Annotated in this window: 33 protein-coding genes and 1 riboswitch; of the genes, 15 read left to right on the forward strand and 18 right to left on the reverse strand. The window is 68.9% G+C overall.

What is annotated here, in order from left to right:
* The 15 genes from VGV60_04475 to VGV60_04545 form a co-directional block, all read right to left on the reverse strand.
* Positions 1–319, reverse strand: a 319-nt coding sequence (locus tag VGV60_04475) for a hypothetical protein (GenBank protein HEV8700512.1), incomplete at its 3' end; no start/stop codon positions are given.
* A 5-nt stretch (positions 320–324) separates the two neighbouring features.
* A complete protein-coding gene (locus tag VGV60_04480) occupies positions 325–5454 on the reverse strand; it encodes a hypothetical protein (protein ID HEV8700513.1) in 5130 nt (1709 codons plus the stop codon).
* 73 nt (positions 5455–5527) lie between these two features.
* Positions 5528–5617, reverse strand: a riboswitch (cyclic di-GMP riboswitch).
* A gap of 55 nt (positions 5618–5672) precedes the next feature.
* Complete coding sequence (locus VGV60_04485; protein HEV8700514.1) at positions 5673–6611, reverse strand: AgmX/PglI C-terminal domain-containing protein; 939 nt, start codon at positions 6609–6611, stop codon at positions 5673–5675.
* Between the two features lie 75 nt (positions 6612–6686).
* The gene (locus tag VGV60_04490; GenBank protein HEV8700515.1) at positions 6687–7154 is read right to left on the reverse strand and encodes a biopolymer transporter ExbD; all 468 of its coding nucleotides are present in this window, start codon (positions 7152–7154) and stop codon (positions 6687–6689) included.
* Between the two features lie 4 nt (positions 7155–7158).
* A complete protein-coding gene (locus tag VGV60_04495; protein ID HEV8700516.1) occupies positions 7159–7581 on the reverse strand; it encodes a biopolymer transporter ExbD in 423 nt (140 codons plus the stop codon).
* Positions 7568–8290, reverse strand: a complete 723-nt coding sequence (locus VGV60_04500; GenBank protein ID HEV8700517.1) for a MotA/TolQ/ExbB proton channel family protein — start codon at positions 8288–8290, stop codon at positions 7568–7570. The genes VGV60_04495 and VGV60_04500 overlap by 14 nt, the downstream gene beginning before the upstream one ends.
* A gap of 2 nt (positions 8291–8292) precedes the next feature.
* Positions 8293–8712, reverse strand: coding sequence for a hypothetical protein (locus tag VGV60_04505; GenBank protein ID HEV8700518.1), 420 nt, complete (start codon positions 8710–8712; stop codon positions 8293–8295).
* The gene (locus tag VGV60_04510) at positions 8709–9410 is read right to left on the reverse strand and encodes a tetratricopeptide repeat protein (protein HEV8700519.1); all 702 of its coding nucleotides are present in this window, start codon (positions 9408–9410) and stop codon (positions 8709–8711) included. The genes VGV60_04505 and VGV60_04510 overlap by 4 nt, the downstream gene beginning before the upstream one ends.
* Positions 9411–9420: 10 nt before the next feature.
* Entirely contained in the window at positions 9421–12516 is a 3096-nt protein-coding gene (locus VGV60_04515; GenBank protein HEV8700520.1) for a tetratricopeptide repeat protein, read from the reverse strand.
* Positions 12516–14399 carry a hypothetical protein gene (locus VGV60_04520; GenBank protein ID HEV8700521.1) on the reverse strand — a complete coding sequence of 628 codons (1884 nt, stop codon included), beginning with the start codon at positions 14397–14399 and terminating at the stop codon, positions 12516–12518. The genes VGV60_04515 and VGV60_04520 overlap by 1 nt, the downstream gene beginning before the upstream one ends.
* Positions 14400–14402: 3 nt before the next feature.
* Entirely contained in the window at positions 14403–14948 is a 546-nt protein-coding gene (locus VGV60_04525) for a hypothetical protein (GenBank protein ID HEV8700522.1), read from the reverse strand.
* 551 nt (positions 14949–15499) lie between these two features.
* The gene (locus VGV60_04530; GenBank protein ID HEV8700523.1) at positions 15500–17839 is read right to left on the reverse strand and encodes a PBP1A family penicillin-binding protein; all 2340 of its coding nucleotides are present in this window, start codon (positions 17837–17839) and stop codon (positions 15500–15502) included.
* Positions 17840–17917: 78 nt separating this feature from the next.
* Positions 17918–19003, reverse strand: a complete 1086-nt coding sequence (locus tag VGV60_04535; GenBank protein ID HEV8700524.1) for a diguanylate cyclase — start codon at positions 19001–19003, stop codon at positions 17918–17920.
* Between the two features lie 145 nt (positions 19004–19148).
* Positions 19149–20222 (reverse strand): extracellular solute-binding protein, encoded by a 1074-nt coding sequence (locus VGV60_04540; protein HEV8700525.1) that lies wholly within the window; start codon positions 20220–20222, stop codon positions 19149–19151.
* 83 nt (positions 20223–20305) lie between these two features.
* On the reverse strand, positions 20306–23443 hold the full coding sequence (locus VGV60_04545; GenBank protein HEV8700526.1) for a hypothetical protein: 3138 nt from the start codon (positions 23441–23443) through the stop codon (positions 20306–20308).
* A gap of 123 nt (positions 23444–23566) precedes the next feature.
* On the opposite strand from VGV60_04545, the gene VGV60_04550 reads away from it, so the two are divergent.
* From VGV60_04550 to mdh, 7 genes are all read left to right on the forward strand, one after another.
* Positions 23567–23869 (forward strand): hypothetical protein, encoded by a 303-nt coding sequence (locus VGV60_04550; protein ID HEV8700527.1) that lies wholly within the window; start codon positions 23567–23569, stop codon positions 23867–23869.
* A 149-nt stretch (positions 23870–24018) separates the two neighbouring features.
* Positions 24019–25539, forward strand: coding sequence for an amidohydrolase family protein (locus VGV60_04555; protein HEV8700528.1), 1521 nt, complete (start codon positions 24019–24021; stop codon positions 25537–25539).
* Positions 25536–29000 (forward strand): FG-GAP-like repeat-containing protein, encoded by a 3465-nt coding sequence (locus VGV60_04560; GenBank protein ID HEV8700529.1) that lies wholly within the window; start codon positions 25536–25538, stop codon positions 28998–29000. Before VGV60_04555 ends, VGV60_04560 begins: the two co-directional genes overlap by 4 nt.
* A gap of 1 nt (position 29001) precedes the next feature.
* The gene (locus VGV60_04565) at positions 29002–30003 is read left to right on the forward strand and encodes an ABC transporter ATP-binding protein (GenBank protein HEV8700530.1); all 1002 of its coding nucleotides are present in this window, start codon (positions 29002–29004) and stop codon (positions 30001–30003) included.
* Complete coding sequence (locus VGV60_04570; GenBank protein ID HEV8700531.1) at positions 30000–30806, forward strand: ABC transporter permease; 807 nt, start codon at positions 30000–30002, stop codon at positions 30804–30806. The genes VGV60_04565 and VGV60_04570 overlap by 4 nt, the downstream gene beginning before the upstream one ends.
* A gap of 123 nt (positions 30807–30929) precedes the next feature.
* Entirely contained in the window at positions 30930–32177 is a 1248-nt protein-coding gene (gene icd, locus VGV60_04575; GenBank protein ID HEV8700532.1) for an isocitrate dehydrogenase (NADP(+)), read from the forward strand.
* A gap of 28 nt (positions 32178–32205) precedes the next feature.
* Positions 32206–33132 (forward strand): malate dehydrogenase, encoded by a 927-nt coding sequence (gene mdh, locus VGV60_04580; GenBank protein ID HEV8700533.1) that lies wholly within the window; start codon positions 32206–32208, stop codon positions 33130–33132.
* On the opposite strand, the gene VGV60_04585 is transcribed toward mdh, so the two are convergent.
* Positions 33129–34589, reverse strand: a complete 1461-nt coding sequence (locus VGV60_04585) for a sialidase family protein (protein ID HEV8700534.1) — start codon at positions 34587–34589, stop codon at positions 33129–33131. The two genes, mdh and VGV60_04585, sit on opposite strands and share 4 nt — an antisense overlap.
* A gap of 146 nt (positions 34590–34735) precedes the next feature.
* Positions 34736–36334, reverse strand: a complete 1599-nt coding sequence (dacB, locus tag VGV60_04590) for a D-alanyl-D-alanine carboxypeptidase/D-alanyl-D-alanine-endopeptidase (GenBank protein ID HEV8700535.1) — start codon at positions 36332–36334, stop codon at positions 34736–34738.
* Positions 36335–36496: 162 nt separating this feature from the next.
* Here dacB and sucC point away from each other — a divergent pair, with 162 nt between their 5' ends.
* From sucC to VGV60_04625, 7 genes are read left to right on the forward strand one after another with little or no spacing between them, the layout of a single operon-like run.
* The gene (gene sucC, locus VGV60_04595) at positions 36497–37660 is read left to right on the forward strand and encodes an ADP-forming succinate--CoA ligase subunit beta (protein ID HEV8700536.1); all 1164 of its coding nucleotides are present in this window, start codon (positions 36497–36499) and stop codon (positions 37658–37660) included.
* Positions 37657–38562, forward strand: coding sequence for a succinate--CoA ligase subunit alpha (gene sucD, locus VGV60_04600; GenBank protein HEV8700537.1), 906 nt, complete (start codon positions 37657–37659; stop codon positions 38560–38562). The genes sucC and sucD overlap by 4 nt, the downstream gene beginning before the upstream one ends.
* The gene (ndk, locus tag VGV60_04605) at positions 38562–38981 is read left to right on the forward strand and encodes a nucleoside-diphosphate kinase (GenBank protein ID HEV8700538.1); all 420 of its coding nucleotides are present in this window, start codon (positions 38562–38564) and stop codon (positions 38979–38981) included. The genes sucD and ndk overlap by 1 nt, the downstream gene beginning before the upstream one ends.
* 34 nt (positions 38982–39015) lie before the next feature.
* Positions 39016–40884 carry an ABC transporter ATP-binding protein gene (locus tag VGV60_04610; protein ID HEV8700539.1) on the forward strand — a complete coding sequence of 623 codons (1869 nt, stop codon included), beginning with the start codon at positions 39016–39018 and terminating at the stop codon, positions 40882–40884.
* The gene (locus VGV60_04615; protein ID HEV8700540.1) at positions 40884–42530 is read left to right on the forward strand and encodes a glycosyltransferase family 39 protein; all 1647 of its coding nucleotides are present in this window, start codon (positions 40884–40886) and stop codon (positions 42528–42530) included. Before VGV60_04610 ends, VGV60_04615 begins: the two co-directional genes overlap by 1 nt.
* Positions 42527–43498 carry a hypothetical protein gene (locus VGV60_04620; protein ID HEV8700541.1) on the forward strand — a complete coding sequence of 324 codons (972 nt, stop codon included), beginning with the start codon at positions 42527–42529 and terminating at the stop codon, positions 43496–43498. Before VGV60_04615 ends, VGV60_04620 begins: the two co-directional genes overlap by 4 nt.
* A gap of 4 nt (positions 43499–43502) precedes the next feature.
* Positions 43503–44579 carry a glycosyltransferase family 4 protein gene (locus VGV60_04625; protein HEV8700542.1) on the forward strand — a complete coding sequence of 359 codons (1077 nt, stop codon included), beginning with the start codon at positions 43503–43505 and terminating at the stop codon, positions 44577–44579.
* Positions 44580–44603: 24 nt separating this feature from the next.
* Here the strand turns inward: VGV60_04625 and VGV60_04630 are convergent, their stop codons facing one another.
* Positions 44604–45197, reverse strand: coding sequence for a hypothetical protein (locus tag VGV60_04630; GenBank protein ID HEV8700543.1), 594 nt, complete (start codon positions 45195–45197; stop codon positions 44604–44606).
* Positions 45198–45216: 19 nt separating this feature from the next.
* On the opposite strand from VGV60_04630, the gene VGV60_04635 reads away from it, so the two are divergent.
* On the forward strand, positions 45217–46738 hold a 1522-nt coding region (locus tag VGV60_04635; protein ID HEV8700544.1), incomplete at its 3' end, for a glycosyltransferase family 39 protein.

Genomic DNA, 46738 nt, shown 5'->3' on the forward strand with positions numbered 1-46738 from the left:
TGGGCGGAATGTTCGCCACACCCGATTCGAACCGGATCGGCGGAACGACATTCTTCATCTTGACGGTCTCGACTTTCTCGCGGGCGACCTTCCGGACCTCCAGCCGATCGCCCCGCTCGCTGTCGAGCTGCTCCGGGTCCTGCGACCATCGCCGGAAGGGCTGGTCATCGGACAGATGCCGCTCGACCTGCTCGCCCGGCTTGGCCTCCTCAGCCGCCTTGGCCTCGTCTGCCGGCTTGGTCTCTTCGGCCGGAGCGGCGGCCGCAGACGCGGTCAGCAGGAATCCGAGAAGCAGCGGCAGGTAGCGGTGCGTGCTCATGCCGTTCACCCGCCGTCCGGAACGCGCACGTTGGTTTGTTTGGGCGGGGCGCCACGCCGCCAGAAGATCTCAGGCTCGATGGTGAGCCGGTAATACTTCGCCGCATCCCAGGCTTCGGTCACCTGCCGCTTGACCGCTTCCATGCGCCGCTGCACCAGCGACGCCTCCTCCGTGTCGGCGACGTAGGACAGGCGCAGCACGGACGGCGCCTTGCGCAGCTCCTCGACCAGCAGGGTGAGGCGCGGCCGCCACTGCACGCGGATGTCGGTCGTGCCCGGCTCGAACGCCGCATCGGCGAGGTCGATGGCGACCACGCGGTGAATCGACGCACCGAAATTGAGCCGCAGGGCCTTGCCGCGCGTGGCGCGCTTGATCTGCAGCTGGTCCGTCGACATCCGGAAGCCGCTGGGCAGGGTCCGGTCGTCGAGCTTCAGCACGAAATTGCTGCCGCGGCTTTCGTGGGGCGTGATCGCGCAGGTGATGTGGTACCGCCCGTACTGATCCGTCGTCGCCTGCAGCCCCCGTGCGGTCACCAGACGCACGCCGGCCAGGCCGCTCTCGCCATCGTCCTGCCGCCCGTTGCGATTGGCGTCGTTGAAGACCTTGCCGGTCACGTCGGTGCAATCGAACGTCGGATCGGGCAGGACGCGCACGGTGGCGGTCGCTTCGCCGGTGATCGCAGCCCCGGACACGCCGTTCACCACCTGCGCGCGGTTCACGTACTCGCCCTCGGTGACGCCGGCGCCCACGGCGAGCAGCAGTTTCACCGTGCGCACCTGGGTGCCCGTGAAGTCGAGGCCGCTCCAGCTGAGATCGAGGCCGGCGATCGACGGCTCGGTCGGCACGTCGTCGAGCCGCGCGGAGCCCGCGACGTAGGCGAATCCCGCCGGGACGTGGTCCACGAGGTTCACGCCCGTGATCAGCAGGCCGGACACGTTGTTGACGGTGATCACGTACGGAACGAGCTGCCCGCGGGTGACGTTGAGCAGCGGCGTTGTCTTGGAGATCGTGATCGCGCCGCTCAGCACCGGATCGAGCGGGATGTGGTTGTTGAAGATCTGGTTCGAGCCGGGCGGCTGGGCGACGACCAGCTGGTTCAACGTCAGAAGGACGTGGTAGCTCGTGCCCGTGCCGATCGGAATCGATGCAGCCGGCGCGGACGCCGAAGTCTGCACTTCGCAATACGGGACCGGGAGCGGAACGGCATCGCCCGGGCAGAGCGGCACCGAGAAGGGGGGCGGCAAAGGGCCGGACGTCGGCGGGATGATCTGCGAGTAGCCCGCGACGTACGTGGTCGGGGGCGCCGTCACCTGGATGAGGTAATCACCGCCGCTCGGGCAGGCCGGGTCGCTGAAGTTGACGTCGAACTTGTAATAGCCGTCCGCGAGGGTGACCTGCCCCTGCTGGGCCGCATCGTCGAAGCAGCCCGTCGGCAGGGGCGAGCCGCTGCCGGCATTCAGCAGCGTGAGGGTCGCCCCCGGCACCGGGATGCGCGCCATCGAGTTGTAGACGACGCCGTTCGGATCGATCGGGAGGTTCAGGCCCTGCAGATTGACGCCGGGGGGCACGATGATGTCGGTGATCTGCTGCAGGCCGGGTCCGTTCGTGAACGGCGAGGAAGCCCGGCCGAGAAGCGCGGTGTTGATGCCCGCGCCGGGCGCGCGGAACCGCAGCTCGTAGACGACGCCGTTCAGGTCGTTCGGCTCGACGCCGAGGATGCGATAGGCGCCGTTTGCGTCCGTGAGCACCGACTGCCACAGCAGGGTGTCGCGGTACAGATCCACCGTCCAGCCCGCCAGCGCCCGCTCGCCGGAATCGTGGAAATCGTCGAAGTCGGCGTCGTGCCAGGCCGACCCGCTCAGCACGGAGACTCCGGGGATCCCGCCGACGACGATCGAGACGCTGGCGCTCGCCGTCTGGGTGGGAGTGTTCCAGGCGACCACGCCGGTGTTCGTGACCAGCGTCCCCAGCGCGAGGCCCGGATCGAGAATGGCCCGGAACCTGAGAACCACGACCGCGCCCGGCGCCAGCGCTCCGTTGACCGCGGCGTAATTGGCGGTGATGGTCGAGCCGGCAACACTGACGCCTGCCGTCGAGCCGTTCATCGTCGCCGACCCGGGGACATAGGCGAGCTGGCCGGCGGGGAGGGTGTCGGTGAGGACCACGTTGAGGGCGTCGAGCGCCGCGATGTTCGTCGCCGTGACGACGTACTCGAGAGTGGAGCCGGGAAGGGCCGGGCCGCCGCCGACCACGGCGACCTGCTTCGTGATCGCAAGCTGCTGGACGGCCCCCACCACCACGACCGTCGGCTCGGGGCCCGTCGCCGGATTGCCATCGCCGTCGGTCAACAGGTTGGGCAGCTCCACGCTGTCGACCACGGCCTGGTTGACGATCAGCGTGCCGGCGGGCGTGCCGGCGTCGACCAGAAGCTCGAACTGGAGCACGGCCGTTTCCCCTGGCGAGATCGTGCCGGCGCCCGGGCCCGGAAGCGGCGGCGTCAGGTCGGACGAGCTGATATCGATGCCCGCAGCGAGCGGGGACGTGCCCGCGACATCCGGGACCGCCGTGCCGTTCAGGGTCGTGCTGCCCGCCACGTAGGTGGTATTCGCCGGAACCGAATCGGTCAGGACGACGCCCGTGGCGGGAATAGTCCCGGAATTCTGCACCGTGATCGTGTAGCGCAGCGTGTCGAGCGGTTCGACGATGCCCGGCGTTCCCAGATCGTTGGACAGCGCGGCGCTCTTCTCCGCATAGAGCAGCGGGAAGTTGCCGACGATGTCCCGTGTCGGATCGTCGGGGATCGGCGTGTCCGGGTCGTCGGACGGCTGATCGACGATGCCGCTGGCGACGGCGGTGACGAAGCCCTGGTTCGAGATCACCGTGCCGTCGGGGACAGTCGGGTTCACGACCACGTCGAAGGTGATGGTCGCGACGTTGGCCGGAGGGCTGGACGCGTCGGCGGGCATCGAGCCCGGCGTCGGATCGCTCGGCGGGTGGATCAGCATGCCGTTCACGAGCGGCGACAGCCCGCCGACGTCCGCGACCACAGTACCGTTCAAGGTCGTGCTGCCCGCGACATAGGTGGTGTTCACCGGCACCGCGTCGCGCAGCACCACGTTGACGGCGTTCTCGCTGCCGATGTTGGCGACCGTGATGGTGTAGCGCAGCGTCTCGCCGGCGAGCAGGACGTTCGGGTCGCCGGTGAGGTCGGTCGAGATCTTCTGGATGCGGAAGGCGGGCGCCGAAACGATCGTCACCCGCGTCGGATCCTCGTCGCCCGGAACCAGGGGATCGGCGGTGCCGTTGACCGTCGGGTCGTCGCTCACGCCCAGGAGCGTGCCGTCGGCCTGGCGGAACGCCGCCTGGTTGGTGACGACCGAGCCGTTGGCGAGCGCCGGCCTCAGAGTGATGTCGAACACGATGAGGAGCTGGCTGGCCACCGGGAGGCTCAGGTTGCGGACGTCGAGGACTCCGGTGCCGCTGGGGCCGCCGTTGCTATTCGTGTTGGTGACGTCGGCGCCAGCGGGGACGCTCACGAGGGTCAAGGTGCCGGCCGCGAAGGCCGGCACGGCGTTGAGCGCGTCCATCACGTCGTCGATGCGGAAACCGGCGAGCGGCTGGTCGGTGGTCTGGAAGCGCAGCGTGTAGCGCAGCGTGTCGCCGGGCGCGGCCGTCGTCGCGGGATTCGCGCCGCTGGTCAGGTTGGCGACGGTCTTCTCGAAGAAGTAGCCGAAGAGGTCGACCGTGACGGTGTGGGCGTCCTCGTGGTCCAGGACGCCGACCGTGCCGTTGGTCAATGTCCGAGTGGAGACCACGCGATCGGGGTTGCTGCTGTCGCCGTTGAACCACTGGATGGCGCCGGCGACGTTGGTGAGCGTGACGCCGTCCTGGGTGCCGGCGTCGAGCTGCGTCCGGTAACTGACGATCAGCCGCTCGGTCGGGCCGATCCGCGCCGCGGCCGTCAGCATCGTGAGGTCGAGCCGGCAGGCGGGCGCGCCGCTCCAGCTCAGCGAGTAGTCGGTGCCGGCGACGAGGGGGCCCTTGCCCGGGACCGGAGTGACGCCGTCGGCCGCGAACACCCGGGCGCTCAGGATTTCGGGCGTCAGGTCGCACATGCCGCCGGTCGGGCCGTCCGGGAACAGGTCGCGCAGGGAGACGTCCCAGGCGTCAGTCAGCCCCGTGTTTTGGACGTCGAGGGTGAAGTTGCCCCACTGACCCAGGTTCATCGTCGCCGGCCCCGACTTGTCGACGACCAGCGCCGGCCCGGAGATGGTCAGGGGGGGCGTGATGCCCCACTCGCCCGGCAGCGGCTCGTAGAACACGTTCTCGATGAGCCGCCCGAAGTCCCACTTGGCGGTGTTGATGAACTGCGTTCCCGGCGCGTTCACCGGCGTGTTGTTCAGGACGACCGTGAGGTTGATGACGAACTGCCGGCCGGCATCGACGATGGGGATGTTGTCCCAGGTCAGGAGCCCGCCGACGTTGGTGAACGTGTGCGGCACCGGCGTGCCGTCGTCGAGCCAGGTGGCGGTGTAGCCCACGAAGCTGAGATCCACCCCCGTGGCGTTCAGGTCGTCGGTGATCGTGATGCTGTGAAGGTCGTTCACCGACCCCTGGAAGTTGATGACGGTGCCGGTGGCCGGGTCGAACAGGACCGGGATGATCAGGCTCCAGGTGAAGGGGACGCCTATGGTGACGAAAGGCGGGCCCGGCGGATTCTGCTTGTCGATCTTCTCGACCGGGATCAGGAGGTTCTGGCAGTTCTGCTTGATGTCGCTGGACGAGCCGTTGACGAACCAGATCTTGTTTTTGTGAGACGCGTTGCACGACATGCTGCCCGTGTGCACGACGTTGTCGAAGATGACCAGCACTCCCCTGAGGGGCCCGAGAAAGCTGAAGTTGCTGGTCAGCGGGTTGGACGCGGGGTAGTTCTGGATCCTGCAATTGCCGTCGATGTTGATCTGGGCGGGAGGGACGGGGTAATTGACGAAGCCGTCGACGATGCCGCCGGCATCGGCGACGCAGTCGATCGCCAGCGCCGGGGCGGCGGCCAGCAGCGACAGGGTGAAGGCGCACAGCAGGAGTCCTGTCCAGCTGAAGACCGCCCTCGTGGTGCTCGTGTCGCTCGAGGCCATGAACCCCCCCCGTCCACTCACCAGGCGATCGCATCGCCAATGGGACCGGGGCAGTCCATGTTGTGGACTGGATTCCGGCGGTCCCGCCGTCCTATGGCCCCCTGGGCCCGTTAGACCGGTGACTTTGCGTGGCCATCTTTCAATGGCTTTGCCTTTGTCAGAATCGCGTCGGAAATCAACGAATCAGATTCTCGGGTCCTCCCATTCGGCTGCCGGCGTCACGCCGCCGGCAGGAAATCGATCGGGTAGACGATCGTCAGGGCCTTCACGCCCTCCTTCGGGCCGAAATTGATCGTCCGGACCCGGGCCACGACCTGAGTCGCGAGATCCGGCGCATCCATGTCCGACGACTGCAGCACGCACATCGACACGCTGCCGTCCGGCTCGATCGTCAGGCGCAGCACCATCTGGCCGCGCAAGGTGGGGTTGTTGCGCAGCTCGCGGTTGTACAACCGGTAGAACGACGCCTTGTAGCGGTCGAACACAATCTGTATCTCTTCGTCGGTGCGGGCAGGCCCCGGCCCGTTCGCCAGCGGCCGGTCGCCTCCGCCGATGCCGGCGATCGAGCTGGTCGCGTGGGTCCCGCCGCCGCCCCCGCCGGGTCCGTTACCGAATCCACCGCCCGAGCCGCCTCCGCCGCCGCCTCCCACGCTGCGGCTCAGCGAGGCGATGTTGATGCCGCCGCTCGACCCCGGCGTATTGGTCGTCAGCGTGGAGCGTGACGAGGACCGGCCCACGTCCTCGGCGGCGCCGTAACGCGCATCGGCTCCGAGACGCGGCGCGACCTTGTCCTGTGCCAGGCTCGCGAACTTGTCCCGGAACGCCAGGATGCCGGCCTTTCCCACCCTCTGCTGTCGCAGCGCCTCCGCCCCGGGCCCCTGCTCGGGACCTTGCGGGAGCTCCGGCTTCCCCGGCCCGACGGGGCCTTCCGGGAGGTCCGGTTTCGGCTTCGGCGCGGGCGGAGGCGGGCTACCCCCCATCCGGGGCCCGGCCGGGATTTCCGCCTTCGGCAGGGGAGCCGGGACCGCGATCGGCGCTGGACGATGGAAGACCACATCCACCTGAGGTTTGATCGGCTCGCTGCGGATCAGCGCCTCCGCCGGGATCAGCATCACCAGGATGAGGGCGAGGGCATGCAGCGCGCAGCTCGTCATCATGCTGCGGGCGGACGGCGCCCCGTACGTTACAGACAGTGTTTTTCTGGATTCCACGGTTGGAGCCAAGGAATCACCTCAATCGGTCGTGATGAATTCGATCGTCAAATCGTCGATGCTCGATTTCGCGAGATCGACGATGCGCAGGACCCCCTCGTAGTTCAAGCGGTTGTCGGCCGCGAGGAACAGCACGCGCTTCTCCGGCGGCAGGTCGCCCAGGATCATCGCCACGCTCGCGGGCAGGTCGGCCGCGGGGATCTCGCGATCGGCCAGGGTCACGCGACAGTCGGCCGGAAGCCCATCCCCTGCCGGCGGCTCGAGGATGCGGCACGCCGTGGGCACGATGCTCAGGATGAGCTGCATTTCCTCGGCCTGCGCGGGCACAGGATTGGCGGAGGTCCGGGCGATGTTGGCGTCGTAGCCCTGCAGGAGCAGGGGGACGACGACCATGAAGATGATCAGCAGCACGAGGACCACGTCCACGAGCGGCGTGACATTGATCTCGCTTTTCAGATCGGAGCCGGATACGTCACTGTTGAGCTGCATGATTTCAGTCCCCCTTCCCCTCGGTGCCGATACGCTTGGCGATCAGCCCCACCCCGTGGAAGCCGGCCTGCTCGACCGCGAGCATGGCCTGCCGGACTTCGCCCAGGCGGAGCCGCGCGTCGGCCCGGATCACGACCCTGGGATCGGGGTTGTCGCCCGCCGCGGCGCGCAGGCCTTCCTCGAAACGGTCGGCCGGGAACGACTGATCGTCGATCCACAGCCCGCCGGCCTCGTCGATCGTGACAAGGATGCGGTTCCGCTCGTCGCCTTGATCGCGCGGCTTCGCGGTGTCCGGCAAGGTGACATCCGGTCCCTTGCTCAGCTGCGGCGCCATCACCATGAAGATGATCAGCAGCACGAGCACCACGTCGACGAGCGGCGTGACGTTGATGACCGCCTGCAGGCTGCTCGGCTCACCGAGCCGCATACGCCTTCTCCGCCGCCTTGACCATCGCCGCCTTGCCATGCGGCGCCATGATCTCCGGCACCTTGAACAGGTGGTTCACGAGCTGGGACGATGCCCGGTTCAGCTCGACGTGGAACGCCTCGAGCCTGCCCGTGTAGTGGTTGAAGGCGACGACGGCCGGGATCGCGACGAAGATGCCCAGGGCCGTCGCGACCAGGGCCTCGGCGATACCGCCCGAGACCGCAGCCATCCCGCCGGACCCCGTGGCCGCGATGCCCCGGAAGGCGTTGATGATGCCGACCACGGTGCCGAACAGGCCGATGAACGGGGCGATGGAGCCGATCGTGGCGAGAAACCCGAGACCCCGCTTCAGCTGGATCAGCGTCTCGGACATCGCGTCCCTGAGCGCGCTCGTGACCAGCTCGAGCGAGGCGATGGGATCCCCCCCGGTCTGGCGCACGCCTTCGTACTCGAGGACGCCCGCCGAGACCACCTGCGCCACGTGGGACACCTGGTGCGCCTGCAGGGAGTCGATCAGCTCCTGGATCTCCCCCCCGCGGAGGAAGGTCACGAACACGGGCCTGAACTTCTGCGTCTGGCGCGAGGCCGCGCGGAAACGGCGGTGCTTGTCCACGATCAGCCCCACCGAAAAGATGGAGATCGCGGCGAGGCAAATCATCACCGCGGCTCCGAACAAGCCGACGTTTCCCAGCAGCTCCGTGAAACTCATGACTACCTCCTGTGCGGCGCAGCAGCGGGCTGCGCGGCGTCGTGACGTGTCGTTGTGGACCTGACCTCGTAGTAACTCAGCACCCGCATGAACACTTCTTTGTCGATGGGTTGCCTGGAGTCGTCGAGCATCGTCGAGGAGCCGAGCGAGGCGCCGATCTCCGAGCTCTTCCAGGGGACGATGACCAGCGCCTTGGGCGCTTCCTGATTGCCCAGGACGGACATCCCGGAGAGCGATTTCGCGTCTTCCTTCTTCTTCTTGGCGTCCGCTTCCTTTTGTTCCTTCTGTTCCTTTTGTTTCGCGGCCTCTGTCCTCTGCTCCTGCTCCTTGGTGGGGGCCGCCTCGGGCTTGGCCTCGGGAGCCTCATCGGCCAGCGCCACGCCCGTCGCCAGCAGCAGCACCAACAACCAGCTCCGGCTCATGGTTTCTCCTGCGGGTTCTTGCGATTGCGAAGGTCGGCAATCCATTTGACGACCTCGGCGTCGTCCGGAACGATCCGGCTGTACGCCTCGTAATGCTTCAGCGCGCAGGCGGAATCCGCGAGATACAGGTCGCAGAGAATGGCGAGGTTCCTGTGCGCGAAATGAAAGTCCGCGAACTGCTCCAGTGCGGCCTCGTAGCTGGCGCGCGATTCCTCAAACTTCCCCTTGCGCCGCAGCACCAGGCCGAGCTCGTTGTAGGCGTCGGGGTGTCGTGGATTCAGCTCCAGCGCCTTGCGCAGGCTGGCCTCCGCGTGCTCCAGGTCGCCGGTGCGCGCGTACGCGATGCCGAGATCGATGTGCGCCGCCGTCACCTCGGGGGCCCGTTCGACGACCTTGAGCAGCAGGGCGATGCCCGGCTCGTACTTCCCGTTCTTCAGCATGCGCACGGCCGACTCGTAGTCGTCGCGCACGTCGGCCGTGACCTGCACGGGCTGCGTGATCGTGAAACCGCCTGGATCCTGCTCGACCTTCGCCTGCCCGAGGCTCGCAGGCGAGTCACCCGGCTCGGGCGTCGTGACTTTGGGGGAGCGCGCGGCGCAGCCGACGACGAGGGCCGGCGCGAGCAGCACCGGAATGACGGCGCGACGCATGCTTCGGCGCATCGTCTTCGTGGAGCGGCTCTCATCGAGGATTCGCATGCTCATCCCCTCAGTGGTCCACGGCCGGCGGCGCCTCTTGCGTCGCGGGAGGCGGCTCGGCTTGAGGCTTCGCCTCGGCGCCGCCCGGTGTCGGACCGGAAGGCTTCGGCACGGGGCGCCGGTACACGTACCGGTCGATCGCGTCGAGGAAGCCGTCGCTCGCTTCCTGTTTCGCGTAGCGCCCCGGCACCATCACGGCGAGCCTGCCGAGGCTCTTCTCGATCCATGGGCTGACGACGCCTTTCTGCAGCAATTCCAGGTTCTTCTTGTGCGTCGCGATCGCCTTTTCCTCGAACGGGAACGCCTGCTCGTCGAGGGCCTCCTCGTACGCGGTCAGGTCCTCGGGCTGCAGGTCGGTCGGCCGCTCCGACTCCGCCAGGGCCCGGCTGAAGTCGAAGTAGGTCTCCGCCAGGTAATACGTCGCGGCCGCCGTCACGTCGGCGATCTCGTAGTCCACCAGCCGATCCATGGCCTCGATCGCGGCATCCATGCGCTGCTGCTTCTCCTGCAGGCTGGCCTCGAACGGCTGCCGCAGCTTGACGGTCGTGAACTCCTGGTAGACGTGCTCCGCGAGGACCAGCGCCGAACGTCCGGCGAGCGTCCGGGTGCGAGCGGTCCTCTCGGGTCCGGCCTTCGCATCGATGCGGACGATCTCCTCCAGCTCCTGCCGGTAGAGCGACTCGTCGTTCGCCGCCTTGTGCAGCCCGGCGATCTTGAACCGGGTGTCGAGGGCGGCTTCGAGCGGCTTGGGAAACTGCTTGACGTAGCGCGTGTACACGTCCAGCGCGCGATCCGGGGCCTTGGACTGCTCGTAGAGGTCTCCCGCGACCAGCATCGCCTCGCTGCGCAACGCCGGATCCTCGGCCTGGGATGCGATCCGCTCGTATTCGCCGGCGGCGCGCGACAGCTGGCCGCTCTGCTTGTAGGCGAGGGCGATCTGCCGGGTGGCCTCGGCTTGAAGCTTGTGCTCGGGGTAGGCGGTGCGGAACGCTTCGAGCACGGTCGCGGCCGCCGTCCAGTCCTGCAGCCGGATGAGCGCAGAGCCCGCGTCGAACTCGGCCGCCGGACGGATGGTTGAGGTGGGCGCGGCCGTGCGTATCCTCAGGAAGTGGTCGGCGGCCGCGCGATAGTCCTGCGCCTTGTTCGCGATCTCTCCCTGCTTGTATATCGAGGCGGCGAGGTTGTCGACCAGCGCGGCGCGCGCCTTGTCCTCCTCCGGCGTGACCGCCAGCACCTGGGTGTAGGCCTGCTCGGCCTTCGGGTACTCGGCGAGCTCGAACGAGCCGTGCGCCACCACGATCCACGCGGCGCGCCGGATGGCGGCCTCGGCGCCCGGATAGGAATCGATGACCCGCTGGGCCACCGTGATGGCGGGCTGGAAGTCCTTCATCTCGTACAGGTCGTCGGCGGCCGCGCCAAGGACGACTGCGGCCCGTTCGTGGCCCGGGAACGAGTCGGCGAACTTGAGCGAGCTCGCGATGGTCTCGCGCCTCACGGCGTCCTTCTGCGCTTCGTCCGTGATCTTCAGCTGCTCGCGGAAGGCGTAGATCGCGCTATAGCCCGCGTCGGCCGATTTCGCGTGCGGGGCGTAGCCGTAGGCCGTGCGCTCGTACTGCTTGGCCGCCTCGCCGAAATCCTTGTTCTCGAGGAGAAGATCGGCGAGCTGCAAGTTGAGCGATGGCGAATCGGCGTCCGTCGGGAAGGACTTGAGGTACTCGCCGTACCATTGCAGGGCCTCGCGATAATTCGCCGGCTTCTCGTCGGCCAGCTCCTTGTTCTGATACTGGGCGTGGTAATGGTTGGCGAGGTCCTTCAGGGTGGACTTCAGGTAGCCGATGACCTCAGCCGACTCCTCGGGCTTGAAGTGCTGCCAGTACTCGGCCTGCAGTCCGTACGTGGACGCGAACTCCTTCTTGGATTCCAGCACGAGCTTGGGGAATCCGCCCTGGGTGAAGGTCTCCACCACGCGCATGCTGAAACGCGGCGCGGCGTGGTGGAACGGATAGAGCCCCACGAACGTCCTGTAGGCCTTCGCCGCGTCGTCGTAACGCAGCTTGCTCAGGTAGTGCTCGCCCAGGCTGCTGTAGACGCGGTCCTCGTAGTCGCGATGCCCGAACTTGGAGAAATACTCCGGGACGGTCTCCGGCCCGCCGAGGTTGGTGAAGCTCAGGCTGATGACCCGGTAGGTGTCCGCGACGCGGCGCTCGTCGTCCTCCTCGTGCGTCTCATCGAACTTGTAGCCGTTCGCCACCTTGTAGTCGAGCAGCGCCATGTACTTGTTCAGGGCCTCCTCGTAGAGGTCCTGCTTGTAGAGCGTCCAGCCAAGCTTGTAGAGGGCGAGCTCGTGGTACGTCGGGTCGTGGCCCTGGCTGAGGATTGCCGAATAGGCGGCCTCGGCGTCACGGAACCGTCTCCGCGTGTAGAAGTATTCGCCCCGCCTGAACTGCACTTCGTCGATGTGCTCGGACTGCGGGTTCACGCGGATCAGGCGCTCGATGGTTTCCATGGCCTCTTCGGTGCGGCCGAGCTCGTCGTAGGCCCGCGCCTTCTGATAGAGGACCTGGTCGGTGTGCTCGTAATTCGGGTACTCGGTGAGCAGCTTGTCATAGAGGGCGATCGCCTCGAGCGGGCCCTTGGGATCCGCATCGGCGCCCTCCGCGCCGGGCGGCAAGGCGCCGGCCGTGCCGCCTGCCAGTGACACGTCCTGCGCGGTCGTCCGCCGCTCGAAATCCTGCTCGGACTCGGACGTGCCGGCGGTCGCGGCCGTGGCGGCCGGCCTTTCGGCCTGCAGGACCGAGGAGATCTGTGTGAATCCAGGTGCGGCCATTTCCCGTGGCTTGCCGTCGCCCGCCTTGAGCCCGAACTGCTTTTCGATCTGCAGGTCCGCCAGGCGTCGCATGGCCTCGGGGGTCATCTGCGTCTGCGGCGTCTCCTCGAGGAAGCGCCGGTAGCCGAGCATCGCTTGTTCGAGACCCTGCTCCACCGTCGCCTCCTGCAGGTCCGGCTTCACGTTGTGCAGCTCCGCCAGCGTCCCCTTGGTGGGTTGCGAGGCGCAGCCGACGACGAGAGCCGGCGCGAGCAGCATCGGAACGGCGAGGCGGCGCATCAGGGCTTCTCCACGGCGGGCTGGGCGTGCGCGGCCCGGTCGTAGCTGTCGGCGACGCCGTAGCGCGCCTGGGTCTGCTGGTCCAGCAGGCGTCCCCGGCGGGCGGCGAGCTGGTTGATGGCGACGGTCTCGATCAGGCGTCCCTGCCGCGCCATCACGTCCTCGACGCGCTGCAGCGCATCGCCGACGCGCTCGCGAAGCCGCTCGATCTGGGAGTCGTAGCCGACGTAGCTGTGCGTCGCCGCCTGCCGGGTCCTGACGAAGGCGTCGTACTGCCGCGTGAGCGCGTCGACATGCGTATTCAATTCGTTCAGGTGCACGTGGGCCGCGGTCAGCCGCTCGGGGTACTCGGTGTCCAGCCGCCACGTGAGCGCGCCGCGCAGCCGGGCCGCGCGTTCCCGAAGCGCGGCCGTTCCGGGACGATTCGAGCGGCCGAGCTGCTTGTCGATGAGGGCGAGGCGCTCGCCGGCGATCCGCTCGTCCGTGGTCGCCAGATACTCCGGCCGCGGCGCGGTCAGCATCGCCTGCAGTCGCTCGCCGACGTGCTTGCGCTGCTCGAGGCGGAGGCGCATCCTCGAATCCAGCTCGCGGAACTGCGCGTCGACCTCCGGCAGCAGCGGCTTGTAGTTCTGCCCGCGCAGCCGGATGATGTCGTCGAACGCGTCGAGGCTGGTCTTCCAGGCCCTGAGCCTCGACTGCAGATCCTCGAGGTCGAGGTAGTTGTGCAGGGCGGTCTGGAAGTCGTGCGAGGCCATCAATTCCAGCAGGTAGTAGGTTTCAGGCGCATCGGGCAGGTTGCGCAGGCGGACGACCCAGGTTTCGTCCTGCCGGCTCTCCTCGCGGATCAGCGCATTGAGAAAGCGCCCTTCCCTGATGCTGGCGATCGAGGCGTCGATTCTTGCGATCTGGTTGCTGTACAGCTCGAGCGCGCGCCCATACATGAGCGCGGCGCGGCCCGGCAGGTTCAGGCTGACGAACGCATGCGGCACGGCAAGCATGGCCTCCTGGACCGCGGCATCGGTCGGCTCGCGATCCACCAGGAGGTTCCACGGAACGAGCGCACGGTCGTAGTGTTCGCCCGTGGCCTCGGCCCAGCCCGCCCGCAGGAGAGCCTGGTTCGAAAACGGCCCTTCGAGGCGGACGCGGTCCAGCGACTGTTTCGCCCGCTCGGAGTTCGCCGACTCGAACAGGATGGTGCCGAGCACCAGGTTGGACTTGTCGCGGATCGCCAGATTCGCGCTGTCGCCGGCCTCCAGACGCCCGGCCTTGTCCAGCTGCTCGATCGCCTTCTGCTGCTGGCCGTCCTGCAGCAGCGCGATGCCGAGGTTGTAGTCGGCAAACCCGGCCAGGCTCGGATCGCTTTTCATCTGCGTGAGCACCTGGACGGCCTCGCCCGGGTGGCCCGTCGCCATGAAGATGTTCGCCCGCAGCAGCTCGACGTCGCCCCTTATCTTCTCGGGCACCGGACCCTCGATCCGCGCCAGCGCCTGCTGCGCGTCGTCGAGCTGGTCCTTCTGGAAGTGGATCCGGGCGAGCCTGAACGCGGCCTCGTTCCGTACGGATGCGTCGACCGCGCCTTCGAGCACCGCCTTGATGGCGCGCCCTGCGCGCAGGTGCATGCGGTAGTTGAGCTCGAAGTCGCCGACCGAGAATTCGGCGTCGTTGATGTGATAGTGAAGCGTATCCAGCCTGGGCTCGTCCAGAGCCCGGTACTGGGCCAGCTCGGTGTCGAGCCGCTGGATCGCATCGAAAAACTGGCCCTGGTAGGCGTGGAAGAGCACCTCGCCGAAGTAGAGGTCCTTCAAGTCAGCGCACACGGCGGGACGGGCCGCAAGCCCCAGGGCCAGGCCGAGTCCGAGCAGGTACCGTGGCGCTCGTTGCATCGATTACCATTCCCCCAGAGCGATCGGAGCGTTGCCGGAATTCGGTGCGGCCAGCGTCAGCCCGACCAGCTTCGGCTTCACTTCCTTGCGGAAGCTGAAGTGCTCTGTGCGGCTGAAGTCCGCGCCGCCCCCGAGCTTGCCGTCGACAAGCACCTCGAGCTTGTGATCCCCGGTCGCCACGTTGCCGACGTAGATCCGCTGCACGCCCCCCTTGCGCAGGGCCTCGAGCTCCTTGAAGCTGTAGATGTAGTGCGCAACAGGCTGGCCGTCGATCTGGAGCCGGACGGCGTCGAGGCGCATCGTGTCGCCCTTGGCCAGCGCGACGAAGATCGCGACCTGCGTCCCCGACGGATACAGCAGCTTCTCCTCCAGCCGGCTCAGCTCCGCCGCGATGCGGAGGACGTCCGATTTGATCTCCTGGACCTGTTCGTCGAGGCCCCGCATCTGCTGCTGGTCGTTTTGCTCCGCCGAGCCGGGCTCACCGCCCAGGCAGAGCAGGAGCGCAAAAAATCCGGCGAGGGTGTTCGCGATCCGGTTGCGTGGGGCCATGGCGTTCCTCCCTAATGAATGTCGCCGCCGGGTCGCCCGCCAGAGCGCCCGACATCGAACCCTCCCCGAAAAACCTAGGTTCGAACGCGTGCCTCGATCAAGCCGATCACCAAGTCGTTCTTTCCCTGACGCTGCTCGGCCGATCGGCCTTGGCCGCCCGCAGCGGCGCCCAAAGGCTTGCAATGGCCCTGCCAAGAACGAAGTCGGCCATAGGAGCCTCCGACGGCCGGAAAATGGAGAATTCGGGTTGTCCCGGTGACAATGTGGTTATCGCGGCCATCAATTTTGTAAGCGTCGCGTCGGTTCGCCGGCAGGGCGTGTCCCGCCGATGGACGCGCCCGCCGTCGTCGATCCCGATGCCCCCGGCGCGGCGTAGGGGGGCGTCAGTGACGCCGAACGCGAGAAGAGACTGTGAGCGCGAACCCGGCAGGCCTGCGAGGTGATGGCGAATGGTTGCGATCGAGCAGCTCGATCGAGAGCGATACTCGGAGGATGCTTGCGGCTAGTTCACGCGCGCTATGCGGCGACCACGAACGAGCGAATGAAGCCCGCTAATCCCTGCTGAACCAGTTCACCAGCCGCGTCACCCACGAGTCCATCCCGCCGCGGTGCGTCTCGCACTCGGGCGGCTCGGTCCCCTCGATGAAGATCTCGGTGACCGAGTCGGGGCAGCGGCCTTGCGACTGCTGGCCGGTGGTGGGATCGATTTCGAGCTCGACGATGCCGGGGGGGACCTTCCAGCGGCGATCGTCGTCGATGCCGGCGCCGCGGGCGATCTGGGCCCAGATGGGGAGCGCCAGGACGGCGCCTCCGAGACGGAGCGGGCGGTTGTTGTCGAAGCCGACCCAGGCGAGGCCCAGGAAATCGGGGCTGAAGCCGACGAACCAGGCGTCGCGGCCCTCGTCCGTGGTGCCGGTCTTGCCGGCGAACTCTCCCTGGACGCCGTACGACCAGATGCCGGCGCCGGTCCCCTTGCGCACGACGTCGCGCATGAGGTCGAGGGTGAGGTACGCCGCCTGCGGGGTCGAGGACTGCTCGGACGGCTGCACCGGGACGGACGAGGTCTTGCCGCCGTCGTCGACGACGGCGACGAGGGCGCGCGGCAGGACGCGCGTGCCGAGGTTGGCGATCGTGGTATAGGCGGACGCGAGCTCCAAGGGCACGATCTCGAACGTCCCGAGCGCGATCGAAGGCACGGCCTGCAGCGTGCTCTCGATGCCGTCCTGATGGGCCGACCGGACGATGTCGCGCAGGCCGATCATCTCGGCCGCGCGGATGGTCGGGACGTTCAGCGACTCGGCGAGCGCCTGGCGGGCGCTCACGGGGCCGCGGTACTCCTGGTCGAAGTTCTGGGGGGCCCAGGCCTCGCCGTTGACCTCCATCTCCAAAGGGGAGTCATCCAGGACGGTCGCGGCGGTGAACAGGGGAGTGTGCTCGGACTGGGCCTTCAGGAACCCGGCCAGGTAGACGAACGGCTTGAAGGCCGATCCGGGCTGGCGGTGGGCCTGGGCGATACGGTTGAACTGGCTGCGGGCGTAGTTGCGGCCTCCGACCATCGCCAGGATCGAGCCGTCGGACGGGCGCAGGGCGACGAAGGCACCTTGCAGCTCTCCTCCTGGCAGCGGACGGAGGTGGCGATAGTCCTTCTCGTACTGCGCCAGGCTGGCCGCGATGACCTTCTCGGCGCGCGCCTGGATCAGGGGATCGAGGGTGGTGAAGACGCGCATCCCGGTGTGCGAGGCGGGATCGCGCAGCCCTTCTTCCTGAAGCCTCTGGGCGATGTAATCGATGAAGTACGGCGCGTGGCGCCCGTCGGAGGCAGGCTCGGGGCGCAGAGCGAGCGGCGTCGCGGCTGCATCCATCTGCTGCTGTTTGGTGATGAGGCCCTCCTCGAGCATCAGCTTCAGGGCCAGGTTGCGGCGCTCGCGCGCCTCGCGGGGATGGCGGTACGGGTGGTAGCGCCCCGGCGACTGGATGAGGCCGGCGAGCAGGGCCGATTCGGGCAGGTCGAGGTAGCGGACGTCCTTGCCGAAGTAATGCTGCGAGGCCGCGCCGACGCCGATGATCGAGGTCGGCCCGCGCTGGGCCAGGTAGATCTGGTTGAGGTAGCGCTCCAGGATCTCGTCCTTGCTGTGGAACGCCTCGAGGCCGACCGCCGCGAGGGCCTCCCAGATCTTGCGCGGGAAGGTCCTCTCGCCGCCGGGATAGAGGTTCTTGGCGAGCTGCTGGGTGATGGTGCTTCCTCCCTGCACCACCTCGCCGCTTTTGACGTTGGCGAACAGGGCCCGCAGGGTGGCCCGGGGGTCGATCCCGGTGTGCCCCTTGAACCTCCGGTCCTCGATGGCGATGACGGCGTCGAGAAGCGTCTTCGGCAGGTCGTCGACCGACACGGCGAGCCGCTCCTCGGTGACGTTGCCCGACAGCGTTCCGAGGGACTCCGGCTCGAGCAGCGCCTGGTCCAGGTTCTCGCCGCTCTCGAGATTCTCGATGTGGCTGACGCGGCCGAAGGAGGTCTTGACGCGCAGAGGCGTCGCCTCGGTCTTCCCCCACGGGTATTCGAAGGCGTTGAGGTAGATCTCGGTCGATCGGAACCGGACCGAGTACTCGCCGGGCGTGGCGGGGTGTCCTTCGACCTTCCGGTAGCCGAGGCGGCCGAGCCGCTCCTGCAGGTCGTCGCGGACGATCGCCACGTCCTCGGCCAGGACGAACGGAGCGGAGAAGACGCGCGCGGGGGCGGCCGCCTCCATGTGGGCGAAGCGCCAGTTGCCGTCGATGAAGGCGAGGGTCAGGAGGCCGGCCAGGACGAGCGCCACGGCGAGTCCGAGGCGAAGCAGGATTCGGGTCGGGTTGAGGCGCTTCCAGCCGCCTGCACCGTTCCGATTCAATGGCATGCGACTCCCTCACAGCCCCGGGGGATGAGCGAGCGGAGAACTAGGGTATCACGCCGCGGCGGCCAGGGGGAGGACGGCTCAGCGCTCCGGGACCTGGGGGCCGCGCTGCAGGTCGTCCTCGTAGGAGGCCTTGAAGATGGCCGACAGGTCCCCTTCGAGGACGTCCGTGGGCATCGAGGCGCGGTCGAGGATCACGCGGTTGCGCGAGGCCTGCTTGGCGCGGTAGAGGGCCTGGTCGGCGGCCTTGAGGAACTCGCTCTCGTCGTGCACCTGGGCGTTGGCCGGCACCGACGCGACGCCGGCGCTGGTGGTGACCCGGACGAGCGACTCCTTGTACTTGTAGACGTGCTCCTCGGCGGCCTTGCGGACGCGCTCGGCGACGATGGCGGCGCGGATGCCATCGGTGTTCGGCAGGACCATCAGGAACTCCTCGCCGCCGAACCGGCCGACGATGTCGGTGGTGCGCGCGCTGGCGGTCAGCAAGTTGCCGAACTCGCGCAGCACCTGGTCGCCGCAGTCGTGGCCGTACTTGTCGTTCACTTCCTTGAAATGGTCGAGGTCGAGCATCGCGACCGAGAGCGGCGTGCCGTAGCGCTGCGCCCGCTTGAACTCTTCCGCCAGGCGGCGCTTCAGGTAGCGATCGTTCAGGAGGTTGGTGCGCTCGTCCGTGACGGTCAGCTTGAGCAGGCGCTCGTTGGCGTCGCGCAGCTGGCGGTTGGCGCGCTCGAGCGACGTGTACAGGTAGCGCTTCTTGAGCGACGAGCGCAAGACGGCGTCGAGCTCGTCGAAGTGGAACGGCTTGACGATGTAGTCGTCGGCGCCGCTTTTCAGGCACTCGACTTTGCTCTTCACGTCCCGCTTGACGGTCATCACGACCACGGGGACGGTGGACATGACGCGGTCCCGCTTGATGGCGCGCATCACCTGCATGCCGTCGGGCGGCGGGATGGCGAGGTCCAGAAGCACGAGGTCGGGCCGGTCCGACTGCACGCGGGCCAGGGCCCCCTGGCCGTCGCCGGCGCTCGTGACCTCGTAGCCCCCCATGGTCAGCCACTGGGTGAGCAGATCGACGCTGTCCTGGTCGTCGTCGACGACCAGGATGCGCAGCTTCCGCGTGGCCGCCACAGGGGTACGCGGCGGAGTCGTGGTGGAATCGCCTTGCATGGAGGCCCCCCGAAGTCCGGGGGGGCTTCATCCTCTCCCCGGTCGGCTGGGTATTCTATACCACCGGGCGGATGGTGCCGCAACGTGATAATCCAGATTTGATGCGGGTTTGCGACGATCTGTCCGTCATCTGGACGTCGCGCTGTCAAGGAGGTGGCGCGCCGTTTCCGGCCCCCCAGGAGAGGAAGGCGTCGCGATTCTCGCGGTACGCCCGCGCGGCCAGTTCCGGGTCGAGGAGGGCCACGTTGAAGGAGCCGATCGAGGGGACCCATTCCGGCTTCGGGATGTCGGGCAGGAAGGTCACGAGCGGGCAGTCGTTCTGTCCGAAGAGCCACGCCCCTTCGGTCGCGAACAGGTAGCCGAAGAGTCCCTTGGCCTGCTCGGGATGGGGCGCCCCCCGCATCAGGACCGCGACTTGCGGGGGGACGACCGTCCCCATCCCCATGCGGTCGGCGAACAGAATGTTGATCGGCTCCGCTTCGCGCCTGGCGCAGATCGCCTCGTCGAGACCGAGCATGCCCCACGATGCCTTCCCCGATGCCACGAGGCCGCGCACGGCGCGGTCGTCCTCGACGATGGCGGTCCCGTTCGATTGGAGCGCGGCGAAAAACGTCCGGGCCCGTTCCTTCCCCCACAGGGCGTACAGGGCGGCGGCGTGGAAGGCCGGCGCCCCGGAGGCGATGCGCGGCATCGCGCCCCGGCCGGCCCAGGGGGCCCGCGCCAGCTCGGAGGTCTCCCCCGGGGCGTCCTCCTGCTTCATCAGGTTGGTGTTGTAGATGAACACGCGCGGGTTGGCGGCGAAGCCGATCCAGCGGAACTGCCGGTCGTGGTACTGCGCCGGGACCGGGCGCGCCCCGGCCGGCCGGAACGGCACGGCCAGCCCCTCGTCGACAAGGTCGATCGCCGCGAGAGGGGAGTCCCCCCAGAAGAGGTCGACTCGCTTCTGCGCCGCTTCCTCCTTGAAGGCCGGCATGAATCGATCCCCGAGCGTGTCCCTGTAGTTGGCGGTGACGATGATGCCGGTCTGCTCCTCGAATGTCTTGAGGACCGGCCCCGCCGTGCGCGCCGGCGCCTCGACGTACACGACGAGCGAGCCGCCGGCCGGTACCTTGACCGCCTCTTCGGGCGGAAGGTTGGGCGCGCTCCCCCCGCAGCTCGAGGCGAGGACGAGCAGGGCGAGAGGGCTGACGGAGAGGAAGATTCGGTGAGGTGCTTTCATCGGGCCGTCGACTCTAGCAGCCCCGCACGGGGTCTGCAAGCGTCACCGCCGGCGATTTGTTTCTGGCGTCTGCAACGCGGCGGTCAGGGACAGGAGCGCCCGGTCCGGGGTGTCCCGCTCGAATCGGACCCCAGCGGCCCCTCTCCGTCGGGACAGGCGTTCTGGGCTCTTACCAGGTAGTAGGAGGCGGTCCCCGTGACCGGCGTTTCCGCGTCGGTGACCACGGGGCCGGTGGAATCGGAGACCGCGCAGGTCGACCCCGAGACGAAGTCACGCGGATCGCCTGAGCGCAGGACATCGTACAGGATGGATGAGGCGCCGGGGCTCGCCGGCGGCTCCCAGGTGAGCGATGCCTGGTCGACGAAGGTGACGTCGCGAACCTCGCCCGGGGCCGCCCAGGAACCCGGGTCCGCATCGTTGCAATCGGTCCCGGCATCCACGTAGCCGCCCGGAGCGGCGCAGGCGCGCAGGGGTTGAGCCGGGTCACCGAGGCCGTCTCCGTCCCCATCGGGATAAAAGCGTGCGACGCAGGCGCAGTACCGCCCTCCGGAAGCGACAAAGGCGAAGGGGCCGACCGAGCCGCCCCAGACGATCATCTGCGTGCCCGTCCAGATCGCCGTGGGTCGGAGACGTCCCGTCGGCGCCCCAATCACCGTGGTCGGCGTCCAGGTGCCGGCGACCGGATCGAACCGTCCTCCGTCATTGAGGAGGAAGTCCGGGCTATCCCCCGCTCGGTTCACCCACCCACCCCAGACGATCATCTCGTCACCGGTCCAGACGGCCGCGCTGTGCCAGCGGCCGGTCGGAGCGTTCGTGGTCGGCAGGTGGCCGGCGAACCAGTAATCGGTGGACGGGGTATAGCGCCCGCCGGTGTTGGGGAAGCCACCGACCCCCTGGCCTCCCCAGACGATCATCTCCCGTCCGGTCCACACGGCCATATGCTCGGCGCGGGCGCTCGGCGCATCCGTCATCGACAGGGTCGACCAGGTGTTCATCGCCGGGTCGTAGGACCCGCCCGAGTCCATGAACGTCGTGCTCGCTCCGCCCCAGACCAGCATCCTGCTGCCCGTCCAGACCGCGGTGTGCTGCTGCCGGCCAGCCGGCTCGCCGAAATTCGAGGTCGGGGTCCACGCGTCGGTCGAAGGGTCGTATGCCGCACCGGTGTCGAGGTAGGTGCGGGTGAAGGTCGGCGGGTCGTAATGCGAACCGCCCCAGATCACCATCCGGCTGCCGGTCCAGACCGCCGTGTGATAGGCCCGGGGCGACGGCGCCCCGTCCGTGGGGAGGAGACGCCACGTATCCCCGATCGGGTCGTAGCGGCCGCCGGTGTCGAAATCGGGGCTGCCGCCGCCCCACACGATCATCTCCTGCCCGCTCCACACGGCCGTGTGACCGTACTTCGCTGCGGGGGGCGCACCCGCGCTCGCGATCGGGCTCCAGGCGTCGATGGCAGGATCGTAGCGTCCCCCCTCGAGGTCGAGGGAAGGGTAGGCGCCCCCGCCCCAGATCAGCATCAGGTTCCCGGTCCAGACAGCCGTGTGGCCCTGCCGCCCGCGCGCGGCGTCTCCCGCGAATGTGGGCGTCCACGTGTCGCTGCCGGGGTCGTAGCGCCCGCCCGTGTTGGTCGGTCCGGTGAGCTCCGTTCCGCCCCAGACGATCATGCGATCGCCGGTCCAGACGGCGGCGTGCTCGTTGCGCGGCGATGGGGCGTTGATGGTCGACATCGGCTTCCACGAGTTCCGCATCGGATCGTAGCGGCCGCCGGCGCCAGCCAGCCCGCCGCCCGCGGCGTACCCCCCCCAAACCAGCATCTCTCTCCCGGTCCATACGGCCGTGTGCCCGTGGTCGCCGGGGGCTGCGTTGACGGTCGACGTCGCCATCCAGGTGTTGTGGTCGGGATCGTAGAGCCCTCCCGACGATTGGACGCCGGACTCGATCTCCCCGCCCCAGACGATCATCACCTCGCCGGTCCAAACCGCCGTGTGCCGGTCACGTGGAGTCGGGGCATTGAAGGTCGACATCGACTGCCATGTGTCGCCGACCGGATCGTAGATCCCGCCCGTGTCGAAGCCTGAGACGGGAATCGAATTCGACTCCCCGCCCCAGACGATCATGCGGCTCCCGGTCCAGATGGCGGTGTGGGCGTGACGTCCCTCCGGAGCATTGACTTCGGAGGTCGCGCGCCAGGTGTCGGTGGCGGGATCGTACAGGCCGCCTGTTCTGAGGCCGTAGGTGCCGCCCCAGACGATCATGTCCTTGCCCGTCCAGACCGCCGAGTGTTCCGCCCTCGCCCGGGGTGCGCTGTCGGTAGAGGTCGGCCGCCAGGTGTCGGTCACCGGATCGTAGCGGCCGCCGGTATTCGTCAGCTGCCCGTCGGGGAAGGCGAATCCGCCCCAGACGATCATCTCGCTGCCGGTCCAGATGGCGGTGTGGAAGTAGCGCCCCGCCGGCTCGCCGATCGGGCTCATCGGCGTCCAGGTATCGGTCGCCGGGTCGTACCGGCTGCCCGAGCCGAACAGGTTGTAAAGAAGGTTGTGGCCCCCCCACGTCAGAAGCAAGCTTCCCGTCCAGACCGTCCGCGGGCCGGAGCGCGGGTCCGGCACGTCGTCCATGCCGCCGTTCTCCCAAACATCCCCGACCGGGCAGGAGGACGAGACTGGGAGGGGGCTCGCGTCCGAGGCCACCGCCTGAACCGCGCCGGGATCCAGCGTCGGCTCGACCGAGGTCCACCAGTCGTCCCACGACCGCCGTGCGACCGCGCCGCGATGGATGTCGCCGTCGGACTCGAAGAAATTCCGGATCAGGCGATTGACCAGGCTCGGTCGCGCCAGGCATTCCTGGATCAGCAGAGGATCGTCGCCGAGCGCCGCGTAAAGCTCGCGCAGGCGATCGGGCATGCGACTGTCGCGCGCCAGCCGCTCCGCCTCGCTCCGCAGCATGGTTGCGGTCACCGGCGTATGCCAGATCCGCTCGAGGGCGGCCGATTGGCGGAGATAGGTCTGGACCTTTCGGGCAAGGACGTCGCGCGGAACCGCCGCCTCGAAGGGGGCAGTCGCGTCGATCTGGTGGGAATAGTAGACGCGCTCGATCGCTTCCTGCGCTTTGAGCCGCTGGGCGAAACCGAGATCGCGAACCGTGGCCGGGGCCGCGTGGAGGGCTTCGCCCCCCAGAAGCACTGCGGCGCAAACGACCGAGTGGAACCGAATCGGCAGACGACACATCGGCCGCTCTCAAGAATGCCAGTGTTGCAACCCTACGGTCACAACGGATGGCTGTCAAGTACAATCTGCGTGGCGGGCGGCATGCTCCGCCGCGCCGAGCCGGAATGCATTAGAATGTCCCCCATGGGTTCAGCGAGGGGGCAACTCCACACCATCATCGTCCCGGCGGAGCCGGAAGGCGCCGACGAGGCCGGCCGCGCCAAGCGACGGCTTCTTCTCAAGTGCAACTTCCGCCCCGCGGACGCCGATTTCTTCTGCTGGAAATACGGCGTCTGGTACAACCTCCTGGACTGCTGCTACCGGCACGCGCGCGAGACCTACCCGGGATGCGCCCCCTGCGGGCAGGGGGCCAGCAATCTGAAATCGAACAAGGAGCGCTACCTGGCGCTCCGGTCCCCGGGTGATCGGCGCCGCAACGGCCGCTGAAGCGGAGCCCTGCCCTGGATCTGATCATCGCCCACGGACAGGTCATCGATGGGACCGGCAGGCCGGCCTTCGAGGCGGACGTCGCCATCGAGGGGGACCGGATCGTCGCCGTCGCCCCCGGCCTGGCGGACGCGGCAGGGGCGGAGCGGATCGAGGCGCGCGGCCGCGTCGTGGCCCCGGGGTTCATCGACCTGCACTCCCACTCCGACCTGTGCCTGACGCTCCCCCTCGAGAGGCAGGCGCCTCTTCTCGAAGGGCGGGTGCGCCAGGGGATCACGACCGAGCTTCTGGGGAATTGCGGCATCGGCTGCGTGCCGCTTTCCGGCGGGACGAAGCCGGACGTCGAGCGGGTTTGCGGCTTCATCACGCCGGACGGAGTGGCGTGGAGCTGGTCCTCGTTCGCCTCGTACCTGGACCACGTCGAGGCCCAGCGGCCCCTGCTGAACGTCGCCTCCCTGGCGGCGCACGGGCCGCTGCGGCTCCTGGCGATGGGGGCGCGGGCGGGCCGACCGGCGCCCGACGAGATGCGCGTCCTCGAGCGGCTTGCCGGCAAGGCGGTCGCGGAAGGGGCCTTCGGGGTCTCCTTCGGCCTCATCTACCCTCCCGGGCAGTTCGCCGACACCGACGAGCTGGTGGGTGTGGCGCGCGCCGCGGGAATGGCCGGCGGGTTCTCCGCTTTCCACCAGCGCGGCAGCAGCCGCGAGACCCTGACGCAGGCGGTCGAGGAGCTGCTCGAGGTCGGGCGGCGGGCCGGCGTCCCGGTGCACCATTCGCACGTCGAGACGGTCGGCCGAAGGGCCTGGGCGGGGACTCCGGACATCCTGGCGGCCGAAGAAGCGGGGCGGCGCGAAGGGATCGACATCACGGCGGACCTCATACCCTATACGGCGGTGTGCACGACGATGCTGGCGCTGTATCCTCCCTGGTCCCTGGACGGGGGCGTTTCGGCGTTTCTCGAGCGGCTTCGGGACAAGGAGCTGCGGCGGCGCATGAAGCGGGAGGTCGCCGAGGCCGCGGCGTCGTGGCCTCCCTGGGAAGGGGAGGGGCGCTGGACGATGAACATCGCGCGCGAGTGCGGCTGGGACCACATCCGCCTGGCGCACGTCGACGGCGCGGCCAACAAGAAGGACGAGCATCTGACGATCGCCGAGCTGGGGCGGCGGCGCGGCGCCGACCCGTTCGACGCCCTCTCGGACCTGCTTCTGGAGGAGCGCGGCGTCGCCACGCAGCTGATCTTCGGGATCTCGGGGGACGAGACGACGGACGAACCGCTGCTTCCGCTGCTGCGCTCGCCGCGGCTGGCGTTCGTGACCGACGCCTGGGAGATCGGCAAGGGGTTTCCGCACCCGGGGGCCTGCGGCGCCTTCCCCCGGGTCCTGGGGCACTACGTCCGGGAGAGGAGGCTCCTGTCCATGGAGGAGGCGGTGCGCAAGATGACCTCCCTGCCGGCGGAGCGCCTGGGGCTGCGGGATCGGGGAGTCGTCCGGGAGGGGTGCAAGGCCGATCTCGTCGTCTTCGATCCGGCTGCCGTCGCCGATCGCTCCACCTTCACCGAGCCGCGGCGGCACGCCGCCGGGATCGATGACGTCCTGATCAACGGCCGGCGCGTGGTGCGAAGCGGCGCCTTCCGGCCGCAGCCGGCGGGCAGGGTCCTGAGGAGGGGCGCATGAGCGCGACGGCGGGTCGCGGCCTCCTGGCGGCGGCCGTCGTCGGCTCCGTCGCGGCGGCCTTGATGTGCGCGGGGGCCGCGACTCCGGGCCCTCCGGCCGGAACGGCGACCGCCATCGACGACGTCATCCGCGCCAACAACAGGGGCGCGGCCCTCATGGAGCAGTTCAAGCACGCGCAGGCGGTGGACGAGTTCAGGAAGGTCACGGCCGGCGCCCCCGGCTGGGCGCCGGGGTTCGTGAACCTGGGCCTCGCGGCCCTCTACGCCCGCGACGCGGCCGGGGCGAAGAGCGCCTTCCTGGAGGCGGTGCGCCTCGATCCGGCCCTGCCGCACGCCCACTACGGCCTGGCCCTGCACTACAAGAATGACGGGAAGACGCAGGAGGCGATCGAGGCGCTCCAGAAGGCCCGGTCGATCGATCCGGAGGACGGCGACATCCTGTACAACCTGGGGCTCCTGCATGCCCGGCAGCGCCAGTTCGAGCCGGCGATCGCCTCCCTGACCCGGGCGCGCGAGGTCGACCCGAACAGCATGTCGGTGCGCTATCAGCTGGCGCGGGCCCTTTTGCAATCCGGCCGGCAGGCCGACGGCAACCGGGAGATGGCGGCCTATCAGAAGCTGGCGGCCAACCCGAAGTTCGCCGTCCCGACCGGCACGCAGTACGGCGAGGCGGGCCGCTACGCCCTGGTGATCACCGACTACCGCGCCCTCGGCGGGCCGCCGTCGGCGCCGCCGCCGATCGAGATCCGCTTCAGCGATCAGAGCGCGGCCTCCGGGATCACCTTCCGGCACGGCGGGCCCGGCGGCGATCCTGACGGCGGCCCGGCGGGCACGCGCGCCGGCGCGGCGCGCTACGGCTCCGGCGTGGCGATCGGCGACCTGAGCGGCGACGGGCGCCCCGACCTGGTGTTCGCCAATGCCTCGGCGGACGGCAAGGCGCGCCCCGCCCTCTACCTGAACAAGGGGGGGCTGGCCTTCGAAGCGGCCGCGTCCGCGCTGCCGTTCGAGGGGGCCGGCATGGCGGCCGCCCTCGGTGACTTCGACAACGACGGCGACGCCGACCTCTTCCTCACGCGGCTCGGAGGGACGGCGCTCTTCGAGAACGACGGCCACGGACAGTTCAAGGACATCACGGCCAAGGCGCATGCCGCGGTGGCCGGGTTCCCGGTCGGAGCTTCGTGGGGGGACATCGATCATGACGGCGATCTGGATCTTCTGATCGGAAGACTCCGCCGGCCGGGGACGCAGGAGAACGCCACGCCGGTCCTCCTGCTCAACAAGGGGAACGGCACGTTCGCGGACGGCACGGTGTCCATGAAGATCTCGGGGCCGGCCCAGGGGACGGTCGGGGCGGTGTTCGCCGATTTCGACGCCGACCGCGACATCGACCTGGCCCTGTCGTCGGCGGGGGGACAGGACTCGCTCCTGGACAACAGGCGGGACAAGGGGTTCACGGCGCGCGGCAAGGACGCGGGCCTGGCGTCCAAGGGGGCCGGGCGCGGAATCGCGGCCGGTGACGTCGACGGCGACGGGCTGGCCGACCTGGTGTTCGCCTCGGGGACGGGGGAGCCTCTGCGACTGTACCTCAACGGTCCCACGCGGCTGTTCACCCCTCGGGAGATCCCGAATCCTCCCGGGGCAGGGGCCTTCGGGGTGGTCCTGTTCGACGCCGACAACGACGGGGACCTCGACCTGTTCGCCGCCGGCTCGGCTCTCGCCCTCCACCTCAACGACGGATCGGGCCGGTTCCGGGACAAGTCCGAGGCCACCGGCCTCTCCGGGATCGCGGTCAAGGACGGCCGCGGCGCCGCGGCGGCGGACCTGGACGGCGACGGCGACCTCGACCTGGTCGTGACGCAGAATGGCGGGGCGCCGATCCTCCTGCGCAACGAAGGGGGAAACCGGAACCGCTGGCTCGAAGTGGTGCCGCGCGGCCTCAACAGCAACAAGGAGGGGATCGGCTCCAAGATCGAGGTGCTCGCCGGGCCGACCTGGCAGCGCCGCGAGGTGCAGGCCGGCGGAGGCTACCTGTCGCAGTCCCCCCCCGAGGCGCACTTCGGGCTGGGGGAGAGAGGGGTGGCCGACGTCGTCCGGCTGATCTGGCCGGGGGGCGTCCTGCAATCCGAGCTGGACGTGCCGGCCGGACAGCGGGTCGAGGAGAACGAGCTGGACCGCAAGGGATCGTCGTGCCCGCTGCTGTTCGCCTGGAACGGCAGGAGGTACGGCTTCGTGACGGATTTCCTGGGCGTGGGGGGGCTGGGGCTCTGGATGGCGCCGGGTGTCTACGGCACGCCCCAGCCGGAGGAGTACGTGAAGATCGAGCCGGACGCGCTCCAGCCGACGGACGGCGCCTACCGGCTGCAGCTGCTGGAGAATCTCGAGGAGATCACCTATCTCGACGAGGTGAAGCTCGTCGCCCTGGATCACCCGGACGAGATCGACGTCTATCCCCTGGGGGCGTTCGGCGAAAAGGAGCGCCAGCCGCACCGCGTGCTGGCCGTGAAGCGCGACGCGCGCGTCTTCCCGGACCGCGTCCACGACCACAACGACCGGGACGTCACGGACACGATCCGGAAGATCGACCGCCTCTACCCGGACAACTTCCGGCTGGACCGGCTCGCCGGGTACGCCGAGATGCATCACCTGACCCTGGAGTTCCCCGAGCCGGTCCGCAAGCTCGAGCGGCCCGTCCTCTTCCTGTACGGCTGGGTGGACTTCGAGTACTCCTCGGCCAACTACGCCGCCCACCAGAAGGGGATGGCCCTGACGCCGCCCGTCCTCGAGATGATCGACAAGGACGAGAACGTCTTCCGCCCGGTGCTCGATCCGATGGGATTCCCGCCCGGCCTTCCGCGCATGATCAGCGTCGATCTCCGGGGGCTCGCCCCTCTGGCGTCGCGGCAGCTGCGGCTGAGGACGAACATGCGCATCTACTGGGACCAGATTTTCATCGCGGAGCCTCTGTCCGAGGAGGAGCTCAAGGAGAAGGTCAAGGTGGCCGAGATCAGGCCGGCCGGCGCCCACCTGCACCGCAGAGGCTTCCCGCGGGAGCACAGCCCCGACGGACGCGAGCCCAAGATCTACGACTACTCCATCCTGGACAACACGCAGCCGTTCCGGGTCATGACCGGGGACTACACCAGGTTCGGGCGCGTGACCGATCTCCTGACGCGGACGGACGACCGCTTCGTCATCTTCGGCAAGGGGGAAGAGGTCAGCCTGGAGTTCGCCACGAAGGGGCTCCCCGAGGTGCCGCGCCGCTTCAAGCGCAGCTTCATGCTGTACACCAGCGGCTACTGCAAGGACATGGACCCGCACACCGCGTTCTCCGAGACGGTCGAGCCGCTGCCGTTCAAGGGGATGTCGGCGTACCCGTATCCGGAGGGGGAGCGCTACCCGGACGACCCCGAGCACCAGGAGTACCGAAAGACCTGGAACACCCGCAAACTGCAGGGTCGCTGATATGACAACCGCGATCCGGGCGGAAGGCCTCTCCAAGGTCTACGTCAAGAGGCGCTCGCTGCGCGACCTGGTCCCGCACCCGTTCCGCCGAGCCGAACGGATCACGGCTCTCGCGGACCTGAACCTCGACGTCCAGGCCGGCGAGTTCTTCGGGCTTCTGGGCCCGAACGGCGCCGGCAAGACGACCCTGCTCAAGATCCTGGCCGGCCTGGTCCTGCCGACCTCCGGCCGGGCGCTGGTGCAGGAAGTGGACGTGGCCCGGGACGATCAGAAGGTCAAGCGGGCGATCGGGTTCATGACCTCCGACGAGCGCTCGTTCTACTGGCGGCTGACCGGCAGGGAGAACCTGGAGTTCTTCGGCCGGCTGTATGGGCTGGGGGCCGCGGAGGCGCGGCGCGTCTCGGCCACCCTCCTCGGCGTGGTCGAGATGGAGCCCCAGGCCGACCGCGCCTTCATGGGCTACTCCACCGGCATGAAGCAGCGACTGGCGATCGCGCGCGCGCTCCTGCACGATCCGCCGGTCCTCTGCCTCGACGAGCCGACCCGCAGTCTCGACCCGATCGCGGCCAAGCACCTGCGGCGCTTCGTCCTCGATCGCCTCAACCGCGAGCGAGGGAAGACGGTCGTGCTGGCGACCCACAACCTGCAGGAGGCGGAGGAGCTGTGCGGCCGGCTGGTCGTCCTCGACCGCGGCCATATCCTGAAGGAGGGGAGCGTGGCCGCGATCACCGCGGGGCTGCCCGGCAGGGACGAGTACATCCTGGCCGTCCGCGGGCTTCAGGACCCGCCGGCCGGGGCGCGCTGGCGGCTTCGGATCGAGCGCCGGGACGGCGATATGGCGCGGCTCCTGGCGGAGGTGGACCGGGACGGGACCGCCTTCTCCGACCTGCTCGCGGCCATCCTGGCGGCGCGCGCCACGATCGTCTCATGCGCGCGGCGCGAGCCGAGTCTTCAGGAAGTCTTCGATCGCATGTCCCCGGACGAGGAGAGGGCCGCACGGTGATCGCGCTGCGCACGCTTCCGGCCTTCATCAAGCGCGACTTCCTGATCGAGGCGTCCTACAGGACGTCGTTCGTCATGCAGGCGTTCGGCATCTTCTTCTCCATCCTCATCTGGTACTTCGTGTCGCGGGTGGTCAACGCCCCGCCGACGACCCCCGGACTCGAAGGGGTGGACTATTTCTCCTACGTTCTCCTCGGCCTGGCGCTCCTTCATTACCTGTCGTCGGCGCTGGTGTCGTTCGGCGGCAAGGTGCGGGGGGAGCAGATGACCGGGACGCTGGAGGCGATGCTGGTCACGCCGACCTCGATCGGCACCATCGTCCTGGGGTCGTCCCTCTGGGACTTCCTCCTGACGTCGATCAAGGTCCTCGCGTACCTCGTCATCGGCCGGCTGTTCTTCGGCGTCGTCATCCACCTGGACAACCTGCTGCCGGCCCTCCTGGTCATCGCCCTGACCGTCCTGGCATTCTCCGGGATCGGCATCCTGTCGGCCGCCTTCGTCCTCTATCTGAAGCGCGGCGACCCGATCACCTATCTCGTGGCGAGCGGATCGGCGCTGGTCGGCGGCGTCTTCTATCCCCCCGAGGACATGCCGTGGCTCGGGGGCTGGTCGCGCTTCCTGCCGATCACCTACGCCCTGCGCGCCCTCCGGAGGTCGCTGCTGCGCGGCAGCCGGTTCTCCGAGATCCTGCCGGACATCGAGGCGCTCTTGTTGTTCGTCGCGGTCCTGATGCCTTTCGGCATCGTCGCCTTTCGCTTCGCCGTGCGCAAGGCCCGACAGGAGGGCTCGCTGGTGCAGTATTGAAACGCGCCGGGCGCTGTGCTAGATTCGACCCTCATTCCTGAAGACAGGACGCCCGGGACGTCACGCGCATGGAACGAGGCCGCGGCCACGCGGCCGGAAGCGGGTGCGGGGGAGACCGTCAACTTGAAATTCGAAAAGCTGAACGTGCCGCTCGAAGGGAAACGCATCGACGTCGTGGAGGGGAAGCTGCGCGTCCCGCCGAACCCGATTCTCCCTTTCATCGAGGGGGACGGCATCGGCCCCGACATCTGGGCGGCCGCGCGCCGCGTGTTCGACGCCGGCGTCAAGAAGGCGTACGGCGGCAAGCGGCAGATCCACTGGTTCGAAATCTACGCCGGCGGCAAGGCCCGCGACAAGTACGGCGAGTGGCTGCCGCAGGACACCATGGAGGCGATCCGCTACTACACCGTCGCCATCAAGGGGCCGCTGACGACGCCGATCGGCGGCGGCTACCGCAGCCTCAACGTCTCGCTGCGGCAGGAGCTCGATCTCTACGCGTGCATCCGCCCGATTCGGTATTTCGAGGGGGTGCCGTCGCCGGTGAAGCGGCCGCAGGACATCGACCTGACGATCTTCCGGGAGAACACCGAGGACGTGTACGCCGGCATCGAGTGGCGCGATGGCACGGAGAAGTGCCGCAAGGTGGTGGAGTTCCTCAACCGGGAGATGGGCTGCTCGATCCCCGCCGACTCGGCCATCGGCGTGAAGACCATGAGCGCCCGGGCCACGAAGCAGCTGGTGCGCAAGGCGATCCGCTATGCCATCGAGCGCAAGAAGCCGAGCGTCACGCTGATGCACAAGGGGAACATCATGAAGTACACCGAGGGAGCCTTCAAGGAGTGGGGCTACCAGGTGGCCAAGGAGGAGTTCCCCGAGTTCACGCTGACCGAGGAGGAGGCCTCGAGGCTCGCGAAGCCGTCCGCCAGCAAGGTGGTGATCAAGGACCGCATTGCCGACTCGATCTTCCAGCAGATCCTGATCCGCCCGACCGACTACTCGGTCATCGCCACGCCGAACCTGAACGGCGACTACCTCTCCGACGCGGCGGTGGCCCAGGTCGGCGGCCTGGGGCTGGGGCCCGGGGCGAACATCGGCGACATCACGGCGGTCTTCGAGGCGACGCACGGCACCGCTCCGGCCTACGCCGGACAGGACAAGGTCAACCCCGGATCGCTCATCCTGTCGGGCGCCATGATGTTCGAGTACATGGGCTGGCGCGAGGTCTCGGACCTGATCGTCGAGGGGATGCGCCTGGCGATCAAGACCCGGCGCGTGACCTACGACCTGGCCCGGAACATGGAGGGGGCCACGACCGTCAAGACCTCCGAGTTCGCGAACATCATCATGTCCCAGATCGAAGAAGCCCACTGAGAGCCAACCGTCAGCCGGGGGAGCGTTCATGCGTAGAAAAGTCTCGATCATCGGCGCCGGCAACGTCGGCGCCTCGGCGGCGGAGCGGATCGCCCTGCGCCGCCTGGCCGATGTCGTCATGGTCGACATCGTCGAGGGCCTGCCGCAGGGCAAGTCGCTCGACCTGAACGAAGCCGGCCCGGTCGACGGCTACGACATCCGCCTCACCGGCAGCAACGGCTACGAGGAGACGCGAGACTCGGACGTCGTCGTCATCACCTCCGGCCTGCCGCGCAAGCCCGGCATGAGCCGCGACGATCTGCTGCAGAAGAACTTCGAGATCGTCAAGAGCGTCACCCAGGAGGTGGCGCGCCGCTCGCCGCGGGCCATCCTGATCGTCGTCAGCAATCCTCTGGACGCCATGGCCTGGACCGCCCTCAAGGTCAGCGGCTTCCCGCGCGAGCGCGTCCTCGGCATGGCCGGCGTCCTCGACTCGGCCCGCATGCGCTTCTTCATCGCCGACGCCCTCGGCGTCTCGGTCGAGAACACCCACGCCTTCGTGCTCGGCGGCCACGGCGATTCGATGGTCCCCCTGCCGCGCTACTCCACCGTGTCCGGGATCCCGATCACCGAGCTTTTGCCCAAGGACAAGATCGACGCCATCGTGCAGCGCACGCGCGACGGCGGGATCGAAGTCGTGAACCTTCTCAAGAGCGGCAGCGCCTACTACGCCCCGGCATCGTCCATCGTCCAGATGGTCCAGGCGATCCTGCTCGACGAGCACAAGATCCTGCCGTGCGCCATCTACCTGAACGGCGAGTATGGCTACAAGGATCTCTTCATCGGCGTGCCGGCCCGGCTGGGGGCGCAGGGGCTCGAGAAGGTGATCGAGATCAAGCTCACCGCCGAGGAGAAGTCGGCGCTCGATCGCTCCGCGGAGTCGGTGCGGGAGCTGGTGTCGAAGCTGAAGGTCTAGTCGCAGGCATCCCCGACGCCGTCGCCGTCACGGTCCTCCTGGCGCGGGTTCGCGATGCCCGGGCAGTTGTCGTCGCACGCGACGCGCTCGCCGCCGGTGCAGGGGTGATCGGTGAAGCCGCCGCTGCCGTCGCCGTCGTTCGGCACGCCGTCCTCGTCGAAGTCATCCAGGTTCACGCTGCGGGTGAAGATGTCCATGTCGCCCGAACGGCTGCCGGACCAGATCGGATGGATGCGGCCGCCTCCCGCCGCGGCCTGGTTGTAGTCTCCGGCGAACCCGTAAGACGTGACTCCGTAAGGGGCATCCGAGACCCTGATGCTGGGCCCGAAGCGCGCGCCGCCGTCCGTCGACGTCGCCTGGTAGACGGCGTAGGTCAGATTGGCGGGGTCGTCGCGTCGATCGAGGAAATGGACGTGGACGCGCCCCTTCCCATCCACGGTGACGGTTGGAAGAAACTGATCGGCGCCGTTCCCGGCGCGGTCGTCGTTGACGCGGACCGGGTCGCTCCAGGTCGCTCCGCGGTCCTCGGAGTGGCGCAGGAGGATGTCCGGGTCGCCGAAGCGAGCATCGGTCCAGACGACATAGAGCCACCCGCGATGTGGGCCGTTGCTCCGATCGACCGCCAGGGCCGGAACCATGGGGTTTCGGACGTTGCCCTGGAGCGGATCCGGCGCAGTGCGTACTTCCGGCTCGACGGTGAAGTCGTCCGTCCACGACGCCCCCCCATTGAAGGAGCGATCGAAATAGATCCTTGCGGACACGTCGTTGTTGTCCCAGACCGCGTAGACCTCCCCCTCGGGGCCCACGGCGAGCATGCAGTGGTTTCCGACGGAATGCGCCGGGTTGGAGATCCCCCGCGCCCTGGTGAAGGTCCTCCCGCCGTCCAGGCTCCGCGAGAAGGCGATGTCGAAGTTGACCCTGCCGCTGGTCAGGTAGTCGGCCCAGACGACATAGAGGGCGCCGGTTGCGGGATCCGCGGCGAGCCACGGCTTGTCGGCGATGTATTCGAAGGGGATCTCCGACACGAACTGGAACGACTCGCCGCCGTCGGTGGACTTGAACAGCGGGAAATGGTCTTCGGCGTCGAACGCCAGGACGGCCAGGAAGAAATTGCCCCGGCCGTCCTCGGCGAGCACGGGATCGAAATGATCGTTGAAGCCGGTCTCCAGCCGGCGGCTCGTCCAGGAGGCTCCACCGTCCTTCGTCCAGGCGTACTCGAGGTGGTAGTCGGAGAATTCGGGCCCGGGCTCGCGTTCGAACCAGGCCGCGACGAGACGGTTCGCGTCGCGAGAGCTGATGGCGATCGTCGTCTCGAATTGATCGAGACCCGACGCGTCCTGATTGACGCGTACGTCGGCCGGCTGCTTGGGCTTGCCGGCCTGCGCAGGTGGGAGCCACAGCGCCACAAGGAAGGTTGTCATGAGGGCCATGGACCAGGAAGAGATTGTGGAACGCATCGTGACCTCCAGGCGAGGCGATGGACCCGGCACCACGGCGGCCCGAACACCTCCGGTGCGGCGCGGGTGATGCAGTCAACCTCGGTGAGGTACCTGTACGGCGTCCGTGCGCCTGCGTCAACCTGAAACCACGCCGGCTCCGGGCCCTAAGGAGGACTGTTGCGGCTGCTGCCTGCGTGCTTCGGCGCCTGGTCGCTTCTCGGAGTCGGTGCGGGAGGCGGTGTCGAGGCATCTGGCCTGATCTCCGGAACGCCGCTCGCGGCCGGCAGGCCGAGGTCGGTGTTGGTGCTGCCGGCGATCTCGTCGACGATGCGGTCGATGGCGCGGTGCACGGCGTCGATCGTGCCGCGCGGCCGGTTGGCGAGGACGGCGAAGGCGAGGACCCGGCCGTCCTTGTTCGCGGCGTAGCCGGCAAGCGTCAGGGCCCCCGCGACCCGCCCGGTCTTGGCGCGTATGCGACGGCGCGAACCTTCTCCTCCGAAACGCTCGTCCAGCGTGCCGTCGGCGCCACCGATCGGCAGAGACGAGATCAGATCGGTGCCGATCTCGAAATCGGCCCCCGCGCGCGCCAGGACCTCGGCGAGCAGGCGCGCCGGCAGGCGGTCGTCGTCCGACAGGCCGGAGCCGTCGGCCAGCCGGGTCCCCTCCAGATCGATCCCGAGCCCGGCGAGATAGCCGCGAATGACCTCGAGCCCGCCGGCGGTTGTGCCGGGGGTGCCGACGAACTGGGCGCCCAGCGTCTTGACGAGCATCTCCGCCATGAAGTTGTTGCTGTTCTTGTTCATGTCGCGCACCAGGCTGCCGAGTGGGCGCGACTCGTGGGTGTGGATCTCGCGCGCCTTCTCGGGGACGGAGCCGACGGCGAGATTGCCGCCAATCTCGATCTGCTCCCGCTTCGCGATCTCGCGGAAGGCGGTGAGGGCGTATTGCGGCGGCTCCTCGACGGCGCGGTTGAAAAAAGCCGGCCCGCTGCCGCGCCGGATCGTGCCGCTGACCACGAGGGCGTTCCGGCCCCCCTCGAAGGAGCGCGTCACAGCGAGAGATGTCGGGCCGGCTGTCGTCAGGGCGCGGTTCATGACCTGGAAGTAAGACGCGGCCGGCGAAAGGGTCAGATCCGGGCGCGCGCCCAGGATCGGGGACGGGTCGATGGTCACGGTGACCACGTTGAAATTGCAGGACAGGGCGCCAATGGGCGCGTTGTACCAGGAGTCGGCCGAGGGCTGGGGCCAGCCGGTAGGGCGCCTGACGGAGTCGAAGTAGGACTCGTCGGCGACCAGGTCCCCCTCGACCTTGCGCAGGCCGAGGTTCGCCAGGCGCCTCACCACGAGCCACCACGATTCCCCGACGAGATCCGGGGCCCCCGAGCCCTTGATGTACAGGTTCCCCGCGATCGAGCCGGACCCGTCGATCGGCGTGTCGGCGTAAAGGCTCGTCCTGTAGACAAATTCCGGCTTGAGCAGCGCAAGCGCCGCGGCGGTCGTCAGGATCTTCTGGGTCGACGCCGGCTGCAAGGGCCGGTTGGCCTGGCGCAGGAAAACCGGCCGTCCCTCGGGCAGCAGGAGGACGGCGACGCCCGTCTCGTCCGGGTTCAGGACGGGGGCGCGCATCATCACCGAGAGGCGATCGGAGAGAGGCGTCGATGCGGGCGCCGACTCGGGCCCGGCCGGAGCGCCGGCGGTGGGTGCTGCGAACGCACCGGGCGCGGCATCAAGGTCCGCGAGCGAGCCGAGGAGCCACAGGACCACGGCAGGACCAGCCGCGCGGTGACGCCTCTCGGCTGGGGGTGGAAACTTCGGCATCGCGACAAGAGCCTCAGGAAGAACCGCACGCGGATCGTAGCAGAGCAACAAACGCCTGTCAAAACAACGGTTTGACACGATCCGGGCGCGATGCTATATAGGGGCGCGATGAAAATCCACGAATATCAGGCGAAGCAGATCCTCAAGCGCTTCGCGATCGAAATCCCGAAAGGGGACGTCGCCTTCAGCCCGAAGGAGGCGTTCGCGATCGCCGCGCGGCTGGGGGGGCGGTGCGTCCTGAAGGCGCAGATCCACGCCGGCGGCCGCGGCAAGGGGGGCGGCGTCAAAGTGGCCGACGACGCGGACAGGGCCGAAGGCCTGGCACGGCAGATCATCGGCATGAACCTGGTGACGCCGCAGACCGGGCCCCAGGGGAAGAAGGTCAGGCGCCTCCTGGTCGAGGAGACGGTGGCGATCGCCCGCGAGATCTATCTTGGCGTGACGCTCGACCGGGGCCGATCCGTGCCGGTCGTCATGGCTTCGGCGCAAGGGGGGATGGAGATCGAAGAAGTCGCGCGCAAGGATCCGAAGGCGATCCTGATCGAGCCGGTCGATCCGGTGATCGGATTCCGCCCGTTCCAGGGGCGGCGGATCGCCTTCGCGCTCGGCCTGTCGGGGGACCAGGCCGCCGGGGCCGCCCGGCTGATGCAGGCCCTGGTGCGGGCGTATCGCGAGACCGACGCGTCCCTGGCCGAGATCAATCCGCTCGTCGTGACGGCCGCGGGGACGCTGGTGGCGCTCGACGCCAAGATGACCTTCGACGACAACGCCCTCTTCCGCCACCCGGAGATCCGCGATCTGCGCGATCCGGACGAGGAGGACCCGCTCGAAGTGGAGGCCTCGGCCCACGCGCTGAACTACATCAAGCTGCAGGGGAACGTCGGGTGCATGGTGAACGGCGCGGGGCTGGCGATGGCGACGATGGACATCATCAAGCTGGTGGGGGGCCAGCCGGCCAACTTCCTGGACGTGGGCGGCGGGGCCACCTCCGAACAGGTCGCCTCGGCGTTCAAGATCCTGATGGCCGACAGGAGCGTGAAGAGCGTCCTGATCAACATCTTCGGCGGGATCCTGCGCGGGGACATCCTGGCGCGCGGCCTGGTCGAGGCGATCCGCCAGGTCAACGTGCGGGTGCCGGTCGTGGTCCGGCTCGAGGGGACGAACGTCGACGAGGGGAAGCGCATCCTGAGCGAGTCGGGGCTCGACTTCACGCTGGCCGACGGCATGCTGGACGCGGCGAAGAAGGTGGTCGCCCTGGCGGGATCGCGATGAGCATCCTCGTCGATCAGGGGACCCGCGTAGTCGTGCAGGGGATCACCGGCCGGGAGGGGACGTTCCACTCGCGCGGCTGCCGAGAGTACGGCACGAAGATCGTCGCGGGGGTCACCCCCGGCCGGGGCGGGTCGGTGCACGAAGAGGTCCCGGTCTTCGACACGGTCAGGCAGGCGGTCGAGAAGACCGGCGCGGAGGTTTCGCTCATCTTCGTGCCTCCCGCGGCGGCCGCCGACGCCATCCTCGAGGCGGCGGACGCCGGCATCCGGCTGGCGGTGTGCATCACCGAGGGGATTCCGACCGCCGACATGACGACGGTCAAGGCCGCGCTGGCCGCGGGGAGCATGCGGCTCATCGGGCCGAACTGCCCGGGCATCATCTCCCCCGGCAAGTGCAAGATAGGCATCATGCCGGGGTACATCCACAAGCCCGGCCCCGTGGGGGTCATCTCGCGCAGCGGGACGCTGACGTACGAGGCGGTCGCCCAGCTGAGCGGGCGGGGCATCGGACAGAGCACCTGCATCGGCATCGGCGGCGACCCGATCATCGGCACGACCTTCGTCGACGCCCTCGGCCTGTTCAAGGACGACGCGGAGACGCGCGCCATCATGCTGATCGGCGAGATCGGCGGGACCGCCGAGGAAGAAGCGGCGCGCTACGCCGCCCGTGAGCTCCGGAAGCCGTTGGTCGCGTTCGTGGCGGGGCAGACCGCCCCGCCCGGCAAGCGCATGGGGCACGCCGGGGCGATCATCGCGGGCGGGCACGGCACGGCGGCCGAGAAGATGGCGGTCCTGAAGGAATGCGGCGTCCGGGTTCTCCAGAGCCCCGCCGAGATCGGCGAGGCCGTCGAGGCCGCGCTCAAGGAGAGCGGCCGCCCAGGCGGCGCGGGGGGGAAAAAGTGATCGAGAGGACTCTGTCGATCGTGAAACCGGACGGCGTCGCGAAGAACCTGGTCGGCGAGGTGGTGCGCCGGTTCGAGGCGGCGGGCCTCCGGGTCGTCGCTCTCAAGATGACGCGCCTCGACCGCCGCGAGGCGGAGGGGTTCTACCACGTGCACCGGGAGCGCCCGTTCTTTCCGTCCCTGGTCGAGTTCATGACCTCGGGGCCGATCGTGCCGATGGTCCTGGAGGGGGAGGAGGCGATCGCCACGGTGCGCCGGCTGATGGGGGCCACCGATCCCGCCAAGGCCGATGCGGGCACCATCCGCCGGGACCACGCCGCCTCGATCGAGAAGAACATCGTCCACGGATCGGACTCCCCGGCGACCGCCGGCTTCGAGATCGGGTATTTCTTCAACGCGCAGGAGATTCCCCCCCGCTGACCGGGGCCCTCCAAGGCGCATCCTCCGAGGCCAGATGAAGGACCTCCTCCGGCTCCTGCGCTACGTCCGGCCGTACACCGGAAGGCTGGCCGCGGCCGTCGCCTGCTCGATCCTGATCTCCCTCGTCTATCTCGGTCTCCTCGGCCTGATCCAGCCGATCCTGGACGAGGTCCTGCCGCGCAGCGCGATCGCGCCGGCCGCCACGGCCGGCAAGCTCCATCCGTTCGAGCCGATCCGCCGCCTGCTCGGCCCGGACGGAGCGCTGGCCCCCTTGACCTCCTGGGCCGGCCGCCGGCACGGCGAATCGGCCGGGACGGTCGCTCTCGTCGCCGTCACGATCATCGTCCTGTTCGTCTTCAAGGGGCTGTTTACCTATCTGGCGTCGTACCTGACCCGCTGGACGGGGCTGCAGGCGGTGCGCGACCTGAGGGCCGACCTGTACGCCCGCATCCAGCGGCAGTCGCTGGCGTTTTTCTCGGACCATCCGACGGGGTCCCTGATCTCGCGGGTGGTGAACGACGTCGGACGGCTGCAGAAGCTGGTGTCGGGGGACCTGGCGGACATCTTCCGCCTGGGGGCGGTGGTCATCGGCCAGGCCGCCTGGCTGTTCTACCTGAACTGGCGACTCGCGTCGTTCTGCCTGATCCTCCTTCCCCTCGTGGTCTACCCGGTGGCGCGCTTCGGCTCCCGGCTGAAGGCGACCAGCCGCCGCAGCCAGGAGAAGATGGGGGACCTGGTCAGCATCATGAAGGAGGGGATCATCGGCACGCGCGTCGTGCAGGGATTCGGGATGGAGGACTTCGAGATCGACCGCTTCGGCAAGGCGCTCGACCGGATCCAGTCGGCCGAGAAGCGGGCGGCCAGGGTGATGTCGCTGACGGCGCCGGTCCTGGAGATGATCGGCGCGATCGGGGCCGCGGCCCTGTTCCTGTACGCCGGCCGGCGCATCGCCGCCGGCAAGCTGTCTCCCGGAGAGTTCGCCACCTTCATCGCGGCGCTCTGGATGATCTACGCCTCGCTCAAGAACCTGGTGAAGATCAACAACGAGGTGCAGCAGTCGATGGCGGCCGCCAGCCGGGTGTTCGAGCTCATGGACCTGCCCAACCTCATCCGCGACAAGCCGGGGGCCGCCGACCTGCCGCCGTTCAGCGGACAGATCGAGTTCCGGGACGTGCAGTTCCACTACGGCCAGGCCCCGGTCCTGCAGGGTCTCGACCTCACCGTTCCCGCCGGCACCGTCGTCGCCCTGGTGGGCAGCAGCGGCGCCGGCAAGTCGACCCTGGTGAACCTGCTCGCCCGCTTCTATGACGTGACCTCGGGGGCCGTCCTGATCGACGGGGTGGACATCCGCGACGTCACGCTGTCGTCGCTGCGACGGCAGATCGGCCTGGTGACCCAGGAGGTCATCCTGTTCGACGACACGGTGCGCAACAACATCGCCTACGGCCGCACCGGCGTCTCGCCGGAATTGATCGTCGCGGCCGCGCGGGCGGCGCACGCCGAGGCGTTCATCGAGGCGCTGCCGCGCGGCTACGACACGCCGCTCGGCGAGGCGGGCCACCGCCTGTCCCTCGGCCAGAGGCAGAGGATCTCCATCGCCCGGGCGATCCTGAAGGACTCGCCGATCCTCATCCTGGACGAGGCCACCTCGTCGCTCGACATGGAGTCGGAGGCCGAGGTCCAGATCGCCCTGCAAAACCTGATGTCGGGACGGACGGTGTTCGTCATCGCCCACCGCCTGTCGACCATCCGGCGCGCCGACGTCATCCTCGTCCTCGACCAGGGGCGGATCGTCGAGCGCGGCACCCACCCGGAGCTCCTGGCCCGCCAGGGGCTGTACGCGCGGCTCGACGCCCTGCAGTTCCGCGACGACACACCGCCGGCCGAGGCCTCGGTCCTTTGATGTCCGTGGCGGCCCGCCTGTTCAAGAGCGACCGCGCCTGCGTCGTGCTCCTGTTGTTTCTCGGGCTCGTGCTCTTCTCCACCCAGCTGGGGGGGCACGATCTCTGGGCCCCCGACGAGCCCGACATCGGCGAGGTCGTGCGGGAGATCCACCTCACGGGCAACTGGCAGGTCCTGCACGACAACGGCGAGCTGTATTTCGAGAAACCGCCCCTGTACCCCTGGCTGGCGGCGCTCTTCGCGCTCCCCGCGGGACGCCCGACGGAATTCACCCTGCGGCTTCCCTCGAGCCTCGCCGCCCTGCTCGGACTGCTCGTCCTGTTCCATCTGGGGAGGGGACTGTTCGGGAGACGGACCGGGGCCCTGGCCGCCGTCATCCTGGCGACGACCTACGGCTACTTCATGGAGGCGCGCTGGGCGCACCCGGACATGCTCTGGACCTTCTGGCTTCTGCTCTCGGCCCTGGCCTTCCACCTCGCCCATGAGCAGGCGGGGGCGGTGGAGTGGCTGACCGTCTTCTATCTCTCCCTCGGTTTCGCCAACCTGACCAAGGGACCGCACGGATTGCTCATCCCGCTTCTCGCGGTGACCGTGTTCCTGGCATCGACGCGCGATCTCGGCTTCCTGAAACGCATGGGGCTCTGGTGGGGGGTTCCGCTTGCGTTGCTGCCGGCCGGATTCTGGGTCGCCGCCTACCGGAGCACCGGAGAGAGATTCCCGCTCGAGGCGCTCCTGCTCCGGCTGGGACACCGCTTCACCAGCGGCGAGCACCACGCCCAGCCGTTCTACCACGTCTTCGCCAGCCTGCCGGCGGAGTTCTTTCCCTGGGTGCTTCTTCTCCCCTTCTCGCTGTGGCACACCTTCCCGCGCCGGGGCGGGCGGCCGGACAGGGACAACGCCTATCTCTACTCGTGGACCATCGTCATCTTCACGGTCTTCGCCGCTTCGGTCGAGAAGCGCGGCGTCTACCTGCTGCCGCTTCTCCCCTTTCTCGCCCTCCTCGTGGCCCGGACATGGGACCTGGCGCTCATGGGCTGGGACCCGTCGCCGGTCGATCGCCCGATCACCTGGGCGCTGGGCGCGGCGCTCCTTCTGGCGGCCGGCGGCGCGGGGGTCGCCCTTCCCAGGATCGCGCGCGAGGCCCCCGCGCTCCTGGCGCCGGCGGCGGTCCTGGCCGGGGCCTGTGTCGTCACCGCCGTCGCGGCCCTCGTCGCGCACCGGCGCTTCGGCGGCGGGGCGGCCCTCGGGGCGTTCGCCGCCGGCTTGACCGCGATCTACCTGACGATCGCCATCCAGGTGATGCCGGCGATGGACCCTTACAAGTCGGCGCGGGCGTTCTGCCGCCGCGTCGTCGCCGCCGTTGGCGGGGCGCCCCTGGCCATGTACCCGGACTACCGCCCGACCTATGTCTACTACACCGAGAGGTTCATCCCGGTGCTCAAGACACGGGAGGAGCTGCGACGCCACCTCGCCTCGGAGCGGCGCGCCTTCTGCCTGATCGAGGACAGCGTTCTTGCCGCGGAGAAATGGGGGCTCGACGCCCGGACGGAAATCGTGGACCGGCAGCGGGTCGGGCACCGGGAGATGCTCCTCGTGGCCGGCGGATCGAAGGACGGGACGGGGGCGGCGGGAGGACAGAGGCCTTGAGGCGGGCGTCGGACCGCGCGCGCCCCGGCCGGATGCCCGGAACGGCTCCCAGGCTCGTCGCGGCGGTCGTCCTCCTTGGGGCAATGTGCGCGGGCGATTCCCCGGTGTGGGCGGGCGCCTTTCCGGCGCGGGCCGAGGACCCCGGGGAGCCATCGCCGGCCCGGCCGGCCGACGCCCCCCTGGAGTGGCGGCAGATCGCCCGGGACGCGCGCTACGTCTGCGGCAGGCCGGCGCAACTGGACGGTGCCGGCTGGGCGAAGCTCCTGTCCGTCCTCGGGGCCGGCGCCGCGCTCTATCTCGTCCGCGATGAGGTCCGAGACGCGGTGCAGCGCAACCGGACCGAGTCACGCGACCGCTTCCTGGACGACGCGCGCACCATGGGGAAGCTGGGAACGCCGTTCACGGCGGCGCTCGGCTTCTATCTGGCCGGGCTGGCGCGCCGGTCGCGCTACGACTCCGAGACCGGCGTCATGATCCTGGAGACCCTGGCCTTCGCGGGGGTGATCACGGGAGCGTCGCAACGGGTGATCGCGAGCGACCGTCCGGAGGAGGGCGATCGCGTCCGCTTCCTGAAGCCGAACGGCCACAGCATCTCGGGGGACGTCACCATCGCCTCGTCGATGCTCGCGCCCATCATCGACCGCCACCTCCGCGTCGACCGGGACGACACGCGGGGGACGCGCTTCTGGAAGCGTTTCGGGGCGTGGGGACTGTACGGCGTCGCGGGCCTGACGGCGCTGCAGCGGATGGACCGGGACCGCCACTGGGCGCCGGACGTGTTCCTGGGCTACGCCAACGGGCTCGGCATCGGGAGGATGGTGGTCGACTCGCACCGGGGCGGGCGCACATGGCGGGACGCGCCGGATCCCGGGGACGCGCACGAGCGCCCTGCCGCCGAAGGCGGGCCGGGGCGGGGACGGGTTGCCCTCGGATTCACGCCCGGCGGCGTGCGCATCACCTGGAACTAGAAGGATGCGCCTCCTGTGCGTCCTCAATGGCGGAGCGGATCACCCGAGCAGCCGCCTGCGCGTCCTGCAGCACATCGAACTTCTAAGAGGGCGCGGCGTCGAGCCCGACGTCTTCGTGGCGAAGGGGACGAGGGCGGTCGACCTCGTCGACCTGGCGGGGCGCGCCCGGCGCGCCGACCTCGTCCTGGTGCAGAAAAAGCTGTTCGCCCGCTGGAAGCTGCCGCTCCTCCTCGGTCCGGCGCCGGTGCTGTTCGACCTGGACGACGCCGTGTTCGCCGTCAGCCCCGACGAGCGCGAGCGCTTCGGCGAGGAGCGCGCGACCCGGCGCGCCGAATCGCGCCGCCTTCGCCTGGCCTCGGTCCTGAGACGCAGCCGGGGAGTCCTGGCCGGCAACCGCTTCCTGGCCGAATACGCGCAGCGCTTTGCCGCCGACGTCACCGTCCTGCCGACGGGCGTCGATCTCGCCCCGTTCCCAGACGATGCGATCCGCCGCGCGCGACGGACGCGGCGCGAGCGCGCCGCCGGGATGCGGATCGTCTGGATCGGAAGCCGTCCCAGCCTCAGGTATCTCGGGGAGCTGGCGGAGCCGCTCCGCTTGGTCTCGCGGAGCCATCCGGCGATGCGCTTCGTCCAGGTGTGCAACGCCTTCGCCGACCTCCCGGGCGTGCCGACCGAGACGATCGCCTGGAGCCGGGAGGGGGAGGCGGGGGCGCTCCTCGACTGCGACATCGGCGTCATGCCGCTCGACGAGAGCCCGTTCTCGCAGGGGAAGTGCGGGTTCAAGATCCTGATGTACTACGCCGCCGGGTTGCCGGTCGTCTGCTCCCCGGTCGGCGCCAACCGCGATCTGGTCGTGCACGGGGAGACCGGCCTGTTCGCCCGGACGGAGGAGGAGTGGGCGTCGGCGCTCGGCCGCCTCCTGGCCGATCCCGATCTCTGCACCGCGATGGGGGATCGGGGCCGGACGCTTCTGCGGGAGCGCTACGAGGCGACGGTCATCGGCGGGCGGCTCGCGGATCGAGTCGCGGCGCTGGCTGGGGCGCGGAGCAGCGCGCCTGGGGGCGGCGCGGCGTCCCGATGAGGCCGGCCCCGTGGCGCGGGCCTTTCAGGGATGGCCGCTCTTCCAGATCAGGATGCCGAGCACCAGGAGGATGCCCGTGAGGACCAGAGGCTCCTGGTTGCGCACCATGAGGCGGAACGACCAGGACTCGTTGCCGCCGGGATAGCGCTCGAGGGCGGGGAGGAGGATCGGCACGCTCCTGCGATACTCTTCGAAGGCGGCGCCGTGCAGCCGCGCGAGGCGGCCCCCCTCGACCCGGAGCTTGCGCGGAATGTAATAGAAGAAGAAGACGGCATAGCCGGCGACGAGCAGCACGAGGTTGAGGTAGCCGTCGATCCGCGCAGCGATCCCGAGCCCCGTGAGGATCAGGAGCCGGCCGAGGTAGAGCGGGTTCTGCGTGTAGGCGTAGGGGCCGGACGTGATCAGCCGGACCGATTTCGTCAGGTGTCCCGCCGCCCAGAGGCGCAGGGTCTCTCCCAGGAGGGCGAACGCGGCCCCGGCGGCGACCAGGGCGGGCGTCGGGCGCGAGATCCAGATGAGGACGCCGATGAACGCATACACGGCCACGAGCCGGATCCGGCCGAGCGCCTTGCTCCTTTCCGGCGCGCGCGTGTCTGCGGGGGACGTGTCGTCGGTCATCCAGGAGCGGGCATCGTAGATGGACGAACGGGTGGCTGTCAACGAGGAGGCGCGCGGGCCGGACACGACCGGCCGGGCAGGGCTCCTGATCCTCGTGGCCGTGGGGCTCGTCCTGTTCTTCTGGCGCCTGGGCTCCCACGATCTCTGGCCTCCCGACGAGCCGCGCTTCGCGCTCGTGGCGCAGGAGATGCGGGAACGCGGCGACTACGTCGTCCTGTCGCTCAACAATCACCTCTACACCGACAAGCCGCCCCTCTTCTTCTGGGCGATCAACGGCTTCGGGCGGCTCCTGGGCGGCATCGACGAATGGGCGGCGCGGCTGCCGTCGGCGGTCGCGACGCTCGCCGCGATGCTCCTCATCGCCCGGCTCGGGGCCTGGCTCTACGACCGGCGGACCGGGATCATCGCGGCCCTGGTGTTCGCGACGTCGCTCCAGATCGTGGCGCGCGGCCGCTGGGCCTCGATCGACATGACCCTCAACCTGTTCGTGCTCGCGGCGATCCTGCTTCTCTGGCGGGGACGCGTCAGGCCCCAGGGAGGCGCGGCCTCGATCCGGGTCGCCTGGGTCATGATGGGGCTCGCCACCCTGGCGAAGGGGCCGGTCGGCCTGATCCTGCCGCTCCTCGCGGTCGTTCCTTCCTGCTTGATCGAGCGCGACTTCAGGGCCGCCCGGAGAATCTTCCTCCCGTCCGGGCTGATCCTCTTCGTCCTGGTCACCCTGTCGTGGTTCGGTCCGTTCGCGATGCGGCTGGGCCCGCGCGAGGCGATCGAGGTCTTGATGCACCAGAACGTCGAGCGCTACGTCAGCGCCTGGAACGCCACCCACCCGGTCTGGTTCTACCTGTGGCGCTTCCCTTCGGGGTTCTTCCCGTGGATCGTCTTCCTGCCCTGGGGGGTCGCGCAGGCGTTCGCCGCGGACGAGAAGGATCGGCGGGGCGCCGCCCTCTTCCTGGTCACCTGGATTGCGGCCATCCTCCTGTTCTTTTCGTTCTCGACGGGGAAGCGCGGCGTCTACATCATCCCGCTCTACCCGGCGGCGGCGATCCTGGTCGCCCGGCTCCTGGCGCGGGGATCCGAGCATGCCGGCCCGGCCGCAGCTCCCGAGGCGGCGAGCCGACGCCTGCGGACGCCGCTCCTGATCTGGGCCTCGATCGCGGCCGTCCTGGCCGTGGCGATCCCGATCGCGACGCGCCGGCACCACGCCGAGATGGTCCCGCTGGCGGCAGGCATCGGGATTCTACTGGCCGCGGGGGGGATCGCGGCCGCCGTCCTGCACTCACGATCGCGCGGCGTGCTGGCGGTGGCCACGCTCATCGGATCTCTCGTCCTGGTCGTCCTGATCTCGACGGAGCGGGCGCTGCCTTTCGTGAACCGGCACGAGAACATCCGGGGCTTCGCGCAGCAGGTCCGGGCCAGCCTCCTGCCCGGCGCGCCGTTCGCGACCACCGAGGAGAAGCGCGACGCCTGGGTCTTCTACACCGGACGGTTCGCCGAGGAGACCGACACGCCCGAGGCGATCGCCGACTACCTGGCGCGCGACG

It is taken from the genome of Candidatus Polarisedimenticolia bacterium (assembly GCA_036001465.1).
In the GTDB taxonomy this organism is placed as follows: Bacteria; Acidobacteriota; Polarisedimenticolia; order Gp22-AA2; family Gp22-AA2; genus Gp22-AA3.

Coding starts and splice junctions, on each gene's coding strand:
- VGV60_04480 (HEV8700513.1), bottom strand. CDS start 5,454: ATGGCCTCGAGCGACACGAGCACCACGAGGGCGGTCTTCAGCTGGACA.
- VGV60_04485 (HEV8700514.1), bottom strand. CDS start 6,611: ATGATGACGAGCTGCGCGCTGCATGCCCTCGCCCTCATCCTGGTGATG.
- VGV60_04490 (HEV8700515.1), bottom strand. CDS start 7,154: ATGCAGCTCAACAGTGACGTATCCGGCTCCGATCTGAAAAGCGAGATC.
- VGV60_04495 (HEV8700516.1), bottom strand. CDS start 7,581: ATGCGGCTCGGTGAGCCGAGCAGCCTGCAGGCGGTCATCAACGTCACG.
- VGV60_04500 (HEV8700517.1), bottom strand. CDS start 8,290: ATGAGTTTCACGGAGCTGCTGGGAAACGTCGGCTTGTTCGGAGCCGCG.
- VGV60_04505 (HEV8700518.1), bottom strand. CDS start 8,712: ATGAGCCGGAGCTGGTTGTTGGTGCTGCTGCTGGCGACGGGCGTGGCG.
- VGV60_04510 (HEV8700519.1), bottom strand. CDS start 9,410: ATGCGAATCCTCGATGAGAGCCGCTCCACGAAGACGATGCGCCGAAGC.
- VGV60_04515 (HEV8700520.1), bottom strand. CDS start 12,516: ATGCGCCGCCTCGCCGTTCCGATGCTGCTCGCGCCGGCTCTCGTCGTC.
- VGV60_04520 (HEV8700521.1), bottom strand. CDS start 14,399: ATGCAACGAGCGCCACGGTACCTGCTCGGACTCGGCCTGGCCCTGGGG.
- VGV60_04525 (HEV8700522.1), bottom strand. CDS start 14,948: ATGGCCCCACGCAACCGGATCGCGAACACCCTCGCCGGATTTTTTGCG.
- VGV60_04530 (HEV8700523.1), bottom strand. CDS start 17,839: ATGCCATTGAATCGGAACGGTGCAGGCGGCTGGAAGCGCCTCAACCCG.
- VGV60_04535 (HEV8700524.1), bottom strand. CDS start 19,003: ATGCAAGGCGATTCCACCACGACTCCGCCGCGTACCCCTGTGGCGGCC.
- VGV60_04540 (HEV8700525.1), bottom strand. CDS start 20,222: ATGAAAGCACCTCACCGAATCTTCCTCTCCGTCAGCCCTCTCGCCCTG.
- VGV60_04545 (HEV8700526.1), bottom strand. CDS start 23,443: ATGTGTCGTCTGCCGATTCGGTTCCACTCGGTCGTTTGCGCCGCAGTG.
- VGV60_04550 (HEV8700527.1), top strand. CDS start 23,567: ATGGGTTCAGCGAGGGGGCAACTCCACACCATCATCGTCCCGGCGGAG.
- VGV60_04560 (HEV8700529.1), top strand. CDS start 25,536: ATGAGCGCGACGGCGGGTCGCGGCCTCCTGGCGGCGGCCGTCGTCGGC.
- VGV60_04565 (HEV8700530.1), top strand. CDS start 29,002: ATGACAACCGCGATCCGGGCGGAAGGCCTCTCCAAGGTCTACGTCAAG.
- mdh (HEV8700533.1), top strand. CDS start 32,206: ATGCGTAGAAAAGTCTCGATCATCGGCGCCGGCAACGTCGGCGCCTCG.
- VGV60_04585 (HEV8700534.1), bottom strand. CDS start 34,589: ATGCGTTCCACAATCTCTTCCTGGTCCATGGCCCTCATGACAACCTTC.
- sucC (HEV8700536.1), top strand. CDS start 36,497: ATGAAAATCCACGAATATCAGGCGAAGCAGATCCTCAAGCGCTTCGCG.
- sucD (HEV8700537.1), top strand. CDS start 37,657: ATGAGCATCCTCGTCGATCAGGGGACCCGCGTAGTCGTGCAGGGGATC.
- VGV60_04610 (HEV8700539.1), top strand. CDS start 39,016: ATGAAGGACCTCCTCCGGCTCCTGCGCTACGTCCGGCCGTACACCGGA.
- VGV60_04615 (HEV8700540.1), top strand. CDS start 40,884: ATGTCCGTGGCGGCCCGCCTGTTCAAGAGCGACCGCGCCTGCGTCGTG.
- VGV60_04625 (HEV8700542.1), top strand. CDS start 43,503: ATGCGCCTCCTGTGCGTCCTCAATGGCGGAGCGGATCACCCGAGCAGC.
- VGV60_04630 (HEV8700543.1), bottom strand. CDS start 45,197: ATGACCGACGACACGTCCCCCGCAGACACGCGCGCGCCGGAAAGGAGC.